We start from the raw sequence: 57,671 nt of genomic DNA, 5'->3' as shown, positions 1-57,671 counted from the left end.
TCCGGTCTGCCCGAGATCGCGGCGCAACTCGCGTCGCTGCCCGCGCCCGACGCACCCGCGTGGGCAGGCTCCGCTCAAGGCGCGCACGATGCGTATCTCGCATGGCGCGAGCCGCGCCCCATGCCCGGCGACGTGCAACTCGGCGAAGTCATGCAACAGTTGCGCGCGCGCCTGCCCGACGACGCGATCGTCACGAACGGTGCTGGCAATTACGCGACGTGGTTGCATCGCCACTTTGCGTACCGCAATTTTCGCTCGCAGCTCGCGCCCACCAGCGGCGCGATGGGCTACGGCGTGCCAGCCGCGATTGCGGCGAAGTCGCTCTTTCCCGAACGCGCCGTGGTCGCGCTCGCCGGCGACGGCTGCTTCATGATGTCCGCGCCCGAACTGGCGACGGCGATGCAGTACGGCCTCGCCGTCGTGTTCATCGTCGTGAACAACGGTCATTACGGCACGATCCGTATGCACCAGGAGCGCAATTACCCGAATCGCGTGCATGGCACGCAACTCACGAACCCGGATTTCGCGGCGTTTGCGCAGTCGTTCGGCGCGCATGGAGAGACTGTCACGAGCACCACGCAATTTGCACCCGCGCTGGAACGCGCGCTCAACGCGGGCAAACCGGCGCTGATTGAAATTCGCGTGACGAAAGAGGCGAGCACGCCTGGTGCTTCGCTGGAGCAGATTCGCGAGCAGGGTAGAAAGGCGCGCGGCGAGTGAGTCGATTGGAGTGCTGAATAAGCTCACCTTTTGTAGTGAGCAACTGCGAGAATCAGGTTCTTCATCCATTAGCGTGAAGAACCTGATCTATTCGTCATTAAACTCGTCTCACAGTGCGTCAGACCTGGCCCGCACTGTTCTCGAAACGGCATCCCACACCGCAACAGCCTCGTCGGTGGTCTTCCCAAGGAATTCCGGCGTGCAGGATATTCAGGATGCCGTTCAACGTGGCTCGCTTCATCAACCGCACGCCCATTGACCGCCTTTGGCGCGATGTTCGAATACGGAATCAACGGTTCCAACACGGCCCAAATCTAGTCCTGAATTATCGTCTGGCCATATCGCCCGGATATGGCGTTCATGGTTTGATGTCCACGTTGCGTGAACAACCCTAATTTAAGATGAACAGCACGGGGCTCGTGGGATGATGATGCGCGCAACGCAACATTCCGTTCAGACAATGACAGCAGACAGTGAAGACATCGATCTGCGGCACCCTAGCGGCCCGTTGATTTACGGTGTTATCGAAGTAATGGTTTTGATAGTGGTATATCTTTATTCAGACTTGAATAGTTTTTCGGGTGCCGGACTATTCGTCCTTGCGTTATTCGCAACCGGTATCATTTCGGCTTTCAATTGCCTGTGGGCGCTATGGAACACAGTCAGTGTGCGCGCTCGCACACTGAAGATCTGGAACGGGGTTGCGGCCATCTTGCACGGTACCGCATCCATTGCTATTTTCCTGATATTTTGTGAACTATCAGATAGCGGTCGCCTATTGCGGAGGCGGGCACTGAGTGACGGCAAGAGTGTGCCCGAATTCGCTGCGCCGCCCGATGATGGAAACATGGGCGGTGCATGTGCATTCGGCCTGACGTATTTCCTCGACTCGTCACAGCGCGCCGGGCCTGATACGCACGGTTAGCGATACTGCGTCCCACAGCGCAACGGCCTCACCGGTCGTGAGCGACCCTTTTTCGAGATTCACCACCTTCTCTTCTATTTCTAGCTGCCCGCCGGTCTCCATATCCAGAAACAGATACGGTGATGAAGGACTACTCGTGGTTTCATTGACGGAGAGTGAGAAAGAGTCGCCGCGCCCGCCTCCAGGTTGGCGGGTTTCGCTCAGCCATTCCTCGGCTTTCAGATCAGGCAGATTCACGGTGCCCTTACGGATAACATCCGTGGCCGCCGCCTTGAGCATCGTGCGCATTTCCAGGCCATCCATACGCTGTAATAGCGACTCATTTCCTTGAGGCGCGGTATCGACATATACAGAAAAATAAACGTCGCGGTTGCTTGTCAATCTAAATCCGCTGTTCACGAACTGCTCGTCCGACGCCTTCCCGGGCAGAAAGCCGCCAGCGAAGCACAGCCCTGGCTCAGTCGGGATTTCCTCTTTTGGACGGCCATGCAGTTTCTCCAGTAAGCCAAGTACAACATCTACCTTGTCTGGAAAGTTATTTTTGATGACCATCTTTCGCACGATCGGGTCATCGGTCTGGTCCGGGTGCAGATAGTCGTAGGCCTCGAACTTGAGCAGGAACCGATACCCTCGGTCCCACTTGTAGCCTTCGATATATCGTTCGCTTGGATCGTCGTGGACAGTACCGCGATGAACAAAGTAGTAAGTATTGGCTCCGCGCGCTGCCCCGGCCACATACAGGAACGGGTATGCATCAATGCTTTTCGTCCCTTTCAACGTTGTTTCCCGCTGCGCGATCTCCTGCCGGTAGGCCTCCTCGGTCATCGCCTCCGCAGTCACATCGACACCCAGAATATTGGCATAGCCGTATTCCGATGCGTCCTCCGGAATGTCAATCAAATAGCGGCCCGCACACCGCGCTTTTAGATTTGCAGTGAGTTCAGTCACGACTTGCTTTTCCTTTTGGGTCAACGGTGAAAGCTCGTAATCGCAAGCGGCAACCGCAAATATCAGGCAGGCAAATACCAGTGTTGCACGCACCCAGTTCATGTCTTGTAGTCCAGTGCGGTGCCCTTCACGCTCTGCGCGATGCGTGTAATGGCGTGAAGGGTGAAGCGCCGGGTAGCATCATCCTTGTAGGCCCCTTCATGGTCGATACCCGCGAATGCCACACAGGCGCGCACGCGCTGGCCGGGCGCACGACCTGAGCGCACCGGAACCGTACCGTCTCCATGTTCGTCCGCATCCCCCAAAACGAACGTGGAAACCATGGTCGTTTCATTCTGCGTTATTGCTATCAGTCGGCCGCCAGACGCCGGATCGTCCTTGCCGCGCTTTCCTAGCAAGTCGGCGATGGCTGGAACGCCGCCACGCAGAAGTGGCGGTGTGTGCTGCGTCCACATGACATTGCCGTATGCCTGATGTTTCTCATCGTCGCCGTAGAACACATAGGTGTTGGCGTGGTATTTACCACTGATGGCGTCGTGGAATTTCCGGACCTTGTTTCGAATTAGGCGTTCAAAGTTACGCCAATCCTGATCGACGGTTTTCTTCCCGATATCTAGCGGATCCAGCAGCAAGTCATCGCACAGCCCCCACCACGTGCCACGCACCGTGTAGATTTCGCTGTACGGGTCCGATTCCGGTAATGCGACGAATCGCTCACCGTCCCTGATCATGAGCCACCCCATGCCGTAATCGCGACTCGGCAACAACTGCAACGGACCCGGCGCATTGCCAACCACCGCAGTCATGGTGGAGGCATTCGGTCCCACCGCGAGAGCCGCCAGAACGCCGCTGATACCTGTGCCTTCCGTGCCCGCCTTCATCCGCTTGTAGGCGGCCGCCGCGCCCGTGGCGGGCATCACGCCATGCACGATCCCAAGTACCTTGTCGCGCATTCCCAAAACTTCGGAATAGTAGCGGGCTACCAGCCCCCCCATCGAATGGGTGACGAGAATCACCTTGTCGCATTGCCAGTGGAACTTCTCACGATACCAGGCCGTGATTTCATCGATCCGCGTCTTCAGACGCTCCGCCGACACGGCATTCGATTGCAGCCAGTTATAACCGACCGCATGCACGGGAAACTGATATTTGTATGAGAGCGCCACCTCGTCGAATACCAGCTTTTCGAGGCCGGGGGTAACGATATGGCACAGACTCTCGCGCAATCCCTTGCGACCGTAATCGGTTGCCTCGTGCACGTCGTCCAGTGCGTTTTCGAGCCACGCCAGCCACTCGCCGTAACTCATGTAAGCGACTTCGCCCCAGCCGCGACGACGCAATTCGTCTTCGGTCTGTGCCGTGCCGGATGAAATCTTGCCACGACGGAAAACCTCGGTGGTACCGGGATTTAGAACACGCTTGCGAGTCGCTGCTCCTTGTTTCGCCCAAGGCAGGGCTGTGCCTGGCCCGTCGAGTAACCAAACGGGCTCCGGCGGATTAGCGTTCTTTCTCGCCAGATTCGTTCCCATGACGCCAGGCACGAAGACCACGGGAATAATCCGCTGTGGGACCATATAACAGACCGCTGTACTGTTATCGGGCGGCGACGTGATGGATGTGTAATGAATCGATCCGTCGTCGGCAATCTTCGCAGGGATGATGCGTTCGAATTGTGTAGCCAATGCAGGTTTCTCCCATTTGCGCGGAACGTGTGTTTAAAGAAACAACCCGTAGAGGTCGGGCAACAGACTGGGCCGTGGCACTAGCCAGCTTCAACCCAGCGACCTTGATACGGGAGACACCTGTCAGGGGCAATGCGCAAAATCAAGAGAAGCCAATGCAGCTTGAACGTATCCAGCTCCAAGAAGAACCAAAACAAAAGCCCCGCAGGCTTCAAACCTGCGGGGCTTTTTCACATCAACCGCGATCAACCGCGGATCAACCGCGAGCGAGGCGCTTACTTGCCGCCCACGCTTTGCAGCGTCGTCCACTTGCCGTCGACGACCTTGTACAGCGTGATGCCGCCGTTCTTCAGGTCGCCCTTCGAGTCATACGCGAGATCCTTCGTCGTCACGGCCGGCATGCTGGTCTTCGCGAGGAACGGCAGGTACTTCGCCGGGTCCGTCGAGTTGGCCGCCTTCATGGCCGCGAACATCGCCATCGCGCCGTCGTAAGCGTACGGCGAGTAGGTCTGGACGTCTTCGCCGAAACGCTTCTTGTACTTCGTGACGTAGTCCTTGCCACCCGGCATCTGGTCCATCGGCAGGCCTGCAAGCGACGCCACCGTGCCGTTTGCCGAATCACCCGCGATCTTCAGGAAGGTCGGCGTGTGCACCATTTCGCCACCCATCAGCGGCGCCGTGATGCCCAGCGACTTCATCTGCTTGACCATTGGGCCGGCTTGCGAATCGGCGCCACCGTAGTAGATCAGGTCCGGCTTCTGCGCCTTCAGCTTGGTCAGAATCGACTTGAAGTCCACGGCCTTGTCGTTCGTGTACTCGCGGTCAATGATCGTACCGCCCGCTTCCTTCGCGGCCTTCGCGAACTGGTCGGCGAGACCCTGGCCGTAGGCCGTGCGGTCGTCAACCACGGCAATCTTCTTCATGCCCAGGCTCTTCACCGCGAACGTGCCCGCGACCGAACCCTGCTGCGTGTCGGAGGTCATCATGCGGAACGTGGTCTTGAAGCCCTGCTGCGTGTATTCCGGCGCCGTCGCCATGGCGATCTCGGGAATGCCCGCGTTCGCGTAGATGCGCGATGCCGGAATCGTCGTGCCCGAGTTGAAGTGGCCGAGCATGCCCTTGATGCCGTCGTCCACGAGCTTCTGCGCGACCGTCGTGCCCGTGCGCGGGTCGGCCTGGTCGTCGGCCGCGTCCAGCACGAAGTGCACCGGCTTGCCGCCGATCACCGGCTTGGTCGCGTTCATGTCTTCGACCGCGAGCGTGATGCCGTTCTGGAAGTCCTTGCCGTAGTGCGCCTGTGCGCCCGTCATCGGGCCAGCGAAACCAATCTTGACGTCGTCTGCTTGCTGCGCGTTCGCAGTCCCCGCCAGCGACAGTGCAGCGACCAGCGTTGCGCCTGCCAGCTGTTTCATCGTGTGTTGCATGTTTTCTCCTTGGTACCCGGTATCGAATGAGCGGCTTCGGCTCGCGCCTGCCGCTTCCGTGTCCTTCAACGACTGACAGTATGGCCTCAAGCCTAGCCGATCGTCATCAGGTTTGCATTGCCGCCTGCCGCAGCGGTGTTCACGCTCACCGAACGCTCCGTGAGCAGACGTTCGAGCGCGTAGTCTTCGTCGCCATTGGCGAGCGCATGTGCCGCCACGCCCTGCACCGAGACGATCGGACCGCTACGCTTGGCCACTTCTTTCACGAGGCCGAGCAGCTCGTCGCTGTCGCCTTCGAAAAGCACGGCGTCGAACTCGGCGTCGGCCGTCTTCTTCACTGCGACGTGCGCCTTGAGCGCAGCCGGCAGCGCGTGTACGAGTGCCTCGCCCGCCGCGCCCTGGAACAGCGCGCGGTTGCCCGTGGCCAGCACGACGGCGAGTTGCGCACGCGCGCCCGTCGGCGTGGACGCCACGCACAGCACCGTGCCGCGCGCCGAAAGCGTGTAGGTATTACGCTCGCCCGTCGGGCCCGGCAGCACGGCCGTTGCGCCCGCAAGCACATATTGCAGATAGCCGTCGCAGCGCGCCGCGAGTGCCGGCTCGCGCTCGGCGATCAGCCAGTCGCGCAGCGTCGTGAGCGTCGCGTGGGCCGACTGCGGGGCTGACTGCGGCGCGCGCTTGTCCTCGGCGTCCGCCTGCGGCGCATCCACCACCAGCGCCTTCGTGAGCGACTGCGGCAGCCCTGCCGGACGCTTGGCCAGCAGACGCGACAGATACAGCGCGCCACCCGCCTTCGGCCCCGTGCCCGAGAGCCCTTCGCCGCCGAACGGCTGCACGCCCACCACCGCGCCAATCACATTGCGGTTCACGTAAATATTGCCCACGTGCGCGCGGCCGACCACATGCGCGATCGTTTCGTCGATACGCGTATGGATGCCGAGCGTGAGGCCATAGCCCGTCGCGCGAATCTGCTCGAGCAATTTGTCGAGCTGGCTGCGGCGATAGCGGATCACATGCAGCACCGGCCCGAACACCTCGCGCTTGAGCTCTTCAAGACTATCGACTTCGATGAGCGTGGGCGGCACGAAAGTGCCTGCCGCGCAGCTCTCCGCCATCGGCATCTGCGTAACCTTGCGGCCCTTTTCGCGCATCGTGCCGATGTGCGTGTCGATGCCGCGCTTCGCTTCCATGTCGATCACGGGACCGACATCGGCCGAGAGACGATCGGGATTGCCCACCGCGAGTTCCTTCATCGCGCCCGTGAGCATTTCGAGCGTGCGCTCGGCCACGTCGTCCTGCAGACACAGCACGCGCAGCGCCGAGCAACGCTGGCCTGCGGAATCGAACGCGCTTTGCAGCACGTCGGCCACGACCTGCTCCGCGAGCGCCGATGAATCGACGATCATCGCGTTCTGCCCGCCCGTCTCGGCAATCAGCGGAATCGGACGGCCATCCGAATCGAGACGCTGCGAAAGCGTCTTGTTGATAAGGCGCGCGACTTCGGTCGAGCCCGTGAACATCACGGCGCGCGTGCGCGCATCGGCGACGAGCGCCGCGCCCACGGTTTCGCCATCGCCCGGCAGCAGTTGCACGGCGCCTGCGGGCACGCCCGCTTCGCGCAGAATGCGCACGGCCTGGGCGGCGATCAGCGGCGTCTGTTCAGCCGGCTTCGCGAGCACGGTGTTGCCCGCTGCCAGCGCGGCGGCCACCTGGCCCATGAAGATCGCCAGCGGGAAGTTCCACGGGCTGATGCACACCACGGGGCCGAGCGGTCGATGCGTATCGTTCGAGAATTCTTCGCGGATCTGCGTCGAGTAATAGCGCAGGAAGTCGATGGCTTCGCGAATCTCCGCCACGGCGTTCGGCAGCGACTTGCCCGCTTCGCGCACGATCAGGCCCATCAGCGTATGCATCTGCGCTTCGAGCAGATCGGCGGCGCGTGCGAGGCAATCGGCGCGCGCTTCCACGGGCGTCGCTTGCCAGATCGGCGCGGTGGCCACGGCGTGCGTGAGCGCGGCGCTCACGTGCTCGCTCGTTGCCTCCACAACGGTCCCCACGAGGTCGCGATGATCGGCGGGATTGCGCACGTCGCGCGCGGTGGCCTCAGCGAGATCGGCATCGGCAAGCATCGGCGCGGCGCGCCACGGATGATGCGCACTCGCGAGCAGCGCCGAAGACAGCGACGCCAGTCGATGTTCGTTCGAGAGGTCGAGGCCCATCGAATTCAGGCGCTCGCCGCCAAAGAGATTGCGCGGCAGCGGAATCTTCGCGTGCGGCGCGCCTGTCGGCACGACCTTCGAGGCTTCGTCGATGGGGTTCGCGACCAGCTCGCTCACCGGCACGGTTTCATCGGCGATGCGGTTCACGAACGAGGTGTTCGCGCCGTTCTCGAGCAGACGGCGCACGAGGTACGCGAGCAGCGTCTCATGCGTGCCGACCGGCGCGTAGACGCGGCACGGACGGTTGAGCTTGCCCTGCGAAATCGGACCCGTGACTTCTTCGTACAGCGGCTCGCCCATGCCGTGCAGGCACTGGAACTCGTACTGGCCGGGATAGTAGTTCTGGCCCGCGAGGTGATAGATCGCCGAGAGCGTGTACGCGTTGTGCGTGGCGAACTGCGGATACACGGCGTCGGGCGCGTTCAGCAGCTTCTTCGCGCAGGCGATGTACGAAACGTCGGTGTAGATCTTGCGCGTGTAGACCGGATAGCCTTCGAGGCCATCCACCTGCGCGCGCTTGATTTCCGTATCCCAGTAGGCGCCCTTCACGAGGCGCACCATGATGCGGTGACGGCTGCGGCGTGCGAGATCGACGATGTAGTCGATCACGAACGGGCAGCGCTTCTGATAAGCCTGCACCACGAAGCCGATGCCGTTCCAGCCCGCGAGCTCCGGATCGAAGCACAGCGCTTCGAGCAGGTCGAGCGAGAGTTCGAGGCGGTCGGCTTCCTCGGCGTCGATATTGAGGCCGATGTCGTAGCGGCGCGCGAGCACGGCAAGCGCGCGCACGCGCGGCAGCAGCTCGCTCATCGTGCGCTCCTGCTGCGCGCGCGAGTAGCGCGGGTGCAGCGCGGAGAGCTTGATCGAGATGCCCGGGCCTTCGTAGATGCCACGTCCACCTGCGGCCTTGCCGATCGCGTGGATCGCCTGCTCGTACGATGCGTAGTAGCGCTGCGCGTCGGCTTCGGTGGTGGCCGCTTCGCCGAGCATGTCGTACGAGTAGCGGAAGCCGCGTGCTTCGAACTTGCGGCTGTTGGCAAGCGCTTCGGAGATGTTCTCGCCCGTGACGAACTGCTCGCCCATCAGGCGCATGGCCATGTCCACGCCCTTGCGGATCAGCGGCTCGCCGCCCTTGCCGATCATGCGCGTGAGCGCCGAGGAAAGCCCCGTCTCGCTGTTGGTCGTGACCAGCTTGCCGGTGATCATGAGGCCCCAGGTGGCGGCGTTCACGAACAGCGACGGCGCGTGGCCCACGTGCGATTTCCAGTCGCCCTTGCTGATCTTGTCGCGAATGAGCGCATCGCGCGTGGCGCGGTCGGGAATGCGCAGCAGCGCCTCGGCCAGGCACATCAGCGCGACGCCTTCCTGGCTCGAGAGCGAGAACTCGTGGATCAGTCCTTCGACGCCGCCGCCGGCGCCCTTGGCGCGCAGCGCCTCGACGAGCTTGGTGGCGAGCTTCGTCACCTCGCCCGTGAGGTTCGCGGGCAGACGCGCCTCGCCGATCAGGAACGGCACGCACTCAGGCTCGGGGCGGCGGTAGGCAGCCGTGATGGCCGCGCGCAGCACCGATTGCGGTTGCACGTTCTGGGCGAAGTCGAGGAACGGGTGCGACGCTGCTTCTTCGTCGCCGTCGCCGGTTGCGCCCTCGCCGAGATCGGCTGAGCTCATGTGGCCGTTCAGCTCGGGGGGCAGCTGGCCATGCTCGATCCTCTCGAGATAGGCAAAGATCGCTTGCTTGATCAACCAGTGCGGGGTGCGCTCGAGGCGCGTGGCGGCATCTTTGAGCCGCGAGCGGAGCAGGTCGTCGACCTTTACGCCAAGGGTGGTGCTAGCCATGTTTCCTTCGTATGCCGGCTGACCCGCACCGGCGAAGATCAAAAAGTTGGCGAATCGTACCCCTCCAAATAAAAAGGTGCAACCACCCGGCAAGTTTGGTTGCACCACGCGCAGAGCCTTATGTGGCGCAGGTTTGCGGCCAGCGCCCGCTGGCATTGGCCCGCGCGTTGCACTCGGTATTTTCCCTGGCGAGCAACAATCAGGTGAACCCTAATCGATTCCGCAGCCGTGCCGTTATACAAACATTACGGGGGCCGATCATTGAATCCGGCGTGAGGACCGAAAAATGGAAAAGTGGCTGGTGGTGACGGGTGTCTGGTTCATGTGCGCGCTGTGCGCCGTGTTGTTCATTCGTGGCGCGACGGCGCCCGCCATGCGCAAAGTGCGCGTGCGAGACGCTCGAGCGCAGGCGGCCCACGCCGCGCGACGCTGATCAGATATCCAGCGGATCGACTTCCAGGTTCCAGCGCAGCACGCCCCGCAAGGCGCGCAGCGCGGGTTGCCACGCCCGCAGCGTCGCTTGCAGGGCGGCACGCGACTGGCTCTCCACGAGCAGTTGCGCGCGATGCACGTTCATGACTTTCACGATCGTGAGCGGTACCGCGTCGTAAGCGGTGACGCGCTCGGCAGCCGGGATCTGCGCGAGCGCCTGCGCAGCCTCGGCCAGAAACGCCAGCGCCGCCTCCAGCGTGCGCCCTTCGGCGCGCAGCAACGCCTGATAGACGAACGGCGGCAGATGCGCGTCGCGGCGCTCGGCAATCTGCGAATTCGCAAAGCCCACGTAGTCGTGGCGCGCCAGCGCGTGATAGATCGCATGACGCGGGTAGCGCGTCTGCACGATCACCTCGCCGGGTAAGCCCCCGCGCCCCGCACGCCCGCTCACCTGCATCAATTGCGCGAACAGCCGCTCGCTGGCCCGGAAATCGTGCGAGAAAAGCGCGTTATCGGCGTTGAGCACGCCCACCAGCGAGACGCGCTGGAAGTCGTGCCCCTTCGCGATCATCTGCGTACCCACGAGGATGTCGACGTCGCCGGCGTGGACGTCGGAGAACAGTGCCTGCGCGCTGCCCTTGCGGCGCGTGCTATCGGCATCGATGCGCAGCACCCGCGCGCCCGGCACCGCGCTCGCCAGCGCCTCCTCGATACGCTGCGTGCCGCGCCCCATCGGCGCGATATCGACGTTGCCGCACTCGGGGCAAGAATGCGGGATACGCGATTCCCAGCCGCAATGGTGGCAGCGCAGCGCCCGCTCGGGCTTGTGCAGCACCACATAGGCGCTGCAACGCGGGCAGCCCGCCACCCAGCCGCAGGCATCGCATGACAGCACGGGTGCATAGCCGCGTCGGTTCAGGAACACGAGGCTCTGCTCGCCGCGCTCGAGGCGCGCCTTCATCGCCGTAACGAGCGGGCCGGAGAGGCCCTCGAACGAGGCGCGGCCGCGCCGGCGCTCTTCTTCCAGATCGATCAGCTTGACGCTCGGCAGCACCGCATCGGCGATGGCCCGGCGTGACAGCGTGAGGCGCGTATAGCGGCCCTGCTCGGCCTGCCACCAGCTTTCGAGCGACGGCGTGGCCGAGCCCAGCACGACGGGCACGCCTAGCTGCTTCGCGCGCCAGACGGCGAGATCCCGCGCCGAATAGCGCAGCCCTTCCTGCTGCTTGTAGGCAGGGTCGTGCTCCTCGTCCACCACCAGCATCGCCAGACGCGGCAGCGAGGCCAGCACGGCGAGGCGCGTGCCCAGCACGATGCGTGCGCGGCCCGTATGCGCGGCGAGCCAATGCTGCGCACGCTCGCCTTCCGCGAGGCCGCTGTGAAGCGTGACGATGGCGTCGTCGGGCAGCACGCCTGCGAAGCGCGTGCGGAATGCCGCCTCGAACTGGGGCGTGAGGTTGATTTCAGGGACGAGAACGAGCGCCTGGGCGTCGGACTCGCGTTCGAGCAGGCCCGACAGCGCGCGCAGATAGACCTCGGTCTTGCCGCTGCCGGTTACACCGTGCAGCAGGAATGGCGCGAAGCCGCGCGCCTCGAGAATCGCCTCGACGGCGGTGGCCTGTTCGTCGCTCAGCAGGTGCAATGCCGCCGCCGCGATGGCGCCTTCGGTGGCATTTATGAGGCTTCTGGCGCCATCGGCAGGGTCATGGTCGCCATTCCCGGTGGACGAGCGCCCCACGGCACCAAACGCCACGCACTCGTACTCGGCCCAGCCCGCTTCGCGCCAGGATTCGAGCGTGGCGGCCGCCTTCGGGTGCAGCGCGCGGGCGTCGGCGAGATCGAGTTCGCCCGCGTCCACCAGGGCCTGCGCAAGCCGCCGCAGCGCCTGGGCGCGCGCGGGCAACGCCTCGGGCAGCGCCTCGCGGCCCGCCGGCAGCAGCCGGTAGCGCTCCTCGGGCGCGAGCAGGCGCGGCCAGCGCGCCGGATCGCGCAGTGCCTGGGGCAGCGCCGGCAGCGCGACCTCGCCCAGCCCGCGCTGATAGTAGTCGGCGGCAAAGCTCGCGAGCGCGAGCCACTGCGCCGAAAGCGGCGGCAAGTCCGCGCACACGGCGCTCACGTCGCGCAGCTTGTTGGCCGGCACGTCACTGTGAGCGCTTACTTCGCAGATCAGCCCCACTGCATCGCGGCGGCCGAACGGCACGCGCACCAGCATGCCGGGCTGCGGCGCCGGTGCGTCCGGCGGATAGCGATAGTCGTAGAGGGCGGGCAGCGGATGGTCGAGCGCCACGCGCACGAAGCATGGCGTCATGCGCAACCCCAACAGATACGGTGTAAACACCGTGTGCTGGCGCACCAACGCCCGAAGTTAAAGTAAAACTTCACTTTCCGCGCTAAGTTTTGGATTCCGCAGAACAATCGCGCTCCCGTCGTCGCGCCTGTGGATAACTTTGTTAAGAACTTGGCCGCCCCGCCCCGTCGACAAGCCCCAACCGTCATTATGTGGGACACCGCACAAACCGCCGTGGAGCGCCGAAAGCCTTACCTGTCAAGGCCCTGAATGATTGCTCGCAGGCCTTGCTGGCGCCACGCGGCAATTTTTCCCTCTTGCGCGGCGCAACGAGGTAAGTGTGTATAAGTCAAGTCTTGACAGCGGCGTAACGGCATCTGGATGGCCTCTTGAGCCCGCACCGGACCCTGATGCCCGGAGCCCAGCCCGTTGCAGCGCAACAAAAAATCACGCAGCAGCAGCGCGCAGGGTCCGGCTGTGGCGATGCACTTCGTCCACGAGCTCGGCGACGTTTTCGGGCGGCGTGAACTGCGAAATGCCGTGTCCGAGGTTGAACACGTGGCCCGGATGAGCACCAAAGCTGTCGAGTACCGAACGCGCCTGTTCGCGGATCGCCGCCGGCGAGGCAAACAACACCGTCGGGTCGATGTTGCCCTGGAGCGCCACGCGATGGCCCACACGTTCGCGCGCGCGGCCCAGGTTGACGGTCCAGTCGAGCCCGACTGCATCGACGCCCGATTCGGCGATCTCGTCGAGCCACAGGCCGCCACCCTTCGTGAAGGTGATGACCGGCACGCGCTCGCCGTCGTGCTCGCGCTTGAGCTGGTCCACCACACGCTTGATGTAGGCAAGCGAGTAGCGCTGATAAATGCCGTCCGCGAGCGCGCCGCCCCAGGTGTCGAAGATCATCACGGCTTGCGCGCCGGCTTCGATCTGCGCATTGAGGTACGCGGCCACGGCCTGCGCGTTGATCTCGAGAATGCGCTCCATCAGATCGGGGCGTGCGTAGAGCATCGACTTCACGGTGCGGAAATCGTCCGAGCCGCCGCCTTCGACCATGTAGCAGGCGAGCGTCCACGGGCTGCCCGAGAAGCCGATGAGCGGCACGCGCTGACGCCCCTGCGCGTCGGTGAGCGCGCGGCGGATCTCGCGCACGGCGTCGGTCACATAGCCGAGCGTCGCGCCGATGTCAGGCACCGCGAGCTTCGCGACGTCCTCTTCGCTGCGCACCGGATGTGCGAACTTCGGACCTTCGCCCGCCTGGAACGAGAGGCCGAGGCCCATCGCGTCGGGAATCGTGAGGATGTCCGAGAACAGAATGGCAGCGTCGAGCGGATAGCGGTCGAGCGGCTGCAGCGTCACCTCGGTCGCGAAGTCGGGGTTCTTGGCGAGGCCGAGAAAACTGCCTGCCCGGCTGCGCGTGGCGTTGTACTCCGGCAGATAACGGCCCGCCTGGCGCATCAGCCAGATCGGCGTGTATTCGGTCGGCTGACGCAGCAATGCGCGCAGGAATGTGTCGTTCAGAAGAGTGTTGGCCACGGCGGGAGGCGCTGGTCGCGCAAGATTCGAAAGCAGGCGGCCATTCTACCGGAGCCGCCGCCGTGGCATGGTGCTGATGACCGGGATAAGCACCGCAAGCCGCTGCGCACCCATGCCCGCCTCCCGCGCGTCACGAGCGGCCATTGCGCATGCGCCCATCCAGTCAGTCCACGCTTAACGCGCGCATTTGGGCGGGCTATTATCGGATGCCTTTCCGCTCCATTACATCGAAACATCCATAAGAGAGGAGACACACCGCATGAACAAGAAGAAGGTCGCCACCGCTTGCTCGTTGATCGCCGCGCTTTTGACCGGCGTCGCTGGCCTCGCCGGAGCGCCAGACGCATTTGCCGAAAGCGCAGCAGCATCGGGTGTCGCTACGTCGGGTGTCGCTACGTCGGGCGTCGCTACCCCGGGTGCCGCTACACCCTCGCGACTAGACGAAGTGCTCTCGCGCGGCACGCTGCGCGCATGCACGACGGGCGACTACAAACCGTATTCGTTCCACAAGCCGGATGGCACGTTCGAAGGCATCGACATCGACATGACCGAGTCGCTTGCGAAGTCGCTGGGCGTGAAGGCCGAGTTCGTCAAGACGACTTGGTCGAATCTGATGAACGACTTCCTCGCGAAATGCGACGTCGCGGTAGGCGGTGTGTCGACCACGCTCGATCGACAGAAGCGCGCGTTCTTCACCGAGCCGTATCAGGTCGATGGCAAGACGCCCATCGTGCGCTGCGACGACGTGAACAAGTATCAGACGGTCGCGCAGATCGACCAGCCCGCCACGCGCGTGATCGTAAATCCGGGCGGCACGAACGAACGCTTCGCGAAGCAGTTTTTCCCGCACGCGAACTTGACCGTCTATCCCGATAACGTGACGATCTTCAAACAGATTCTCGCCGGCAAGGCGGACGTGATGGTCACCGACGCATCCGAAACACTTTTGCAGCAGAAGCTCAATCCGGGTCTGTGCTCGGTGCATCCAGACAAGCCATTCCAGTATGGTGAGAAGGCGTGGATGGTGCCGCGCGGCGACGCGGTGTTCCAGCAGTATGTCGATCAGTGGCTGCACCTCGCGCGCGCGAGCGGCGAGTATCAGGCAATCTCGGACAAATGGCTCAAGTAGCGTGACGCTGCCATAGCGGGCGCCGGGACACATCCCGGCGCGACATCATTCGCTAAATCCTATGATGAATTGCAACCACTCGTTGCAATACGGTATGAGCAATCCTTGCATCGCACGCATGGATTCATTCAGGAATTCCTGGTGGATGTACGTATGCGATATGGGTTTTTACGCGACCAATTTCTGTTAATGCCCATACAGTGGGGCTTTTCTTCATGCATGAAGAATGACGCGTCCAATACGTGTCTACGCATCGTCTGACAGCAATAAAAAATCCCCGGTAAAAATGACTTTCACAAAGTGCTCAGGATGGCAAAAAATCCCGCCGAGCCTTATCTGACGGGCGTTACAACCTGAAACACTTTGTTACCGCGAAGGTTCCTTAATTCGCCCACAATGCTTTCAACGGTTTCAACACGGATGTGGCTCGGTGTCAGTGTGAGCGGACACGACACACCGGCCGGTCGGCGTCATGCCGAAGCCCAGTCAGGGGCATCCTTGTTGGAGCCGTTACCGGCGTTTTGAAACGTTCCAAGACCCGGCTCCTCATTTGGTCTCCTCGCGCTAACCCCGTAGCGTGTGGTTTTTAGCGGGCTCCAGGCCCGCTTTTTTTTCGTCTATTTCCCTTCTCACGCCCGTTCGCCATCGCTCTGTTGCGATGACGCGAATAACCTCGCACGCATATTTCCAGCCCCGGCATTTATCGGCTCGACTGCCGCCGCGTTAGCAGAATGGCTAATTCACCGCCACGCCGATGCGTCGGCCAATTCATTCGACATGCGAAGCATTCGGCATTTCATGCCGTCCTGCCCGTCTCACGCTTCGCGGCGGCATCAGGCGGTCTTTTGCTCGGTGATTTTCAGTTCGTCGATCATGCGCGAGCGCATCACGAACTTCTGCACCTTGCCTGTCACCGTCATCGGCATTTCGTCGACGAAGCGGATGTACTTCGGGATCTTGTAATGCGCGATTTGCCCCTGACAGAACGCCTGAATCTCCTCGGGCGTGGCCACCTCGCCCGGACGCAGCACGATCCACGCGCAGACCTCTTCGCCGTACTTCGCATCGGGCACGCCGAACACCTGCACCGACTGCACCTTGGGATGGCGGAACAGAAATTCCTCGATCTCGCGCGGATAGATGTTCTCGCCGCCGCGAATCAGCATGTCCTTCAGACGTCCGACGATATTGCAGTAGCCCCCGGCGTCGAGCGTCGCGAGGTCGCCCGTGTGCATCCAGCCATCGACGATTGCCTCGGCCGTCTTCGCTTCATCGCCCCAGTAGCCTCGCATCACCGAGTAGCCCTTCGTGCAGAGTTCGCCCGTCTCGCCTACCGGCACGATGTTGCCGAGCGCGTCCACGATCTTCACCTCCAGATGCGGCTGGATGCGCCCCACCGTGGTCGTGCGCTTGTCGAGCGGATCGGTCGTCGCGCTCTGGAACGATACGGGGCTCGTCTCCGTCATGCCGTAGGCGATCGTGATCTCCGCGAGATGCATCTTCGAGACCACGCGCTTCATCGTTTCGATCGGGCACGGCGAGCCCGCCATGATGCCCGTGCGCAGGCGCGAGAGATCGAAGCTCGCGAAGTCGGGATGATCGAGTTCGGCGATGAACATTGTCGGCACGCCGTGCAGCGCCGTGCAGCGTTCCTCGGACACCGCTTCGAGCGCCGCGCGCGGGTCGAAGGCCTCGCCCGGAAACACCATGGTCGCCCCAACCGACACGCACGCGAGCACCGCGAGCACCATGCCGAAGCAGTGATAAAGCGGCACCGGAATGCAGAGCGAATCTTCTTCGGTGAGCCGCATCGCCATCGCGATGAAGCGGCCGTTGTTGAGCACGTTGCGGTGCGTGAGCGTGGCGCCCTTCGGGTTGCCCGTGGTGCCGCTCGTGAACTGAATGTTGATGGAGTCGCCAGCGTTCAGCGTCGCGCCGATCGCATCGAGCTCCGCGCGGCCGTTGCGCTCGAGCCGCTCTCGCCCCTGCTCGATCAGATCGCTGAAGTTCAGCATGCCGGGCGTTTCCGCGTCGCACATGCGGATCACCGCACGCAGTTCAGGTAGCTTCGCCGCGTGCAAGTCGCCAGGCGTCGCGCTCGCAAGCTCGGGCGCGAGCGTTTGCAGCATCTCGATGTACTTTGACGTCTTGAAGCTTTCCGCCGCGACGATCGCTTTGCAGCTCACCTTGTTCAGCGCGTATTCGAGTTCGGCAAGACGGTAGGCAGGATTGATGTTGACGAGCACGGCGCCGATGCGCGCCGTGGCGAACTGCGTGAGCAGCCACTCGAAGCGATTGGGCGACCAGATACCGACCCGGTCCCCCGCCGCGATGCCAAGCGACAAGAAGCCGGCAGCCACCACGTCCACTTCCTCGGCGAACTCGCGCCAGGTCCAGCGGATGCCCTGCTCGCGGAACACCACGGCCGGACGCTCCGGAAAGCGCTGTGCGGTCTCCTCGAGGAAAGCGCCGATGGTCGCGTCGGAGAGCGGTATGTCAGTCGTTCCGCGCACGTAGGAAAGGCCGTCTTTCGGCGCGATGAGCGCTTCGCGCACACCTGCTGCGTCGATTGCCATAGTGGCTGTCTCCCCGGGAGTCTCGCTCCCGATTGAAATAGATTTGAAAATCATTGTGCCACCGCGCGCACGGCCGGCAGCATCAAGTTTTACCCGCAGCGCATGGACCGCGGCCGGCGCCTTCGATCTGGTCATCGGTGGGCACGAAGGCATGATTTCGCATTACCTTTCCGTAAACGTCAAGTGATTTTCTCGTGTCGGCGCATTGGGGACGAGACGTGGGTGTCCTTGTTTGGCGAGCGCGCAAAAAAAAACGGGCTCCCCAATCGGAGAGCCCGTTTCAGAGCAACTGGCACGCACCCGAAGGGCGTGCTGTCGCGAGATCAGTGCTGGTTCATCTTGCGCAGGCGCTGGATCGCCGCGAGCTGTGCGACGGCGTAGGCGAGCTCCGCCTGTGCCGTTGCGTACTCGAGGTTCGAGCCGGCGTTCTGCACCGCCTCTTCGGCGCGCTTGCGCGCCTCGGTGGCCTTCGCCTCGTCGAGATCCTTGCCGCGGATCGCGGTGTCGGCGAGCACCGTCACGGCGCCCGGCTGCACTTCGAGAATGCCGCCGGCGACGAACACGAATTCTTCATCGCCGTCCGCGCTCACGATGCGCACCGCACCCGGACGAATCCGCGTGATGAGCGGCGTGTGGCCCGGCAGAATGCCCAGCTCGCCCGCTTCGCCCGGAAGCGCGACGAACTTCGCCTGGCCGCCGTAGATGCTCTCTTCGGCGCTGACGACGTCTACCTTGATGGTTGCTGCCATATGTGTCGACTCCTGTGTCGGCCGGAGTTGGCGCTTTAGCGCTTACTCCGACCTCATGCACAGCTCGGGTTAATCGGTTGCGGCGGCGACCCGGCAACGTGTGCCTGGTCGCCCGTTGGCAACTAACCCTTACTGGATCTTCTTGGCCTTTTCGAAGGCTTCGTCGATCGTGCCGACCATGTAGAACGCCTGCTCCGGCAGGTGATCGCACTCGCCGCCAACGATCATCTTGAAGCCGCGGATGGTTTCCTTCAGCGGCACGTACTTGCCCGGCGAGCCCGTGAAGACTTCCGCGACGTGGAACGGCTGCGAGAGGAAACGCTGGATCTTGCGTGCGCGGGCGACAGACAGCTTGTCTTCCGGCGACAGTTCGTCCATGCCCAGAATCGCGATAATGTCGCGCAGTTCCTTGTAGCGCTGGAGCGTCTGCTGCACGCCGCGCGTGATCGAGTAGTGCTCTTCGCCGATCACGTTCGGGTCGATCTGGCGCGAGGTCGAGTCGAGCGGGTCGACTGCCGGGTAGATACCCAGCGAGGCGATGTCACGCGACAGCACGACGGTTGCGTCCAGGTGGCCGAAGGTCGTAGCCGGCGACGGGTCGGTCAAGTCGTCCGCAGGGACGTACACGGCCTGAACCGAGGTAATCGAGCCCTTCTTCGTGGACGTGATGCGCTCTTGCAGCTTGCCCATTTCTTCTGCCAGCGTCGGCTGATAGCCCACTGCCGAAGGCATACGGCCGAGCAGTGCCGACACTTCGGTACCAGCCAGCGTGAAACGGTAGATGTTGTCGACGAAGAACAGCACGTCGAGGCCTTCGTCACGGAAGTGCTCGGCCATCGTCAGACCGGTCAGCGCGACGCGCAGACGGTTGCCCGGCGGCTCGTTCATCTGGCCGTACACCAGCGCGACCTTGTCCAGAACGTTCGAGTCCTTCATTTCGTGGTAGAAGTCGTTGCCCTCACGGGTACGCTCGCCCACGCCCGCGAACACGGAGAAGCCGCCGTGTTCCTTCGCGATGTTGTTGATGAGCTCCATCATGTTGACGGTCTTGCCCACGCCTGCACCGCCGAACAGACCGACCTTGCCGCCCTTTGCGAACGGGCAGATCAGGTCGATAACCTTGATGCCGGTTTCGAGCAGTTCGGCCGACGGGGACAGCTCGTCGAATGCCGGTGCCTTCTGGTGGATCGCGCGCTTGTTCTCGCTGACGATCGGGCCCGCTTCGTCGATCGGACGGCCGAGCACGTCCATGATGCGGCCGAGGGTCGGCTTGCCGACCGGCACGCTGATGGGCTCGCCCGTGTTCTTGACCACGGTGCCGCGACGCAGGCCGTCCGACGCACCCAGACAGATGGTGCGGACAACGCCGTCGCCCAGCTGCTGCTGCACTTCGAGGGTCAGTTCGGACCCGTCGAGAATCAGCGCGTCGTAGATCTTCGGCATGTGCTCACGCGGGAACTCCACGTCGATCACCGCGCCGATGCACTGTACGATCTTGCCTTCTACCAAAGCAGTTGTACTCATCGATTTTCCTTTAGATACCTGAATTCTTCACTCGGCCGCCGCTAGCTGAAAGTAGCGCAGCGGCGCGGTTTCGCGTTCGGCTTGTGCCCGGTCAGACCGCTGCTGCGCCGCCGACGATTTCCGAAAGTTCCTTCGTAATCGCGGCCTGGCGGCTCTTGTTGTACGAGAGCTGCAGTTCGTTGATGACCGTCTTCGCGTTGTCCGACGCTGCCTTCATCGCGACCATACGGGCCGACTGCTCCGACGCCATGTTTTCCGCCACGGCCTGATAGACCAGGGCTTCGACATAGCGGACCAGCAGTTCGTCCACGACGGTTTGCGCGTCCGGCTCGTAGATGTAGTCCCACTGCGACTTTGGCGTCGTGCCGTCGTCGTTGCCTTCGAGGCGCTCGTTCGACAGCGGCAGCAGCTGCTCGATGACCGGCTCCTGCTTCATCGTGTTGACGAAGCGCGTGTACGCCAGGTACACCGCGGAGAGCTTGCCTTCCGAGTACTGGTCGAGCTGCACCTTCACCGCGCCGATCAGCTTTTCGAGGTGCGGCGTGTCGCCGAGTTGCACGACGTTCGAAACGACCTTCGCGCGCAGACGGTTCAGGAAACCGAGGCCCTTGCTGCCGATCGCCGTTGCTTCGACCGTCTTGCCCGATGCTTCCAGTTCCTTGAACTTCTGCAGCGTCGCACGCAGCACGTTGGTGTTCATCCCGCCGCACAGACCCTTGTCGGTCGTGACGAGAATCACGCCGGCGACCTTCGCATCGTTGTTTTCCGTCATGAACGGATGACGATACTCGGGGTTCGCACGGCTCATGTGCGCAGCGATGTCGCGGACCTTGTCGGCATACGGGCGGGCGGCGCGCATGCGCTCCTGGGCGCGGCGCATCTTCGACGCCGCGACCATTTCCATCGCCTTGGTGATCTTGCGCGTGTTTTGCACGCTCTTGATCTTGCCGCGAATTTCCTTCATTCCAGCCATTGCTTGCTCCTTGATCGAAGCGTGGCGGGCGCACTGACTACTGCAAACCCGCGCCGCTTCAATGTCCGTTTATCGTGGTTGATTCCCGGACGGATCAGTATGCGCCGGACTTCTTGAAGTCCTTGAGAGCTGCGTGGAGCGCAGTCTCGTCGTCCTTCGACAGGTCCTTCTTGTCCTCGATGCGCGCGACGAGGTCGGCGTGCTTCGACTTCAGGTATTCACGCAGGCCCTTTTCGAATGCCAGGACGTCCTTGACTTCGAGGTCGTCGAGGTAGCCGTTGTTCGCCGCGAACAGCGAAACAGCCAGCTCCCACACTTGCAGCGGCTGGTATTGCGGCTGCTTGAGCAGTTCCGTCACGCGGCGGCCGCGCTCGAGCTGCTTGCGGGTTGCTTCGTCGAGGTCCGATGCGAACTGTGCAAACGCTGCGAGTTCACGGTACTGCGCGAGGTCGGTACGGATACCGCCCGACAGCTTCTTCACGACCTTGGTCTGTGCCGCACCACCCACACGCGAGACCGACACGCCAGCGTTAATAGCCGGACGGATGCCTGCGTTGAAGAGGTCGGTTTCCAGGAAGATCTGGCCGTCGGTAATCGAGATCACGTTCGTCGGAACGAATGCGGTCACGTCGCCGGCTTGCGTTTCGATGATCGGCAGTGCCGTCAGCGAACCCGTCTTGCCCTTCACTTCGCCGTTCGTGAACTTCTCGACGTAGTCGGCCGAGACGCGCGCGGCGCGCTCGAGCAGGCGCGAGTGCAGATAGAACACGTCGCCGGGGTAAGCTTCGCGGCCCGGCGGGCGGCGCAGCAGCAGCGAGATCTGACGGTATGCCCAGGCTTGCTTGGTCAAGTCGTCATAGATGATCAGGGCGTCTTGACCGCGGTCGCGGAAGTATTCGCCCATCGTGCAGCCGGCGTACGGCGCGAGGTACTGCAGCGCCGCCGATTCCGAAGCCGAAGCGGCGACCACGATCGTGTATTCGATCGCGCCCGTTTCTTCGAGCTTGCGCACCACGTTCTGGATCGACGAAGCCTTCTGGCCGATCGCGACGTAGATACAGATGAGGTCCTTGCCCTTCTGGTTGATGATCGTGTCGACGGCCACCGCGGTCTTGCCGCACTGACGGTCGCCGATGATCAGCTCACGCTGGCCGCGGCCGATCGGCACCATCGAGTCGATCGACTTCAGACCGGTTTGCATCGGCTGCGACACGCCTTCACGCCAGATCACGCCCGGAGCGATCTTCTCGATTGCGTCGGTGAGCTTGGCGTTGACCGGGCCCTTGCCGTCGATCGGGTTCCCGAGCGGATCGACCACGCGGCCGATCAGTTCGGGGCCCACCGGCACTTCGAGAATGCGGCCCGTCGTCTTGACGATGTCGCCTTCCGAGATGTGCTCGTACTCGCCCAGAATCACGGCGCCGACCGAGTCGCGCTCGAGGTTCAGCGCGAGGCCGAAGGTGTTGCCCGGGAATTCGAGCATTTCGCCCTGCATCACGTCCGACAGGCCGTGGATACGCACGATACCGTCGGTCACAGAGATCACGGTGCCCTGGTTGCGAACGTCGGTGCTCGCTTCGAGGCCCTGGATCCGGCTCTTGATCAGCTCGCTGATCTCAGAGGGATTGAGTTGCATTATTCGCTCCTGATGTTCAATTCTGTTGCGTGCCAGCCGCCGCGCCCATTAAAGGGGCGCTCAGGCGGTCAGAGCCACCTGCATGCTGGCGAGCCGCGCGCGGACCGAGGTATCGAGCACTTCGTCGCCGACCGTGACGCGCACGCCGCCGATGAGCGACTTGTCGATCTCGACGGTCGGGTTCAGCTTGCATTTGAACTTGCGTTCGAGGCTGGCGACGAGGTCGGTCAACTGTGCACCTTCAAGCGGGAACGCGCTGACGATCAGCGCATCGGCTGCGCCTGCCTTGGCGTTCTTGAGCGCTTCGTACTGTGCCTGGATTTCCGGCAGCAGTTCCAGACGGTGATTCGCAATCAGCATCTGCACGAAGTTCTTCGCCTCGGGCGCATCCTTGAGAGGGGACTTCACCGCCGCGAGCAGGAGCTCGACGACCTGGGCATGGCTCACTTTCGGGCTCGTCGCGACCGACAGCACCTCGGGCAAGGCCGCAACCTGTGCCAGCTCCGCGACGAGCGTGGACCAGGCGGCGGTGTCACCAGCTTCGGCCACGCCAAAGAGCGCTTCTGCGTACGGGCGGGCGATGGTTGCAAGTTCGGCCATGATCAGAGCTCGGCTTTCAGTTGATTCAGCAGGTCGGCGTGTGCTGCCTGGTCGACTTCGCGCTTCAGGATCTGCTCGGCACCTTGCACGGCAAGCGCCGCGACCTGGGCGCGCAACGCTTCGCGTGCCTTCACGACCTGCTGGTCGGCGTCGGCCTTCGCTTGGGCGATGATGCGTGCCGCTTCGGCTTGTGCCTGAGCTTTGATTTCTTCTGCGACGGCCAGCGCGCGCTTTTCAGCGTCCGCGATGCGGCTTTGACCCTCGTTACGGGCCGAAGCGAGTTCTTCGCCGACGCGCTTGTGCGCGGCGTCGAGTTCCGCCTTGCCCTTTTCGGCGGCGGCGAGGCCGTCCGCGATCTTCTTCGAGCGCTCGTCGAGGGCGTTGACCAACGGCGGCCACACGAACTTCATCGTGAACCACGCGAGGATCAGGAACACGACCATTTGCGCAAACAGGGTTGCGTTGAGATTCACGGTGTTTCCTTTTACGTTGCTATTCCGGGAAGTTGAAACGGCAAGGCGCTCATCGGTTGTGAAACTCGATCAGCGCCTCGTCACCCGTTCCGTCCTGCGCCCGCATCTATGGTTATAGGTCGGGCGCAACCATCCAGGGAACTTAGCCCGCTGCGAGCTTCGAGAGCAGCGGGTTAGCGAACGCGAACAGCATTGCAACACCCACGCCAATCAGGAACGCCGCGTCGATCAGACCAGCCAGCAGGAACATCTTCGTCTGCAGCGGGTTCATCAGTTCAGGCTGACGTGCGCAGGCTTCGATGTACTTGCCGCCCATCAGGCCGATACCGATACAGGCGCCGATTGCACCCAGGCCGATGATGATGCCGATACCGATGGCCGTGAAACCCTGGATGTTGGCGATGAAAGCTTGCATGATCACTCCTTTGTGAGATTTTTTGGAACTGGGGATTTATAAAACTGCAAATCTGGTTTGACGAGCACTTAGTGCTTGTCGTGTGCCTGGCCGATGTACACCAGCGTCAGCATCATGAAAATGAACGCCTGCAGCAGAACGATCAGGATGTGGAAGACCGCCCAGACGCTGCCCGCAATCACGTGGCCGATGAAGCCAAGCACCGTCGTGTCCGCGCCGAAGCTCCAGAGACCGCCCAGCAGCGCGATCAGCAGGAACAGCAGTTCGCCTGCATACATGTTGCCGAACAACCGCAGGGCGAGCGAAACCGTCTTGGCGACGAACTCGATGATGTTCAGTGCAAGGTTCGGGATCCACAGGAGCGGATGGCCGCCGAACGGGGCCGACAGCAGTTCGTGCACGAAGCCGCCAGCGCCCTTGATCTTGAGGTTGTAATAGATCATCAGCACGAACACGCCGAGCGCGATGCCGAATGTGCCGTTGAGGTCGGCCGTCGGGACGATGCGCTGATGCGGGAACACTTCGGTCAGGCCGAGCCAGCCGATCACGCGCGTGGGCAGGTCGACGGGAACGAAGTCGAGCGAGTTCATGAGCGCGACCCAGATGAACACGAACAGCGCGAGCGGTGCGATGAAGGTACGGTTGCCGTGGACGATGGACTTCGACTGGTCCTCAACCATCTCGACCAGCATTTCGATGGCGCACTGGAAGCGGCCCGGCACGCCCGGCGTAGCCTTGCGCGCGGCGAGACGCAGGATGAGGATGGTCACGATGCCGCAAAGAATCGACCAGAACAGCGTGTCGAGGTTCCAGACATGGAAGTCGACGATCGACGTCTGATGCCCAGTGGCAAAGTTCTGCAAGTGGTGCGCAATGTACTCGGACGGACCCGGAGCGCTCGTTCCTTCGCTGGCTGCCATATCGTTAAAATCACCCAAATTGTCGAAAATCGGTTCCGGCCGCTCCCGCGCAATGCTCTATTGCGGGAACGCACCGCCTCGGATCGAGTCGTACTCCAACATGTGCCAACCGTTTGCCGCTTCGTTCGCCTCGACGCCTTCCACACGAAGGCGGCGCGATATCAACGGCGGGTCAGCGCCACGCGAGCGCGATCCAGTATGTCTTCAATGCGATCAGGTAAGTGACGAGCAACGGGATCCACTGCACGTCGCGATACCAGAACGCAATGGCAACGAACATCGCAATCGTTGCCCCCATCTTGAATGCTTCACCAAGCACCCAGTTCATCACTGTGCTGGCCTTGCTCAACTGCTTCAGACGCGCCGCGAACAGCGCACCGGGCAACCAGCAGATCGCTCCACCCAGCAGCGCGGACAGCGCAGCATTCCCCGGCGGCTTATAGAACAGCCACCACACCAGCGCAGCAACCAGGGACAAAACCACTTGCGCTGCCACGACACGAAACGGCGTGACGCGCGACGGGCGACTCACCTGTGCGCCGAAGAGTTGCTCGGCTTCGGCCCGGGTGAGCGGAACGATGTCGTTGTTATCTTGCTGGTCGGCGTCTAGCTGATTCCATCGCGCGTTGTGATCCGTCGTGCGATCAGCCTCGGGCTCCGCATTGAGATCGTCACGCGCAGCAGCGGCGTTTCCTTTGTCCGGCTCCGCACGCGGCCCTTGGCTCGATGCTTCGACTCCGCGTCGTGGACCATCGGGCCCTTCATGCGCCTGCGGCGCTTCGTCTGGCCTCTGACCCACCATTGCGTTATTCCGGATATTTGGCTTCCGCCCGTTTTCTTGCACCGCGCTTACGGTGCCGCCAACCAAATAAATCCGGGCGATTGTAAGCGATAGTTGCAGCCAATTCAAGACTTTAGGCCGTTCAATAACACGCATGAAATGCTACTTCATCATGCGGAAAACTCACCATTACTCCACAGGTAACGGGATTTGTAAGGATGCGTTGGACCGTCAGGAGAGCCAAGCAAAACGGGGCGCGATTTTACCTTGGATCGACAATTGTGTCGCCCGCATTGTCGTTTTTCTGTCAGGAAAAATACAACACTAGTCCGCCGCCGAATACGGCGATTGTCCAGAACGGGATAGAGATCAAATGAAATGGCAACCACACGCCGCGCTCGCCAGAGAGACGCACGGCAATCAGATTTGCCAGCGAACCGATGGCGAGCCCGAATCCGCCGACGCTCACTCCAAACGCCAGCGCGCGCCAGTCGTGCGTGAAATCCGCAAGCACGATGGCGGCGGGCACGTTGCTGATGCCCTGTGAAAGTACGGCGCCTGCAACGTAGGCGCGTAGCGGCGTCTGCAACCCGAGGCTCGCAAGCGCATGATGAATCCACGGCAACGCGGCGGCGCTGCGCAGCACGATGAACATCAGTACGAAGATCAACAGCAGCAACCAGTCGATCTTAAGAACGATGCGCGCGCGCCAGACGAGGAAGCCCGCTGCCACGCCGGCCAATGCGATGCCCGCGCGATGCGTATCGGCGAGCAACACGAAAGCGACGAAAAGTAATGCGGCAACGCAGGCCAGCGCGCGATCGACGGGATGTCTTTCCACGTCCGTCGTCAGATCGAGGGGTTTCGACCGGAATAGCAGCGCCGCGAGCGCGAACAGCAGCATCATCAGCAACGCGCACAGCGGCGCGAGTGCCGCAACAAAGCGACTAAATGACGCACCGCTCAATTGCCAAAGAAACAGATTTTGCGGGTTGCCAAGCGGCGTGAGCACCGAGCCCGCATTGACCGCGAGCGCGATCACGATGACGAGCCGCTTTAGCGGCAGCGGCGTGAGCCTGTGCAGCGACATCACGAGCGGCACCACCACGAAAAGTGCGACATCGTTCGTCACCACCATCGAGAGCACCGCCGCGAATGCAACGAGGAGCAATGCGAGTGCACGCTCAGAGCGAATCCGGTGCACGAGCCGATGTGCCACCCAGGTCAGTAATCCTGAATATTCGAGCGCCTTGGTGAGAATCAGCAGACCGGCGAGCGTCATCACCGTTTGCCAGTCGACCAGCGTGGGAAGCGCGGACCATGCGCGTGGCGCGCAAATCTGCAGCACCACGAGCGCGGCGGCGAGTATCGACAAAACCGGCTCGGCGAGTACGAACGCGCCGAACCGCCCCAGAAGGCTTAGCGGGCCGCGCGTGGCCGCATCGGATTCACGCACCGGGAACAATTTATAGGCGTCGATTCAAACGGCAGTCTCGCCACGCAGACGAAGCAGAATGCCGTCGAGTGCGTCGAGGTCGCCGAAATCGACGGTGAGCTGGCCACGCCCTCGCCTGCCGAGCTTGATCTTGACCGTCGCGACCAGCAAATCGGACAGTTCCTCTTCGAGGCGGCGCGTGTCGCGGCCACCGTCGTGTGCCGATTTTGCCTTCAGTGCAGGCGCGGCTTTGGTTGTGCTCGAAACGAGTTTCTCCGTTTCACGCACCGACATGCGCTTGTTGACCACCTGATTGGCGAGCGTGATCTGCGTGGCCGCATCGACCGCGAGCAACGCGCGCGCGTGCCCCATGTCGAGATCGCCTGCGAGCAGCATGGTCTGCACCGGCGCGGCAAGATTCAGGAGACGCAGCAGGTTCGACACCGCGCTGCGCGAGCGCCCCACCGACTCCGCCGCCTGCTCGTGCGTGAAACTGAATTCGTCGAGCAAGCGCTGGATGCCCTGCGCCTCTTCGAGCGGATTGAGGTCTTCGCGCTGGATGTTCTCGATCAGCGCCATCGCAGCGGCGGCCTGATCCGGCACGTCCTTTACCAGCACCGGAACTTCGGTGAGGCCGGCAATGTGCGCCGCACGAAAACGCCGCTCGCCCGCAATGATCTCGTAGCGCTCGGGGCCAACCGGACGCACGAGAATCGGCTGCATCAGCCCCTGCGCCCGGATGCTCGCCGCGAGTTCCTGCAGTGCGCCCTCATCCATGCGCGTACGTGGCTGGTACTTGCCCGCCTGCATCTGCGTGAGCGCAAGCGTATTGGGCGCGCCCTCGATCTTCACTGCTTCGGTAATGTCCGCGCTGCCGCCGAGCAATGCTTCCAGTCCCCGGCCCAGTCCCTTTTTCCGTGCTACTGCGTTCATCGTGCTTCCCCAGTCTGCGTCAGAGTGCGCGTACGCGCTCGATCATTTCCGCGCCGAATTGCACATATGCCTGCGCACCGCGCGACGTGCGGTCGAACACGACGCCCGGCAAGCCGTAGCTAGGCGCCTCGGCAAGCCGCACGTTGCGCGGAATCACCACATCGAACACCTTGTCGCCAAAGTGCTCCTTCAGTTGCTCCGAAACCTGCTGCTGCAGCGTGATGCGCGGGTCGAACATCACGCGCAGAAGACCGATCACCTTGAGGTCGCGATTCATGTTCGCGTGCACCTGCTTGATCGTATTGACGAGGTCCGACAGCCCCTCGAGCGCGAAGTACTCGCACTGCATCGGAATCACGACACCATGTGCCGCGCACAGCCCGTTGAGCGTGAGCAAGGACAGCGCCGGCGGGCAGTCGATCAGCACGAAGTCATATTCGTCGTCGACTTGGGCCAAGGCAGCCCGCAGGCGGCGCTCGCGCTGTTCGACCGTCACCAGTTCCACCTCGGCCCCGGCGAGCTCACGGTTGGCCGGCAGCACGTCGTAGCCCACCTGTTCGGGACGCGTGCGCGCCTCGGGCACCGAAATGCCATCGACGAGTACTTCATAAACCGTGTTCTCGCATGCTGCCTTGTCGATGCCGCTGCCCATCGTGGCATTGCCCTGCGGGTCGAGATCGATGAGAAGGACACGCTGTCCCTGCGATGCGAGGCTCGCGGCGAGATTGACCGTTGTCGTCGTCTTGCCGACGCCGCCCTTCTGGTTCGCAACGCAGAAGATTTTTGCCATCTTTTGTGTGTCCCTTTTACTGCCTTAAAAAGTTTGCATACTTATAGCGCAACTCCATTCGGATGCGCTACTCGACCTTTCGGCCTGGGCCATCGCGGCCTGGGCCATCGCGGCCTGGGCCATCGCGGCTTGGGCCATCGCGGCTTGGGCCATCGCGGCTTGGGCCATCGCGGCTTGGGCCATCTCGGCTTGGGCCATCTCGGCCCGGGTCGTCCCGGTCCGGGTCATTCTGGTCAGTGAACCACGCTACTGTGTCGGCGATGAGGCTGCGGGGGCCGGCTGGACCACCACTTCAGTCAGATGCCGCTCCGCATCGAGAAACGGCACCGTGAGGCGAATCGTTTGCAACCTGCGCGCACCCGTCGGCAAACGCTCGATCTCGGCGTCGGGCCGCACGCCCTTCATCGCCCAGACCGCTCCGCCATCCGCAACGAGGTGACGGGCCAGTGTAACGAAATCGGCCAGTTCCGCGAATGCCCGCGAGACGATCAGATCGAATTTTTTTGGCACTTCGATACCGGGACGCAGCGATTCAACGCGCCCCGTCACCACAGACAGGTTCGCGAGGCCCAATTCGGCCTTGGCCTGCGACTGGAATGCCGACTTCTTCTGAACGATGTCGTTCAACGTGACCTGCCAGTCCGGACGCACAATCGCCAGCACGATGCCGGGCAAGCCACCGCCCGAGCCAACATCGAGCACTGCGGCGTTCGCAACCGCGGGCAGATGCGGCAGGATCGAAAGCGAATCGAGGATGTGCTGAATGAGCATCTGACGCGGATCGCGGATCGCCGTCAGGTTATAGACGGCGTTCCATTTCGCCAGCAATGCAACATAGGCTAGCAGTTGTTCATGCTGCCCCTCGCTCAAATCGAGGGAGAGCGTCTGTGCGCCCTCCTTCAACAGCCGCGCGAGCGCGTCGCGATCTGCGATGCCGGGTTGCCTTGCGCGCCCCATCATTGAGCCACCGGCGTGTTGTCGGTGCCCTGATCGGACGGATTCTGACGTCGACGGCCAAGGCCGCGCTTCAGGTGAACCATCAGCAACGAGATTGCAGCGGGCGTGATACCCGAGATGCGCGATGCCTGGCCAATCGTTTCGGGTCGGAACTGATTCAGCTTCTGCCGCGCTTCGAACGACAGGCCGCGTACTTCCGCGTAATCAATACCGTCTGGCAGGCGCGTATTCTCGTGGGCGCCGTTACGCTCGATCTCATCGGCTTGACGGTCGATATAGCCCTGATATTTGATGCCGATTTCGATCTGTTCCTTGATTTGTGCAAGCAGGACTTCGTCGTCGGCAAGCGGTGCTTCAGGCGCACAAGCGCCTTCTCGCAAGCCGCAAACACCGTCGTAGCTCACGCCCGGTCGGCGCAACAGGTCCGCAAGGTTGTATTCGCGGTCGATGGGCTTGCCCAGGAGCGCTGTCGCTTCTTCTGCGCCGAGCGTCTTCGGATTCACCCACGTCGACTTCAAGCGCTCTGTTTCACGTGAAACAGCATCGCGCTTGCGGCTAAATGCATCCCAGCGAGCGTCGTCGACGACTCCGAGTTCGCGGCCAATTTCCGTCAGGCGCATATCGGCGTTGTCTTCACGCAGACTCAGACGGTACTCCGCACGGCTCGTAAACATACGATACGGCTCCGAAACGCCACGCGTCACCAGATCATCGACCAATACACCGAGGTAAGCCTGATCGCGGCGCGGGCACCATGCGTCCTTGCCCTGCACCTGCAAACCGGCGTTGATGCCCGCGAGCAGGCCTTGCGCCGCGGCCTCTTCGTAGCCGGTCGTGCCGTTGATCTGGCCCGCAAAGAACAAACCGTTGATTACCTTCGTTTCCAGCGACGCCTTCAGGCCGCGCGGATCGAAGTAGTCGTACTCGATCGCATAGCCAGGACGCAGGATGTGAGCATGTTCGAGCCCGCGCATCGAATGCACGAGCTCGAGCTGGACGTCGAACGGCAGGCTCGTCGAGATCCCGTTCGGGTAGAACTCGTTCGTCGTAAGACCTTCCGGCTCAAGGAAAATCTGGTGCGATTCCTTCGAGGCGAAACGATGAATCTTGTCTTCGATCGACGGGCAATAGCGCGGCCCCACTCCCTCGATCACGCCTGTATACATAGGCGAACGGTCGAGACCGCCGCGAATGATGTCGTGCGTGCGCTCGTTGGTGTGTGTGACCCAGCAGGGAATCTGCTTCGGATGCTGCTCTGCCCTGCCGAGAAACGAGAAGACTGGCACCGGATCGAGGTCGCCCGGTTGCTCTTCGAGCACCGAAAAGTCGATCGATCGACCGTCGATACGCGGCGGCGTACCCGTCTTGAGACGGCCTTGCGGAAGCTTCAGCTCCTTTAGACGCGCCGACAGCGTCACCGCTGCCGGATCGCCGGCTCGGCCGCCCGTGTAGTTGTTCAGGCCCACGTGGATCTTTCCGTCGAGGAACGTCCCCGCAGTAAGCACCACGGCACGGGCGCGGAAGCGAAGTCCCACCTGCGTCACGGCACCGACGACACGGTCGCCTTCGACCATCAGGTCCTCCACTGCCTGCTGGAACAGCCAGAGATTCGGCTGATTCTCGAGGCGCCGACGGATCGCCGCCTTGTACAGGATGCGGTCGGCCTGTGCACGCGTCGCACGCACGGCGGGCCCTTTGGAGGAATTGAGGATACGGAACTGGATGCCGCCCTCGTCGGTGGCAGCGGCCATTGCGCCGCCCAGCGCATCGACTTCCTTGACCAGATGGCCTTTGCCAATGCCGCCAATCGACGGATTGCAGCTCATCTGACCGAGCGTTTCAATATTATGCGTGAGCAGGAGCGTCTTGACGCCCATTCGGGCTGCGGCAAGCGCAGCCTCGGTGCCGGCGTGACCGCCGCCGACGACGATTACGTCAAATTCTGTGGGAAAAAGCATGGCGGGGACCTCACGCACGGACGAATGGACCGCGTGAGCCTTCTCAGAAAAAAGTGGTATGCGCGAATTATAGCGGGTTCGGGTTTCACGCCGCTCGCGCCCGAATTTCTGTCGACCAGTGTTAGCGCTTCAGCGCTTACTCTGGTCCCATGCAGAGCTGTCGGCCGGAGTTAGTGCTTTGGCGCCTACTCCCGGCTCATGCAAAGCTATCGACCAAGCAGCACTGCCGGCCGGAGCTAGCACGCACAAACAAAAAGAGCGGCGTGTTTCACGTGAAACACGCCGCTCTTTTCTACAGAGATTGACGAGATCAGACCGGTTTCTTTGCCAAGCCGAGGTAAGTTTCGATCACTCGTGGATTCTGGGCCAGCTCATCCGCCGACCCTTCCAGCGCCAGATCGCCCGTTTCCAGCACGTAGCCGTAATCGGAGATCTGCAGTGCGGCGCGCGCATTCTGCTCGATCAGCAGCGTTGCCACGCCCGTCTGCCGCAAGGCACTAATGATGTGGAAGATCTCCTTCACGATTAGCGGCGCCAGCCCGAGGCTCGGCTCATCGAGCATCAGCAGATCCGGCTTGCCCATCAGCGCGCGCCCGACCGCAAGCATCTGGCGCTCGCCGCCCGAGAGCGTGCCGGCAGCTTGAGCACGCCGCTCCTTCAGCCGCGGAAATAACTGAAACACGTGATCGAGCTGATCAAGGAAGTTGCGCTCCCCAGCCCGCTTCCGACGGTACGCACCAAGCACCAGGTTGTCTTCGACGCTCATCGAAGCAAACAACTCACGCTTCTCCGGCACGAGACACATGCCACGCGCGACGCGCCGCTCGATCGGCAGCATGCCGATTTCCTCGCCCAGATAGGCAATCCGCCCAGCCGCATGACCCGTGATGGGCAGCGAGCCCATGATGGCGTTGAGCAGTGTGGATTTGCCCGCGCCGTTCGGGCCGATCACGGAGACGATCTGCCCCGCGCCCACCTTGATTGCCGCCTTATGCAGCGCCTCGATCTTGCCGTAACGGACGGCGAGCCCCGAAACTTCGAGTACGGGAGTGCTCATCATTCCACCCCGCCCAGATAAGCCTCGAGCACCGCCGGGTCCTGCTGCACTTCTTCCGGCAATCCTTCCGCGATCCGCGTGCCGAACTCCATCACGACCAGGCGGTCGGTGAGATTCATCACGAAATCCATGTCGTGTTCGACCAGCAGCACGCTCATCCCCTCGTCTCTCAGCCTGCGCAGCAGGCCAGCCAACTGTTGTTTCTCCTGATAACGCAGGCCGGCGGCGGGCTCGTCGAGCAGCAGCAGGGTCGGATCGCAACAAAGCGCCCGCGCAATCTCCAGAATGCGTTGCTGCCCGAGCGCGAGGCTGCCGGCCTCGTCGTACATGTGCTGCTCGAGGCCAACGCGGCGAATCTGCCTGGCTGCCTCGCTCATCAACCGGCCCTCCTCGGCGGCATTGAGCTTCACCACACTGCGCAGCACGCCCGAATGGCCACGCAGATGCGCGCCAATCGCCACGTTCTCCAGCACGGTCATCGTCGGCAGCAGCTTGACGTGCTGGAACGTCCGCCCGATGCCGCGAGCAACGATTTCACGTGAAGTCAGACGGTCGATGCGCTCGCCGCGGAACGTGATCGCGCCGCTGGTTGGCTGAAGCACGCCGGTAACGAGGTTGAAGGTTGTCGACTTGCCCGCACCGTTCGGGCCGATCAAGCCGATGATTTGCCCCGCCTTCACCTCGAAACTCACGTCATTGACGGCAACGAGCCCGCCAAACTGCTTGCGCGCCTTGTCGACGGTCAACAGCAATTCGCCCGCAGCAGGCTTGCTGCGCTGCGGCAAGGGCTCGGCGTGCTCGGGTACGTGCGCCCGCGGCCCCCGCGGGAAGAAGCGCGCCACGAACGGCCACACGCCACGCCTGGCGTATTGAAGCAGCAGCACCATCAAAATTCCGAACACGATGATCTCGAAGTTGCCGTTCTCGCCCAGCAGCTTCGGCAGCAGTGTTTGCAGCCAGTCCTGCAGAACGGTGAGAATCGCGGCGCCCAGCACCGCGCCCCAGACGTGCGCCACGCCGCCCACCACGGCCATGAACAGGTATTCGATGCCGTGGTTCAGGCCGAACGGCGTCGGGTTCACCGCGCGTTGCAAGTGCGCATAGAGGAAGCCCGAAACCGCCGCGAGCACCGCCGCGTAGACGAAGATCACGACGCGCATCCATGCCGTGTTCACGCCCATCGCCTCGGCCATCAGGCCGCCGCCGCGCAGCGCACGGATGGCGCGGCCCGTGCGGCTATTAAGCAGATTCTGAACGGAGACGACCGACGCCAGCACGACCACCCAGATCAGGTAATAGATATGGCGGCCCGATTCGAGGTCGATGCCAAGCACGTTGAGCACCGGAATGCCGTTGATCCCGTCGTACTTGCCCAGCATGTCGAGATTGCCGAACAGGAAGAACAGCGCGAGGCCCCAGGCGATGGTGCCGAGCGGCAGGAAGTGGCCCGAGAGCCGCATGGTGACGAGCCCCAGCACGAGCGCGACGAGTGCCGTGATCACGACGCCCACGAGCAGCGCAAGCCATGGCGAGACGCCGTATTGCGTGGTCAGGTATGCGGTGGCATAGGCGCCGAGCCCGACGAACGCGGCTTGCCCGAAGCTCGTCATCCCGCCGATGCCGGTGAGCAGCACGAGCCCGATCGCGACGATCGAATAGAGGCCGATGTAGTTGAGCAGCGTGATCCAGTATTCGGGCACGTGCACAGGGCGCGGCAAGACTGGCAGCGCGAACATGACCACGAGGAACAACCAGAAGAAGCGGTTATGCAGAACAAGTCGTTTCATCGCGTCACTCCTCTTCCTCTTCGGCATGCGGCGTGGAAAGGCTGCGCCACAGCAGCACGGGGATGATCAGCGTGAACACGATCACTTCCTTATAGGAGCTCGCCCAGAACGACGAATACGACTCCAGCAGCCCCACGAGCACGGAGCCCGCGGCGGCCAGCGGGTAGCTCACCAGACCGCCGATGATGGCGCCCACGAAGCCCTTCAGGCCAATCAGGAAGCCCGAGTCGTAGTAGATGGTGGTGAGCGGCGCCACGAGGACGCCACACAGCGCGCCCAGACCCGCCGCGAGCGTGAATGCGAGCCGCCCGGCCTGAGTCGTGCCGATGCCCACGAGGCGCGCGCCCAGCCGGTTCACCGAGGTCGCGCGCAGCGCCTTGCCCGAGATCGTGCGGTCGAAATAGAGATACAGCGCAACGATCAGCACCGCAGCGGTGCCGACCACCCAGAGGCTCTGCCCCGAAATCGAGAGGCTGCCGATGTTGAACGTGGCGTCGGTGAACGTGTTCGTGCGCGACCCCTCCGCGCCGAACATCACGAGCCCGAGCCCGACCATCGCGAAATGCACCGCCACTGCCACGATCAGCAGCAGCAGCGTGGTCGCCTCGGCGATGGGCTCATAGGCGAGCCGGTAGACGAACGGCCCCATCGGCACCACGATCGCGAGCGTGAGCGCGATCTGCGCAAGCATGGGCAGTTGCTGCCCCGCTACGCCGCGCGTGAGCGCGTAGAGCGCGATGGGAAACAGCAGGTACTTGCCCGCGAGCGTCACCAGCGTGCGCGGCGCATGCTTGCGCCGCTCGGCATGTCGCACGAGCCCTGCCGTCTCCACGACGAAGCACGCGGCGCCCAGCGCGACGAGCAGCCAGCAAGTGGCGGGAAACTTCTGCGATTGCAGCGCGGCGAGCGTGAGCGCGCCATACGAGACGAACTCGCCCTGCGGAATGAAGATCACCCGCGTCACGGAGAACACCAGCACCAGTGCGAGCGCAAGCAGCGCATAAATCGCTCCGGTGGTGATGCCGTCCTGCGCGAGGATCGCGGCGATCGATAAATCCATAACCCCTCTTTCTGTAGCGCGTGAAACCAGGAACAGCCAGGAACAAGCCAGATACGTCGGAAAAGATGGCGATGCAAGAAAAGCGCGCGGCGCGGCTGCATGGGCTGCACCGCGTTGAAAGGCGCACCGCGAGATGCACGCACTGCGAAATGCACTGCAAGGCGCGCGATGCGCGGCCATTGTGAGTGGCCGAAATGAAGCGTGAATGTTGAGCGTGTTGCGCGCGTTTCACGTGACGCTGCGCGCCTGCGCAGCGTCACGCCATCACGCCGTCACGCACTACGCTGACCTCACTCGCTTTGCAACTTCCACTTGCCGCTGACGATCTCGACGATCACGCGCGCGCGCTCGTCGAGGCCGTTGTGATCGGTGGCCGTGGTATTCATGATGCCGTGCGAGAGCGGCAGCTCCTTGACGTTCTCGAGCGCGTCGCGCAGCGCCACACGGAACGCTTCCGTGCCTGGCTGAGCCGACTTCAATGCGACCGGAATCGCGCGCTGGAGCATCTGGCCCGCGTCCCAGGCATGGCCGCCGAAGGTCGCCACGGAGCCGGCGCCATAGGCCTTCTCGTACGCATCCTTATAGGCGAGTGCCGACTTCTTCACCGGGTTCGAGTCGGGCAGCTGGTCGGCGACGAGAATCGGGCCAGTGGGCAGAATCTCGCCTTCGCAGTCCTTGCCGCATACGCGCAGGAAGTCGTTGTTCGCCACACCATGCGTCTGATAGATCTTGCCCTTGTAGCCGCGATCCTTGAGCGTGGTCGCGGGCAGCGCCGCAGGCGTGCCCGAGCCTGCGATCAGCACAGCATCGGGGTTCGCCGACATCAGTTTGAGCGCCTGGCCCGTGACCGACGAATCCGTGCGGTTATAGCGCTCGTTCGCGACGATCTTGAGGTTGTGTTTCGCAGCCGCTGCGCCGAACACCTTGTACCAGCTGTCGCCATAGGCATCCGTGAAGCCGATGAAACCCACCGTCTTCACGCCGTGCTTCTCCATGTAGCCCGCGATCGCGTTGGCCATCAGGTCGTCGTTCTGCGGCGTCTTGAAAGCCCATTTGCGCTTGTCGTCCATCGGATGCACGATAGCCGCCGACGCCGCGAGCGAGATCATCGGCGTCTTGCCTTGCGCCACGACGTCGAGCATCGCCAGCGAATTGGGCGTTACCGACGAGCCGATGATCGCGTCCACGTGATCCTCGTCGATCAGCTTGTGCGTGTTCTGCACGGCCTTGCTCGTGTCCGACGCGTCGTCGAGCACGATGTACTGCACGCTCTTGCCCGCGATCTCCTTGGGCAGCAGCGCAATCGTGTTCTTCTCCGGAATGCCGAGCGACGCAGCCGGCCCCGTTGCCGAAAGCGTCACACCGATCTTCACCTGCGCGACGGCCATGCCTGCCACGCCCATGAGCGCCGCTGCGAGTCCGGCGCTAATCGATCTCAAAACCCACTTCTTCGTTTTCATTGCGCGTCTCCAAACGCTTGGTCTGCGTGTTGTCGAGTCATCCAGCGCCGATTGCTACGATCTTCGTAAACCCGGCGCTGGCCTCTGAGTGTAGTAATCGGGATCGCGCGTGTGATGCATGGTTTTCCCTGCCCGTGGCGCGGCATTTGCCGCCGTGCGCACGGTGCGCGTTCCGCTTTGCCGACTTCTCCCCTGCCCTTGCTCCGGCGTCTTGTTGCGCCGGTTCGTCCGTTCGTTGCATCAGCAACAAAAAAGGCACCTCGATTGAGCGTGCCTTTTTAGTATGTTGCCTGATGTGCTTGCGCGTTCCTCGTGAAACTCAGTCGCCAGCCAGCTTCCACTTGCCGCCGCTGATCTGCACCATCACGCGCGCGCGTTGATCGAGGCCCGCATGATCGGTCGCGCTCATGTCGAAGATGCCGTGTGCGCCCGCGACGTCGCGCGAATCTTCAAGCGCCTTGCGCAGCGCTTCGCGGAACGCCCTGGTGCCGGGCTGCCCCGCCTTCAGCGCAACCGGAATCGCGTGCTGCAGCAGCAGGCCCGCGTCCCACGCGTGACCGCCAAACGTCGAGATCGCGCCTGCGCCAAAGGCCTTTTCGTAGGCAGCCTTGTAGGCGAGCGCGGATTGCTTGACGGGGTTCGTTGCCGGCAACTGGTCGGCCACGAGCAGCGGGCCGGCGGGCAGATACGTGCCCTCGCAGTCCTTGCCGCAGACGCGCAGGAAGTCGTTATTCGCCACGCCGTGCGTCTGATAGATCTTGCCCGCGTAGCCGCGCGCCTTGAGCGTCTTTTGCGGCAGCGCGGCCGGCGTGCCCGCGCCGGCGATCAGCACGGCGTCGGGATGCTGCGAGATCATCTTGAGCACCTGCCCCGTAACGGACGCATCGTTGCGCGCGAAGCGCTCGTTCGTCACGACCTTGATATTGTGCTTCGCGGCGGCCGCGCCGAATTCCTTGTACCAGCTCTCCCCATAGGCGTCCGAGAAGCCGATGAAGGCCACCGTCTTCACACCGTGCGCGGCCATGTGTTGCGCGATGGCGCCGGCCATCAGCTGATCGTTTTGCGGCGTCTTGAAGACCCATGCGCGCTTCGCGTCCATCGGCTCGACGATCGAGGCCGCGGCGGCCATGGAAATCATCGGCGTCGCCGTTTCAGCGGCAACATCGATCATGGCGAGCGAACTCGGCACCACGGTCGAGCCGAGCAGCGCATCCACGTGCTCTTCGCTCGTGAGCTTGCGCGCGTTCTTCACCGCCTGGGTGGAGTCGGTGGCGTCATCGAGCACGATGTAATCGATCTTCTGACCCGCGACTTCCTTCGGCAGCAGCCCGACGGTATTCCTCTCGGGAATCCCCAGCGAAGCTGCGGGGCCGGTGGCCGACAGCGTCACGCCGATCTTCACGTCCGCCTGCGCCGCACCCGCTGTCGCAGCGAGCACCCCGGTCGCGACGCAAGCCGCGCTCATCCAACGCCAAACCAACTGCATTTCGACTCCTTCGATATTCGTTTTCTTTATTGCCGCGGATTTTCGGCGCTTCCGGGTTTCAATACGGCAGCGTTCGTGTGCCCATGCGCGATTCAACGATCGGCTAATCGGGGAAACCCGGGGAAACCATGCCGGCTGGTTATGCTGACCGCATGGTCGGCGAATGGCGAGTGTAACGGAGCGATGTTTGGCGCGGCAAGCGCTTTCCAATGGCTTACAGCATGAATGCAACGCGCGCGCCGAGGTATTCACAATGCGTAACGCGCGAAGCCATGCACAGCGGGCGTCGCGCGCTTTACGACGAAATTTGCGTAATTCGGAGCGTGAAAAAATGCATACGCAAACGCCGATTATTGGCGAACGCCATGCAAAGGTAACGCGAGTGGAAAGAACAAAAACGGAGGAAGAAAAAGATAATCGGGAAACGAACTGGGCATACCAGGCAAAACTGGCGCAGAAATATAAAAAGCGCTGTTGGACTCACGTCCAACAGCGCTTCCTTGTCCGGGCACTTTGTGCCTCAGTTGTCTCCTCGTTCTCCACCTGCAAATTCGGTGCATCAGAACTAGGTGAGACTTTAAACTTCACCCCCCTGCCGGGCAACTAGCATTTACCCTAGTGATGCAATGCGACACTCCAATGGGCGCTCCGAACGCCATTGTCTCATTGGCGGCAATCAATCACCACGCATACGCTGCGCTCCGTTTGCTGCTCTGCTCCCATCAAGCCCGCAGCGGCCGCACCCGCGAAACGATCTCACCGACGATGCCGCGCCGGAACGCCAGCACACAGGCAATGAAGATGAGGCCGGTGACAATCGTCGCCGACTCGCCGAGCGAGCGGAACCAGTCCACGCCCGTCAGACGGGCAATCGCGGTGCCGATATCGCCGAGCCGGTCTTCGAGCGCCACGATCAGCGCCGCGCCCACGAGCGGACCGAACAGCGTGCCCATGCCGCCCACGAGCGTCATCAGGATCACGAGGCCAGACATGGTCCAGTAGGCGTCGCCGAGCGTTTCGAAGCCGAGCACAAGCACCTTGAGCGCTCCCGCTAGCGCCGCGAGACCCGCCGAAAGCACGAACGCAAGCAGCTTGAAGCGGTCGGTGTCGTAACCGAGTGAAACGGCGCGCGGCTCGTTCTCCTTGATCGCGCCCAGCACCTGGCCAAACGGCGAATGCACGATCCGCACGATCAACAGGAACGCGAACAGCATCACCAGGAGCACGACGTAATAGAGTGCGAGATCGGAGTCGAGCGAGACGAGCCCGAACAGCTTGCCGCGCGGCACGCCCTGCAAGCCGTCCTCGCCGTGCGTGAACGGCGCCTGCAGGTACACGAAATAGACCATCTGCGCGAGCGCGAGCGTGACCATCGCGAAGTAGATGCCCTGACGACGAATCGCGAAGATGCCCACGATCAGCCCAAGCACCGTGCCGGCAGCAGTGCCGGCCAGCACCCCCAATTCCGGCGTGAAGCCGAGCGACTGGATCGTGTAGCCGGTGGTATAGCCCGCCGTCGCGAGGAACATCGCGTGCCCGAACGAAAGCAGGCCCGTATAGCCGATCAGCAGATTGAACGCGGCGGCAAAGAGCGCGAAACACAGCACCTTCATCACGAAGAGCGGATACGCGCCAACGAAAGGCGCGACGATCAACCCGATCAGCAGCAGGCCATAAAGTACTTTTCTTTGCATCACCGTTCCTTGCCGAAAAGACCAGCGGGGCGAATCAGCAGCACGATCGCCATGATCACGAACACCACGGTCGCCGATGCCTCGGGCCAGAACACGCGCGTGAAACCTTCGATCACGCCGAGCAGGAGACCCGTGATGATCGACCCCATGATCGAGCCCATCCCGCCGATCACGACCACGGCGAACACGGTGATGATCATGTGCTGGCCCATGAGCGGCGAGACCTGGATGACCGGCGCGGCCAGCACGCCCGCGAACGCGGCGAGCGCGACGCCGAAGCCGTAGGTGAGCGTGATCATGAGCGGCACGTTGATGCCGAACGCCTCCACGAGCTTGGGATTCTCCGTGCCCGCGCGCAGATAGGCGCCAAGGCGCGTCTTCTCGATCACGAACCAGGTGGCGAAGCACACGGCAAGCGACGCGATCACGACCCACGCGCGATAGTTGGGCAGATACATGAAGCCGAGATTGGTCGCGCCCGAAAGCACGTCCGGCACGTCATACGGCTGCCCCGAGGAACCGTAGATCGAGCGGAACACGCCCTCCAGCACGAGCGTGAGCCCGAAGGTCAGCAGGAGTCCGTATAAATGGTCGAGCCGATAAATCCAGCGCAGCATCGAGCGCTCGATCACCATGCCAACCAGTCCCACCACGATGGGCGCGACGAAGATCATCACCCAGTACGGCAGGTTGAAGTAAGCGAGGCCCATCCACGTGAGCATCGCACCGAGCATGAACAACGCGCCGTGCGTGAAATTGATCACGTTGAGCATGCCGAAAATCACCGCGAGACCCAGGCTCAGGATCGCGTAGAACGAACCGTTCACGAGCCCGAGCAACAACTGGCTCAGCATTGCCGGAAGCGGAATGCCAAAGATCGTCATGAAAGCCGCCATGAATACCAACAACGGTTACGCACACATGCGGCACGCGGCGCGAGCCCTCTCCTCGCTGCGCCGCGCCACGTGCCGCCTGCCTGACACACATCCATCGCACCCTTCACATTCAGCCAACTCCAAGGGCGCTTACTTCCAGAGCGCGCAGCGCGACTCCTGCTTCGTCGTGTACGCCTGATCGCCCGGAATCGTCTGCAGGACCTTGTAGTAGTCCCACGGCTTCTTCGATTCGGACGGCTTCTTCACCTCGACCAGATACATGTCGTGGATCAGCACGCCATCCGCGCGGATATGGCCGTTGTTCGTGTACATGTCGTCGATCTTGTTCTTCTTCAGCTCCGCCATGACCTTGTCGGCATCGGTCGTGCCGGCCGCCTGCACCGCCTTCAGATACGACGTCGCCGCCGAATAATCGGCCGCCTGCAACTCGGACGGCATCTTCTTCGTCTGCTCGTAGTAGCGCTGCGCCCACTTGCGCGTCGCATCGTTCTGGTCCCAGTACCAGCCGGTCGTGAGCACGAGGCCCTGCGTGGTTTCGAGCCCGAGGCTGTGCACGTCGGGCAGGAACATCAGCAGCGCCGCGGTCTTCATCGACTTGTTGATGCCGAACTCTTTCGCGGCCTTGATCGCGTTGATCGTGTCGCCGCCCGCGTTCGCGAGGCCGAGGATCTGCGCCTTCGAAGCCTGCGCCTGCAACAGGAACGACGAGAAGTCCGACGCCGAGAGCGGATGCCGCACTTCGCCGAGCACCTGGCCGCCGTTCGCCTTCACGACGTCGGCGGTGTTCTTCTCGAGCGACTTGCCGAACGCGTAGTCGGCGGTCAGGAAGAACCAGCTCTTGCCGCCTTGCTTGAGCACCGCGAGGCCCGTGCCCTTCGCGAGCGCGACCGTGTCGTAGCCGTAGTGGACCGTGTACGGCGTGCACTGCTCGTTCGTCAATGCATCCGAGCCCGCGCCGGTGTTGATGTACACGCGCTTCTTCTCGAGCGCGACCTGGTTCATCGCGAGCGCCGTGGCCGAGTTCGTGCCGCCAAGCAGCAGATCGAGTCCGTCACGGTCGATCCACTCGCGCGCCTTCGACGCCGCGATGTCCGCCTTGTTCTGGTGGTCCGCGTACATGACCTGGATCGGCTTGCCCAGCACCTTGCCGCCGAAGTCCGCCACCGCCATCTTGATGGCGGCGAGGCCGCCCGGGCCGTCGTCGTCCGCATAGAGGCCCGACATGTCGGTGATGAAGCCAATCTTCACCGCGTCGTTGGCGGCCTGCGCGGTTCCTGCGCTAAACGCCATCACGGCGGCCGTTGCGGCAAACAGGGCCGCGAGCCGCGCGAACGTGGTTTTCTTCATTGCAGTCTCCTTCTTTGGTTGCGTAGTTATTCAGGAACACTCCATGAACAGCGGAGGCAAGACAAATCGCGCGGCGCGGTCCGCAGCCGCGCGCGAGGCAAAAGTGAAAACTAGACGCCCAGCAGATCGTGCAGCACGGGCATCTTGCCTTCGAGCTCGGCAATGCCGAAGCGCTCGACAATGCGCCCATGCTCCATCACATAGAAACGGTCGGCGAGCGGCGCCGCGAAGCGGAAGTTCTGCTCGACCATCACGATCGTGTAGCCGCGCGACTTCAGCGTGATGATCATGCGTGCAAGCGTCTGCACGATGACCGGCGCGAGGCCTTCGGAGATCTCGTCGAGCAGGAGCAGATTCGCGCCCGTGCGCAGGATGCGCGCCACGGCGAGCATCTGCTGCTCGCCGCCCGAAAGCCGCGTGCCCTGGCTGTTGCGGCGTTCCGCGAGATTCGGAAACATCGAGTAAATCTCGTCGAGCGACATCCCCTTCGCGCCTTTCACTCCGATAGCAGGCGGCAGCAGCAGGTTTTCCTCGCACGAGAGGCTCGAAAAGATGCCGCGCTCCTCGGGGCAATACCCCACGCCGCAGTGCGCGATGCGATAGGTGGGCATGTTGATGGTTTCGCGCCCGCCGATGCGGATCGACCCGGTGCGCTTGCCCGTGAGACCCATGATCGCGCGCAGCGTGGTGGTGCGCCCTGCCCCGTTGCGCCCAAGCAGCGTGACGACTTCGCCGCGTTTCACGGAGAAGTCGACGCCGTGCAGGATGTGCGACTCGCCATACCAGGTTTGCAGGCCCGCGATTTCGAGCGCGCTCTCGCCAGATGCGGCATTCGCGGCCGCCGTGTGCCCGTGTTCCGTCACTGTACTCATGCGTGCGTCCCCGCGAGCGCTGCATCGGCGCTGCCCATGTAGGCTTCGGCCACGAGCGGATTCTTCGATACGTCCGCGTAGCTGCCCTCGGCCAGGACCTCGCCGCGCTGCAGGACCGTGATGGTGTCGGAAATGCCGGCGATCACGTTCATGTTGTGCTCGACCATCAGGATCGTGCGGCCAGTGGACACTTTCTTGATGAGCGCCGTGACACGGTCCACGTCCTCGTGGCCCATGCCTTGCGTGGGCTCGTCGAGCAGCATGAGTTCGGGCTCCATTGCGAGCGTCGTCGCGATCTCGAGCGCGCGCTTGCGCCCGTAGGCGAGTTCGACGGTAGGCACATCGGCGAAATCGGTCAGGCCCACCTGGGTGAGCAGATCCATGGCGCGGTCGTTGAGTTCGCCGAGCGAGCGCTCGCTCTTCCAGAAGTGGTACGTGGTGCCGAGCTGGCGTTGCAGGCCGATGCGCACGTTCTGCAGCGCAGTCAAATGCGGAAACACCGCCGAAATCTGGAACGAGCGGATAATGCCGCGCCGCGCGATCTGCGCGGGCCGCTCATGCGTGATGTCGATGCCGTTGAAGACGATGCGTCCCGCGCTCGGGACGAGAAATTTGGTTAGGAGATTGAAGCAAGTGGTCTTGCCCGCGCCATTCGGTCCAATGAGCGCGTGAATCGACCCGCGGCATACGCGCAGGTTCACCCCGTTGACGGCCGTGAAACCCTTGAACTGTTTCGTGAGGCCGCTTGTCTCCAGAATCGTGTCGCCGAGAATCATGTCCCCTTCCACGCGAAGTAAGGCGTAACACTTCATGTCGTTCGTGCAGGGCTGTGCACGACTGTGTATCGCGCGCCATGTTTCGGCACGCGCTTGCCCGTTCTTGCCATTCCGCGCCATTGTCTCGCCAATGATGCAGCGCAATCATTGGGATTTGCACTTACGGGCGGGGGGCAGATCTCGCGAAGACCGCACGCGTCGTTTGGCAACAGATGACAGCATGATGACGACATGATGGCGGAACATTTGACGCATCGCGACGATGCATCAAGCGCGCTTCACGCCGGCGCCGCCGATGCCGCGGCTTCGCTGCGCACGTTCGTTGACGCGCCTGCGCGACGGTCCTCGCGCAACATCTGCGCGGCGCGCTCGGCAATCATCAGCGTGGGCGAATTCGTGTTGCCCGATGTGATGTTCGGCATGACCGATGCATCCACGACGCGCAGCCCCTGCACGCCGCGCACGCGCAGCCGCGCATCGACCACGGCGTCGGAGTCGTCGGCACGGCCCATGCGGCAGGTGCCCACCGGATGGAAGATTGTCGTGCCTACATTGCCGGCCGCCTCGCGCAGTTGCGCCTCGCTCTCGAACACGGCACCCGGCAGAATTTCCTCCGGTCGATAGCGCGCGAGCGCGGGCGAAGCGGCGATACGCCGCGTGAGACGCATGGCATTGGCGGCCACGCGCAAATCCTCCTCGGTCGACAAATAATTCGGCGCGATCGCGGGCGCCTCCTTGGGATCGGCCGACACCGCATGAATGCTGCCCCGCGACGTGGGCCGCAAATTGCATACCGACGCCGTGAATGCATTGAAGCGATGCAGCGGCTCTCCGAAGCGGTCGAGCGAGAGCGGCTGCACGTGATACTGCAAATCGGGGCGCGTCATGTTCGCGTCCGACTTCGCGAACGCGCCGAGCTGCGAGGGCGCCATCGACATCGGCCCGCTCTGGAACAGCGCGTACTCCATGCCGATCATCAGCTTGCCCCACCAGTGCGCGGAGGCCGTGTTGAGCGTGCGCACGCCGTTCACGCGAAACGCCATGCGCAGTTGCAGATGGTCCTGGAGGTTCTCGCCCACGCCGCGCAAGTCCTGCACGATACCGACGCCAAGCCGCGCCAGCCGCGCCGCATCGCCCACGCCGGAGCGCTCCAGCAGTTGCGGCGAGTTCACCGCGCCCGCGCTCAGGATCACTTCGCAGCGCGCACGCGCGACATAGGGGACGTCGCCGCGATATTCCACGCCCACGCAGCGCGTACCCTCGAAGATCACGCGCTCGGTGAGCGCGCCCGTAACCACGGCGAGATTGGGCCGTTTCATGGCCGTGCGCAAAAACGCCTTCGAGGTATTCCAGCGCACGCCGTGCTTCTGGTTCACATCGAAATAACCCACGCCGCCGTTCGGGCCGCCACTGTCGCCGCGATTGAAATCGCCGGTGGCGGGAATGCCCTGCTCCTGCGCGGCCTGCGCGAACGATTCGAGAATCTTCCACTTCAGACGCTGCTTCTCGACGCGCCATTCGCCGCCCGCGCCGTGAAACGCATTGGCGCCGCCGTGATAGTCCTCGCTGCCGCGAAACACGGGCAGCACCGAATCCCAGGACCAGCCCGAATCGCCGCTCACGCGCGCCCACTCGTCGTAGTCTTCGCGCTGGCCGCGCATGTAGATCATGCCGTTGATCGACGACGATCCCCCGAGCACGCGCCCGCGCGGATACGAGAGCGCGCGGCCGTTGAGGCCCTTCTCCGCGCCGGTCTTGTAGAGCCAGTCCGTGCGCGGATTGCCGATGCAGTACAGATAGCCGACTGGAATGTGGATCCAGTGATAGTCGTCCTTGCCGCCCGCTTCGATCAGCAGCACGGAAACGTCGGAGTCTTGCGTCAGGCGGTTGGCGAGCACGCAGCCCGCCGTGCCCGCGCCGACGATCACGTAATCGAATTCGCCTTCGAGGCGGCGCGTGGGCGCGTCGCGTCCACGCGTGGATTCGCGTGTTGTTGTGGACATGGTTGTGTCTCCCATCCCATGCAAAGCTTTCCTGTTCGCGGCGCCTGAAAATCCTCAGCGTCAATCAGCATGTAGCGCGTATAGAAGCGCGGCAACGCTGGATTGGTGCCAGTTAGCGTAATCGCGCGAGGCATCGGCGATCCAATGATTAATCCTCAACTGAGATATAAGGCGAGTTAATATCAGCGCATGGACCTGACCTTGTTGCGCGCGTTCGTCACGGTCGCGCGCGAGGGCAATCTCACGCGCGCGGCAACGCATCTGCATCTGACGCAGCCGGCCGTGAGCCTGCAGATCAAGCATCTGCAGGAGACGCTGGGCGTCACGCTCTTCACCCGCACTTCGCACGGCCTCGTGCTCACGCGCGATGGCCAGGCGCTGCTGCCGCACGCCGAGCGCGCGCTCGCCGCCGCCGGCGACGTGCAGCGCGCCGCCGCCGCGCTGCGCCACGAGGTGCGCGGGCGGCTGCGCATCGGCACCATTCTCGACCCCGCGTTCCTGCGCCTCGGCGGCTTCTTGCGCCAGCTCGTGGAAACCTGGCCGCAGATCGAGACGGCCCTGCGTCATGGCATGTCGGGCTGGGTGCTCGACCAGGTGCGCGCGAGAGAGCTGGACGTGGGCTATTACATCGGCCAGCCCGGCCCCGACCCCGACACGTTCCACACCATCACGCTCACGCGCTTTCAATATCGCGTGCTCGCGCCCGCCGGCTGGAAGGACCGCGTCAAGGGCGCACGCGACTGGCGCGCGCTCGCGGCGCTGCCGTGGATCTGGACGCCGCCCGCTTCTGCGCATAACCGGCTGCTCTCGGGGCTCTTCGAAGCCGCGCACGCCAAGCCCGTAAAAGTCGCCGAGGTGGATCAGGAGCCCTCGATGCTCGATCTCGTGAAGTCGGGTGTGGGCCTCTCGCTCGCGCGCGACGCCACCGCGATCGCCGAGGCGCACGCGCATGCGCTCACCATCGTCGAAGGCGTGACGGTGCCCACCGAGCTCACCTTCATCACGCTCGCTGCGCGCCGCGACGAACCCACCATCGCGGCAGCGCTCAAGGCCATCGAAACGCAATGGGCGATATGAGCCGCGCTCATGAGCCAACGGCGGTACGAGGCGCGTGCCGGCGCATTGGCGTCCGGTTGACTGGAACGCGCATCGCTCCATAACAACACGACGTAACAACGCGGTCACCCAACTTTTGCTAGATTCGCCATTCGCTGTGCGTTTTGCACGCGCCCGATTTGCGCGAATGACAGGCATCAGGCACGGCGCAGTCCGAGCCTCGTCCATCGTTCCCCCGTTCCACAGGAGCCTCGCATGGCCCGCAACATCGAAATCAAAGCCCGCGCCCGTCATTTCGACGCCTTGCGCGAGCGCGCCGCCCAGCTCGCACCCGATGCGCCGCTGATCTTTCGTCAGCAGGACTTCTTCTACGACGTGCCGCGCGGGCGCCTGAAGCTGCGCCAGTTCGACGACGGCACGCCGCCCGAGCTGATCTTCTACCAGCGCGACGACCGCGACGGCCCGAAGGCCTCGTATTACACGCGCAGCCCCGTCACCAATGCCGAGGCGATGCACTCGCTGCTCGCCACGGCGCTCACGACGCGCGGCATCGTTTCGAAGGAGCGCCATGTGTACCTGGCGGGCCGCACGCGTATCCATCTGGACCGCGTGGATGGTCTGGGCGACTTCGTCGAACTCGAAGTGGTGCTCGGCCCCGAAGACGACGAGCAAGGCGGCGAGGCCGAAGCACACGCCATGTTCAAGCAGCTCGGCGTGGAGGAAAGCGATCTGGTGGCCGTGGCCTATGTCGATCTGCTTAACGCGCCGGCTTCAGTGACCTCAGCGGCCTGAACATCACGGCGCCGCCGTGCCGGGCTCCAGATGCCCGAGCGGCAGCGGGCCGTTGCGCTTGAACGTCGTGAGCACGATGTTCGAGCGCACGCTGTCCACGCCGGGCACCCGCATCAGCTTCTTCATCACGAACGACGACAGCGCGTTCAGATCCGGCGCCACGATGCGCAGCAGATAGTCGGCGTCGCCCACCACGGCATGGCATTCGAGCACTTCCGGCAGCACGTCGATCTGCTGCTGGAATTGCTCGATGATCGAATCCCCGTGGTGCTTCAATTTCAGGCTCGTGAACGCCGTCACGCCAAGGCCGAGCTTTTCGGGCCGCAGCACCACGCGATAACCGTCGATCACCCCCGAGGCCTCCAGCCGCTGGAGCCGCCTGCCGATCTGCGAGGGCGAAAGCGGCACCTGCTCGCCAAGTTGCTGATGCGTGGCGCGGCCGAAGCGCTGCAAAACGTCGAGCAGCGCCAGATCGAAATGATCGAGTTCAAGCATGAAAATATTCCGCATAAATTGGGTATTTACGCTCGATTATTGCATATCCAACTCGATATCTACCTGAAATGCGCGCATGCCGCGCTCGCTCCGCTCTACACTTGCGTATCAACGAGTGTTTTTATTGGAGCGTTACGAACATGGCTGTCGCTGCCACCGCGAAGCTGCAAGAGCAGTTCGACGCGGGCCTCGAAACCCGTCCCGACTTCACCATCGACCAGCCGCTCGAACGCTACGGCGCGGTCGATCACGCGGTCTGGGACCAGCTCTACCGGCGGCAGATGGCGTTGCTCGAAGGCCGCGCCTGCGAGGCGTTTATCGAGGGCACGCGGCGCATCGGCTTGAACGTCGCGCACGTACCCGCGTTCGACGCCGTGAGCGAGCGGCTGATGAACGCCACGGGCTGGCGCATCGTGGCAGTCCCGGGGCTCGTGCCCGATCGCATCTTCTTCGAGCACCTGGCCCACCGCCGCTTCCCGGTAACGTGGTGGATGCGCCGCCCCGACCAGCTCGATTACCTGCAAGAGCCCGACTGCTTTCACGACCTGTTCGGCCATGTGCCGCTCCTGACCGACCCCGTTTTCGCCGATGCGATCCACGCCTACGGGCGCGCCGCGCTCGCCGTCGACGAACGCGCGCTGCCGCTGCTCGCGCGCCTCTACTGGTACACCGTGGAATTCGGCCTGATGCGTGACCCAAGCGCGCCACATGGCGTGAAGATCTATGGCGCGGGCATCGTGTCGAGCAAGGGCGAATCGCTCTACAGCGTGGAAAGCGCCGCGCCCAACCGGCTCGCCTTCGACCTCGAACGTGTGCTGCGCACGCGTTATCGCATCGATACGTTCCAGAAGACCTATTTCGTGATCGACTCGTTTGCGCAGCTATTCGACGCGCTCGGCACCGGCATTGCCGCGCATCTCGCCGATCCGGCTCCGCTCATCGCTGTCGAGCCCTACGCCGCCGGCGCCGTGCTGCACGGCGACACGATGTACACGCACGGCACACGCGAAGGCTGGCTCGAAGGCGGCGACGTCTGAGCGCACGGCGCGGCGGGCCACAAGACGGCTAGCGGCATGAACCATGCGCATGGAGCCAGTATTCCCCGTGCGCGAATTGCCGCACCGCCGCCCGGTCTGCACGCACGCGTCGCACATCCGTGAAAAAATGGCTCATCGACCCGGCGGCTTTGCCGGGCCTGAAATACACATCGCACAAACAGGTGCCACGATGATCAACCGACTCACCTCCGAAGAGCGCGCCACGCAACTCGCCGACCTGCGCGGCTGGCACGCCGTCGCGGGCCGCGACGCCATCCAGCGCCATTTCCATTTCGCCGACTTCAACGAAGCCTTCGGCTTCATGACGCGCGTGGCGATCAAGGCGCAGGAAATGGACCACCATCCCGAATGGTTCAACGTCTACAACCGTGTGGAAATCACGCTTTCGACCCATGAGGCCGACGGCCTCACCAAGCGCGACATCGACCTCGCGCGCTTCATCGACTCGATCGCGCCCGGCCCTCTCACCGCGTCGGCCTGAAATCAGGAACGCGTAAGCGCTTTGCGTGCGTCGTGCGTTAGATAAAAGCCCGCACGACGCGCAACACGCACAAGCGCTGCGATGAAAGCATAATGCAGGGTATCAGACGTCCAAACCTTCAGCTTTGAAGGCCAATATTGAAGGATACGTAAGACTCCCAGGCAGCGCTTGCATGGGGTCTAAACGTTACGGTGGGAAGACGTTCTGACGCTGTACAATCAGCAGCGCATACGGCCTGGAACGCGTCTCCTGGCACAACAACGACAACGCGGCAACGCGAGTTCGTCACCGCTCGAAAGCGAGCGATTGCGCCAGAAGTCGAAACGCGAACTGCGTGCGTAAATGCTAAACCCATTGTATTGAGCGAATCCCATGCGACTCCTTCTGATCGAAGACGACCGCCCCATCGCACGCGGTATCCAGTCCAGCCTCGAACAAGCCGGCTTCACGGTCGACATGGTCCACGACGGCATCTTCGCCGAACAGGCACTCACGCAAAATCGTCATGAGCTCGTGATCCTCGATCTCGGCCTGCCGGGTATCGACGGCATGACGCTGCTCTCGCGCTTTCGCCAGAGCAACCGGCACACGCCGGTCATCGTGCTCACCGCGCGCGACGAACTGAACGACCGCGTGCAAGGCCTGAATTCGGGCGCCGACGACTACATGCTCAAGCCGTTCGAACCGGCCGAGCTCGAAGCGCGCATTCGCGCCGTGATGCGCCGCAGCGGCCCGCACGGCGACGTGCCGCGCCCCGAAGTCTCGCTCGGCGGTGTGCGCCTGTCGGGTGTCGACCGCCGCATCTTCAACGACGACAAACCGCTCGAGCTTTCGCCGCGCGAATTTGCCGTGCTCGAAATGCTGCTGCTGCGTCATGGCCGCGTCGTGAGCAAGGCGCAACTGCAAGACCACCTCACGCATTTCGGCGGCGACCTCGGCGACACCGCGATCGAAGTCTACGTGCACCGCGTGCGCAAGAAGCTCGAAAGCTGCCGTGTCGAGATCGTCACGGTGCGTGGTTTCGGCTATCTGCTGCAAGAAATCCGCCAGGCTGCCTGAGGCCGCTGAGGCCCGCTCGCGCGCCATCAGGCGCAACATCAGGCACCACATCAGGCACCACATCAGGCACCACAACCGCGGCGCAAGCTCCATGCGCCGCTGCATCTCCCCCGCTCCAGCTTTCAGCCCGGCCACGCACTGGGCTGAAGCTCGTCGCGCCCGCCCCCGCCGTTGCGCAGGTCTCCCGAGCGTCGCGCGGCAAGGCAAGCGCCCGCGCACCCGACACATACCCAGCAAGCACCAAGCACCAAGCGTCAAGCACCGCGATACGTCACGGCCTGGGTCCGGGCGTGGCCAGTCTGCCGCAGGCCCGCCCACCCGCGTAAAATGAGTCCCAGTCCGTATGGCGCGCACGCCCAGAACCTGCTGCCCTGCGCCTGACCCTTCTTCGCCCGAACCGACCATGTCCCTACCGGCCGCAACGAGCCTGCGGCGCACGCTATTGCGGCGCCTCGCCGCTCCACTTTCGCTGCTCGCGCTAATGAGCGGCCTGATTGCCTATTGGCTCGCGTGGCAATACACGCAGCACGTGGTCGACCGCTCGCTCGCCGACCTCGCCACCGCCATCTCCAAACAGATCCAGATCGCCGGCCCAGAGGCGCCCATCACTGTGCCACCGCTCGCCCAGGCGATGTTCTCCGATCCGGTCGAGCACCTCATCTACCGCATCAGCGACGGCGAAACCGAAATCGCCGGCGACCACGACCTGCCGCTGCGCGGCGACAACGTGCGCCGCATGCACTACGCGTACGTGTTCGAGACCCTCTACAAGGGCGTGAGCGTGCGCGTCGCGCAGGTGCGCGTGCCGCAGCCCAAAGGCAACCCCATCGTCGTGGAGGTGGGTCAGCCCGTGCATCACCGCTTTCGCATTGCCGCCGAGTTCCTCGTGGCGATCATGATGCCGCTGCTGCTGCTCCTGCTCGCCGGCTGGGCGATCGTGTGGCGCGTGGTGAACCAGCAGCTCAACCCGCTCACCGATCTCGCGGACTCGCTCAATCGCCAGACGCACACCTCGCTCGAACCGGTCGACGAAACCTTCGTGCCGGTCGAGATCCGTCCGCTCACTGGCGCGCTCAACGCGCTGCTCGGGCGCCTGAAGACCGCGCTCGACGCGCAGCGCAAGTTCATCGCCGACGCCGCCCATCAACTGCGCACGCCGCTCACGGCTGTGAAGCTGCATGCCGAGCAGGCCGTGAACGCACGCGAGCCGCAGAAGGTCAGCGACGCCGTGCGTGAGCTGCGCGCCGCCGCCGACCGCGCAGTGCGTCTCTCGAATCAGTTGCTTTCGCTCGCGCGCGCCGAGCCGGGCGAACAGGCGGCGCGCTTCGTCGATATCGACATGGCCGCGCTGGCGTTCGAAACCGGCGCCGAGTGGGTGCCGCGCGCGCTCGCGAGCCACGTCGACCTCGGCTTCCAGCGCCTCGACGATCCCGAGAACGACACGCCGCTGACGGTGCGCGGCAATCCCGTGCTGCTGCACGAAGTGATTGCCAATCTGCTCGACAACGCGCTGAAGTATCTGCCGGCCGCGCGCGCCGAGGGCGGACGCATCACTGTCACCGTTACTGAAACACTTGCGGATGGCGTGCCGATGGCCGAGATCGTCGTCGAAGACAACGGCCGCGGTGTGCCGCCAACGCAGCAAGCCGATCTCTTCAAGCGCTTCTTCCGCGGCGACGGGCAAACCGAGAGCGGCGTGGACAGCGGCGCGGGCCTTGGCCTCGCGATCGTGCACGACATCATGACCCTGCATCGCGGCAGCGTGCACTACGAGGACGCGCCGGAAGGCGGTGCGCGATTCATCGTGCGCGTGCCGCTCGCGAGCCGCCCGGCACCGGGCGCGAAAGACGGCAAGGAAACGAACCGCACGAAGGAGACGGTTGCGGATATGCATACATCGGGCAAGAGCGCGGCGCGCACCGACCAAAGCGAAGCCGGTTCTCACGCGCAGTCTTACGCGCTTCCTCACACGCAGTTGCCCGCGAAAAAGCCCACGCACAAAGCGCCTGTCGATAACTGACGCACTGACGCGCGGCGCCGAGTTCACATCCGCATCGAGAAAAGACATGGGCCGCATCGAGCGGCCCATGTTCGTTCCAGTAGTACGTGACGATGCACGCATACACGGCTCAGCCAGCCGCCATGCCTATTTCTATTTCTTTTTCTTGCTCTTCTTCGACTTGCCGCCCTTGCCTTTGCCCTCGCTCTCCTCGGGCGGCGCGAGCATCGTGCCGCGGCACTTGCGTGCGCCGCAGCGGCATTCGTATTCGCGCTTGAGCTTCCTGGTCTGCTTCGCGTCGATCACGAGACCGTAGTCGTAAAACAGTTCCTCGCCCTCGTCGATATCGCGCAGCGCGTGAATGTACACGTGACCGTCGATCTCTTCGGCTTCGCAGTTCGGCGAGCATGAGTGATTGATCCAGCGCGCACTGTTGCCTTTCACCTTGCCGTCGATCACGTCGCCGTCGTCGAGCGCAAAATAGAAGGTGTGATTCGGTTCGTCGGGATTATGCGGATGACGCCGCAATGCTTCCTTCCACGAGATGCGTTCGCCCTTGTATTCGATCAGACGTTCGCCGGCCTCGATAGATCCGGCCGCAAATACGCCCTTGCCGTGTACGCCCGACTGGCGCACGACGATCCTGCGTACACTCATTGAATGAATCCTTGTTTAGTCATTCCACGCAAACGCGGCGCCTTGTCGGCGCCGCGCTCATGAGCGCGCATTCAATCGAAAGGCTCGAGAAGTCTCGAGAAGCGCGCCGCAACCGGCATCGTACACGTTCACGCCTCTTTCGTTCAACTCGCGTGGCGCTTACTCGCGCGACGCTCAACGTTGCATTCAACGCGACTTCAGCGCGTATTCACCTTTGACCGAGCGTCGTTTCGCCAAAGAGCGTCTTGTGCTCGCGAGGCTGCGAGCGCCAGTACTGCGGCGGCGCGTTCACGCTCGCGCCGAGTTGCGCGGCGGCGTGCCATGGCCAGCGCGGATCGTAGAGCATCGCGCGCGCCATCGCGATCATATCGGCTTCACCGTCTTCGAGAATTTGATTGGCCTGCAACGCGTCGGTGATGAGCCCCACCGCAATCGTGTTCACGCCGGTCTCCTGCTTCACCTTGCGCGCGAACGGCACCTGATAGCCGGGCTCGAGCGGAATCTTCTGCAACGGCGAGACACCGCCGGACGATACGTCGATCCAGTCCGCTCCGCGCGCCTTGAGCGCTTGCGCGAACACGACAGTGTTTTCGGGTGTCCAGCCGCCGTCCACCCAATCGGTTGCCGACACTCGCACACCAATCGGGCGATCGGCCGGAAATTCCGCGCGCACCGCGTCGAACACTTCGAGCGGAAAGCGCATACGGTTTTCGAGCGAACCGCCATATTCGTCGCTGCGCTGGTTGGCGATCGGCGAAAGGAATTGATGGAGCAGATAGCCGTGTGCCGCGTGGACTTCGAGCGCGTCGATACCGAGCCGCGCCGCACGCCGCGCCGTTGCCACAAACGCATTGCGCACGCGGTTCAGGCCGGCCGTATCGAGCGCGAGCGGCAGCGTTTCGTCGGCCTTGTGCGGCAGCTCGGAGGGCGCATGCGGCAACCATCCGCCATCGGCCACGGAAATCAGTTGCCCACCCTCCCAGGGCACGCGGCTCGACGCCTTGCGCCCCGCATGCGAGATCTGCATGGCGATGCGAACCGGCGAATGACGGCGGATGGCGGCAATCACCGGTTCGAGCGCGGCTTCGGTCACGTCGTCCCAGAGACCGAGATCGGCGGGCGTGATGCGGCCGTCCGGCTCGACGGCAGTCGCTTCGATGCACAGCATCGCCGCCCCCGAAAGCGCGAGATGGCCGAGATGGATCATGTGCCAGTCGGTGGCCTCGCCTCGCACGGCCGAGTACTGACACATCGGCGACACGACAATGCGGTTGGCGAGCGTCACGCCACGCAACTCGAGCGGAGTGAAGAGCTTGCTCATGGGAGGAGTGCGAACGGTGGTGGAAGCGTTCGAGAATAGCACGCGTCTTTGACAGGCGCTGACGGCCACCCAACGGCCCTCAACGGTCCAAAGGTCTGGCAAAAGACCGGCAGATTCAGGGCTGTGACGCGGGTGAGCCGGTGTTCACGTTGTCGACGGCGTCGAGCCATTCGCCGAACATGCGGCTCGCGTGGACCTCGAGCGCCGGACCGTGCTGCGCGGTCTGCGCCCGCAGCAGATTGACGTCGATGCACGCCGCATCGATCTCGGCGGCATGGCCGATCAGCCAGGGTTCGAAGCGGTCGGCGCGCACTTCGGGATGACATTGCAGACCAAGCACATGCGAGCCCCACGAGAACGCCTGGTTTTCACACAGCGGCGTTGAGGCAAGACGTGTCGCGCCTTGCGGCAGATCGAACGTGTCGCCATGCCAGTGCAGCATCGACGTGGATGCGCCATCGACGTGCCGCAGCGGCGAGGCACGGCCCGCGTCGGTCAGCGTGAGCGGCGTCCAGCCGATTTCCTGCTGACCGGAGGCATAGACGCGTGCGCCGAGCACGCGCGCGATGAGCTGCGCGCCGAGGCAAATGCCGAGCGTGGGCAGGCCCGCGGCGATACGCTTTTCGATCAGCGCGGTGATGGGGGCAAGCGTGGGATAGCGAGCGTCGTCGCAGGCATTGATGGGACCGCCGAGGATCACCATCAGCGAGGTCGAAACGGGATTGAGCGCGCCGACGCGCGCAAAGCCGACATCGACATAGCGCACCGGGCACCCGCGGTCCCCGAGCACCCGTTCGAAACTGCCGAGGTCCTCGAAATATACGTGGCGAATGGCCAATACTTCGCGATTCATCGGCAAATCCCTGGGTCAGCTACACAATGCAACGCGTCGTGCGAGCGGCATGCATGCCGGCATCGCACGATAAGCACACGCTGGAGCACGCACCTGCGTGCAACGATTCAGGCGCGCTGGCGCCAACGCGCCACGCGCACGGTCGAACCGGATACCTCGTTCAAGCGCGCCGCGCGGCTGCGAACAGCCGCCGGCCCGTGCGACGTCACATGACGCCGCATGGCAATTACGCTGCGAAAATCTTCCAGTTCTTTTTCTGCGTCGTTGCGTCGGCCTGGTCGTACACCGAGCAATCGAGACGCACGTCGGTGTCCGACATGTCGATTTTAAGCAGCCCGCAGTGATGCGGCGTCTTCTTCGGGTTCTTGCTGGGCTCGAAATGCGAGCAGGTGAGGCACATGCGGTGCTGCGGCATGGCTTCCTGCGACTCCAGCACGTAGACCGTCTTGAGCAGCGTGCGGTAGATCGCCGACTGCTCGTCCGCGCGCAGCGTGCCGACAGCCTTCGAGAGGAAGTCGGGCCATTGCGCGGCCTTCTTCGCGGCCGTGCGGCCACGCGCGGTGAGACGCACCGCGAGCGCGCGGCCGTCGTCGAGCGCACGGCGCTTTTCGACGAGACCCTTGGTTTCGAGCGTGCTCACTGCATCGCTGGTCGTGGCGGCAGTCAGTGCCGTCTCACGGGCGATCTCGCCGAGGCGCATCGGCCCCTTGCGCTGCATGAGCAGCACGAGAATTTCACCCTGGGTTGGCGTGAGTCCCGCCCCTTCGGCCCAGTCCCAAGCCTGGCTTCGCATTGCCGTGCTCAGTCGCAGCAGGCTATGGGTCACCCGCCCGGCTGCCTGCTCTCCGTATACGCCTTCGCTCATAGTCTTTCGCTGGTTATTTGGCAGCTTGCGCTGCATCGTCAGCCGCCGCACATGTCGGCAGCCTTGTGGGAAAGTTCGCGCCCGATTCCAGGAAATCGACCGCACCATCTCAAAAAATTCCTGCTTCGCCGGCGCAAAAACGCCCGCCGCGCACAGTCATTTCATCTCTCGCCTTACAGGCCCAAAGCGTCCTTCACGCCTCGCACCTGCGCCGCAAACCGATATTCTATGCGAGAGTGGCGAATCGCACAGCTAACTTATCCAACGAGAATTGTGGATAACCAGTTAGTAAGTACGCCATTGGTATGTGGGGTGATTCTAGATGCTGTGTAATCCTGAACCCTGCCGATACCTGGTTATCCCTGATTTTTTCCGCCAACGCAACCGAAGTCTACCCGCCCTTCGTGCATGCAGGCCATTGAGTTTTCAGGCATTTCAGAGGTTACCCACAGGACGTGGCTCGCCTCGTCAGCAACGATTGACTCTGTTTGCGCGAACATCAAAAAAATAAGAACCCCCTGGTATCTTGCCTGGGACAAAAAAATCTTTTTTTCACCCAGCGCAAGGTTTCGCGGGCGCCCCTAAAACACGAGGGCAGCCCGCAGGCTGCCCTCTTTTGTGCGCCGAGCATGCGCAACAGCTTGGGGGTGAGAGTCCCCTGCCCAGCCAGATGGGGCGAAGGGCTAGTGAAACGCAAGGGCGTCGTCGCGAGGCGGGGTCTGAAGGAAGCGTGTAG

General features: G+C 63.1%; 49 protein-coding genes (1 of these 49 running past the window's edge). 12 read left to right on the top strand and 37 right to left on the bottom strand.

Annotated elements, in window-relative coordinates; all coding sequences use genetic code 11:
- Both L5014_RS16450 and L5014_RS16445 read left to right on the top strand, forming a co-directional pair.
- On the top strand, window positions 1-720 hold the final stretch of the coding sequence (locus L5014_RS16450) for a thiamine pyrophosphate-binding protein (protein WP_238464796.1). 1,005 nt of this gene lie to the left of the window's left edge; only the last 720 of its 1,725 coding nucleotides appear in the window; its start codon lies beyond the left edge, outside the window; its stop codon occupies window positions 718-720.
- 424 nt (window positions 721-1,144) lie between these two features.
- Window positions 1,145-1,645, top strand: coding sequence for a hypothetical protein (locus L5014_RS16445; protein ID WP_238464795.1), 501 nt, complete (start codon window positions 1,145-1,147; stop codon window positions 1,643-1,645).
- Here L5014_RS16445 and L5014_RS16440 read toward each other — a convergent pair.
- From L5014_RS16440 to putA, 4 genes are all read right to left on the bottom strand, one after another.
- Window positions 1,613-2,695, bottom strand: coding sequence for a T6SS immunity protein Tli4 family protein (locus tag L5014_RS16440; protein WP_238464794.1), 1,083 nt, complete (start codon window positions 2,693-2,695; stop codon window positions 1,613-1,615). The genes L5014_RS16445 and L5014_RS16440 overlap by 33 nt on opposite strands.
- Window positions 2,692-4,275 (bottom strand): esterase/lipase family protein, encoded by a 1,584-nt coding sequence (locus tag L5014_RS16435; protein WP_238464793.1) that lies wholly within the window; start codon window positions 4,273-4,275, stop codon window positions 2,692-2,694. Before L5014_RS16435 ends, L5014_RS16440 begins: the two co-directional genes overlap by 4 nt.
- 275 nt (window positions 4,276-4,550) lie before the next feature.
- The gene (locus L5014_RS16430) at window positions 4,551-5,699 is read right to left on the bottom strand and encodes a branched-chain amino acid ABC transporter substrate-binding protein (RefSeq protein WP_238464792.1); all 1,149 of its coding nucleotides are present in this window, start codon (window positions 5,697-5,699) and stop codon (window positions 4,551-4,553) included.
- A 92-nt stretch (window positions 5,700-5,791) separates the two neighbouring features.
- Window positions 5,792-9,754, bottom strand: a complete 3,963-nt coding sequence (gene putA, locus L5014_RS16425; RefSeq protein WP_238464791.1) for a trifunctional transcriptional regulator/proline dehydrogenase/L-glutamate gamma-semialdehyde dehydrogenase — start codon at window positions 9,752-9,754, stop codon at window positions 5,792-5,794.
- Window positions 9,755-10,040: 286 nt separating this feature from the next.
- Here putA and L5014_RS16420 point away from each other — a divergent pair, with 286 nt between their 5' ends.
- Complete coding sequence (locus L5014_RS16420) at window positions 10,041-10,187, top strand: hypothetical protein (RefSeq protein WP_238464789.1); 147 nt, start codon at window positions 10,041-10,043, stop codon at window positions 10,185-10,187.
- Here L5014_RS16420 and L5014_RS16415 read toward each other — a convergent pair whose 3' ends face one another.
- Together L5014_RS16415 and hemE are read right to left on the bottom strand one after the other, a co-directional pair.
- Window positions 10,188-12,494: a primosomal protein N' gene (locus tag L5014_RS16415; RefSeq protein WP_238464788.1), complete on the bottom strand. Its 2,307-nt coding sequence runs from the start codon at window positions 12,492-12,494 to the stop codon at window positions 10,188-10,190.
- 426 nt (window positions 12,495-12,920) lie between these two features.
- Complete coding sequence (gene hemE, locus L5014_RS16410) at window positions 12,921-14,012, bottom strand: uroporphyrinogen decarboxylase (RefSeq protein ID WP_238464787.1); 1,092 nt, start codon at window positions 14,010-14,012, stop codon at window positions 12,921-12,923.
- A gap of 259 nt (window positions 14,013-14,271) precedes the next feature.
- Here hemE and L5014_RS16405 point away from each other — a divergent pair, with 259 nt between their 5' ends.
- The gene (locus L5014_RS16405) at window positions 14,272-15,141 is read left to right on the top strand and encodes a transporter substrate-binding domain-containing protein (protein ID WP_238464786.1); all 870 of its coding nucleotides are present in this window, start codon (window positions 14,272-14,274) and stop codon (window positions 15,139-15,141) included.
- 833 nt (window positions 15,142-15,974) lie between these two features.
- Here the strand turns inward: L5014_RS16405 and L5014_RS16400 are convergent.
- Window positions 15,975-17,717, bottom strand: coding sequence for an AMP-binding protein (locus L5014_RS16400; RefSeq protein ID WP_238464785.1), 1,743 nt, complete (start codon window positions 17,715-17,717; stop codon window positions 15,975-15,977).
- A gap of 43 nt (window positions 17,718-17,760) precedes the next feature.
- Between L5014_RS16400 and L5014_RS16395 the strand changes: the two genes are divergently transcribed.
- Window positions 17,761-17,904, top strand: a complete 144-nt coding sequence (locus L5014_RS16395) for a hypothetical protein (protein ID WP_238464784.1) — start codon at window positions 17,761-17,763, stop codon at window positions 17,902-17,904.
- A 136-nt stretch (window positions 17,905-18,040) separates the two neighbouring features.
- Here the strand turns inward: L5014_RS16395 and L5014_RS16390 are convergent, their stop codons facing one another.
- From L5014_RS16390 to L5014_RS16300, 19 genes are all read right to left on the bottom strand, one after another.
- Complete coding sequence (locus L5014_RS16390) at window positions 18,041-18,466, bottom strand: F0F1 ATP synthase subunit epsilon (protein ID WP_238464783.1); 426 nt, start codon at window positions 18,464-18,466, stop codon at window positions 18,041-18,043.
- Between the two features lie 129 nt (window positions 18,467-18,595).
- Window positions 18,596-19,990: a F0F1 ATP synthase subunit beta gene (gene atpD, locus L5014_RS16385; protein ID WP_238464782.1), complete on the bottom strand. Its 1,395-nt coding sequence runs from the start codon at window positions 19,988-19,990 to the stop codon at window positions 18,596-18,598.
- A gap of 91 nt (window positions 19,991-20,081) precedes the next feature.
- Complete coding sequence (gene atpG, locus L5014_RS16380; protein ID WP_238464781.1) at window positions 20,082-20,963, bottom strand: F0F1 ATP synthase subunit gamma; 882 nt, start codon at window positions 20,961-20,963, stop codon at window positions 20,082-20,084.
- A gap of 94 nt (window positions 20,964-21,057) precedes the next feature.
- Window positions 21,058-22,599 (bottom strand): F0F1 ATP synthase subunit alpha, encoded by a 1,542-nt coding sequence (atpA, locus tag L5014_RS16375; RefSeq protein WP_238464780.1) that lies wholly within the window; start codon window positions 22,597-22,599, stop codon window positions 21,058-21,060.
- Between the two features lie 60 nt (window positions 22,600-22,659).
- The gene (locus L5014_RS16370) at window positions 22,660-23,199 is read right to left on the bottom strand and encodes a F0F1 ATP synthase subunit delta (RefSeq protein ID WP_238464779.1); all 540 of its coding nucleotides are present in this window, start codon (window positions 23,197-23,199) and stop codon (window positions 22,660-22,662) included.
- A 2-nt stretch (window positions 23,200-23,201) separates the two neighbouring features.
- Entirely contained in the window at window positions 23,202-23,672 is a 471-nt protein-coding gene (locus L5014_RS16365) for a F0F1 ATP synthase subunit B (protein WP_238464778.1), read from the bottom strand.
- Window positions 23,673-23,814: 142 nt separating this feature from the next.
- A complete protein-coding gene (gene atpE / locus L5014_RS16360; RefSeq protein ID WP_238464777.1) occupies window positions 23,815-24,087 on the bottom strand; it encodes a F0F1 ATP synthase subunit C in 273 nt (90 codons plus the stop codon).
- 68 nt (window positions 24,088-24,155) lie between these two features.
- Window positions 24,156-25,007: a F0F1 ATP synthase subunit A gene (atpB, locus tag L5014_RS16355; protein ID WP_238464776.1), complete on the bottom strand. Its 852-nt coding sequence runs from the start codon at window positions 25,005-25,007 to the stop codon at window positions 24,156-24,158.
- A gap of 172 nt (window positions 25,008-25,179) precedes the next feature.
- Complete coding sequence (locus tag L5014_RS16350; protein WP_420800080.1) at window positions 25,180-25,809, bottom strand: ATP synthase subunit I; 630 nt, start codon at window positions 25,807-25,809, stop codon at window positions 25,180-25,182.
- Window positions 25,810-26,095: 286 nt separating this feature from the next.
- Entirely contained in the window at window positions 26,096-27,244 is a 1,149-nt protein-coding gene (locus tag L5014_RS16345) for an SLC13 family permease (RefSeq protein ID WP_420800079.1), read from the bottom strand.
- A 24-nt stretch (window positions 27,245-27,268) separates the two neighbouring features.
- A complete protein-coding gene (locus L5014_RS16340; RefSeq protein ID WP_238464775.1) occupies window positions 27,269-28,156 on the bottom strand; it encodes a ParB/RepB/Spo0J family partition protein in 888 nt (295 codons plus the stop codon).
- A 19-nt stretch (window positions 28,157-28,175) separates the two neighbouring features.
- A complete protein-coding gene (locus L5014_RS16335) occupies window positions 28,176-28,946 on the bottom strand; it encodes a ParA family protein (protein WP_238464774.1) in 771 nt (256 codons plus the stop codon).
- A gap of 246 nt (window positions 28,947-29,192) precedes the next feature.
- Window positions 29,193-29,903: a 16S rRNA (guanine(527)-N(7))-methyltransferase RsmG gene (gene rsmG, locus L5014_RS16330; RefSeq protein ID WP_238464891.1), complete on the bottom strand. Its 711-nt coding sequence runs from the start codon at window positions 29,901-29,903 to the stop codon at window positions 29,193-29,195.
- On the bottom strand, window positions 29,903-31,861 hold the full coding sequence (mnmG, locus tag L5014_RS16325) for a tRNA uridine-5-carboxymethylaminomethyl(34) synthesis enzyme MnmG (RefSeq protein WP_238464769.1): 1,959 nt from the start codon (window positions 31,859-31,861) through the stop codon (window positions 29,903-29,905). The genes rsmG and mnmG overlap by 1 nt, the downstream gene beginning before the upstream one ends.
- 310 nt (window positions 31,862-32,171) lie before the next feature.
- A complete protein-coding gene (locus tag L5014_RS16320; protein ID WP_238464768.1) occupies window positions 32,172-32,921 on the bottom strand; it encodes an ABC transporter ATP-binding protein in 750 nt (249 codons plus the stop codon).
- The gene (locus L5014_RS16315) at window positions 32,918-34,705 is read right to left on the bottom strand and encodes a branched-chain amino acid ABC transporter ATP-binding protein/permease (protein ID WP_238464767.1); all 1,788 of its coding nucleotides are present in this window, start codon (window positions 34,703-34,705) and stop codon (window positions 32,918-32,920) included. The genes L5014_RS16320 and L5014_RS16315 overlap by 4 nt, the downstream gene beginning before the upstream one ends.
- A gap of 4 nt (window positions 34,706-34,709) precedes the next feature.
- Complete coding sequence (locus L5014_RS16310; protein ID WP_238464766.1) at window positions 34,710-35,765, bottom strand: branched-chain amino acid ABC transporter permease; 1,056 nt, start codon at window positions 35,763-35,765, stop codon at window positions 34,710-34,712.
- A 290-nt stretch (window positions 35,766-36,055) separates the two neighbouring features.
- A complete protein-coding gene (locus L5014_RS16305; protein WP_238464765.1) occupies window positions 36,056-37,225 on the bottom strand; it encodes an ABC transporter substrate-binding protein in 1,170 nt (389 codons plus the stop codon).
- Between the two features lie 319 nt (window positions 37,226-37,544).
- Window positions 37,545-38,711, bottom strand: a complete 1,167-nt coding sequence (locus tag L5014_RS16300; protein WP_238464764.1) for an ABC transporter substrate-binding protein — start codon at window positions 38,709-38,711, stop codon at window positions 37,545-37,547.
- Window positions 38,712-39,042: 331 nt separating this feature from the next.
- Between L5014_RS16300 and L5014_RS16295 the strand changes: the two genes are divergently transcribed.
- Window positions 39,043-39,318 carry a hypothetical protein gene (locus L5014_RS16295; RefSeq protein WP_238464763.1) on the top strand — a complete coding sequence of 92 codons (276 nt, stop codon included), beginning with the start codon at window positions 39,043-39,045 and terminating at the stop codon, window positions 39,316-39,318.
- 115 nt (window positions 39,319-39,433) lie between these two features.
- On the opposite strand, the gene L5014_RS16290 is transcribed toward L5014_RS16295, so the two are convergent.
- The 6 genes from L5014_RS16290 to L5014_RS16265 all read right to left on the bottom strand — a co-directional run bounded on the left by L5014_RS16290 (window position 39,434) and on the right by L5014_RS16265 (window position 46,299).
- Window positions 39,434-40,405 (bottom strand): branched-chain amino acid ABC transporter permease, encoded by a 972-nt coding sequence (locus L5014_RS16290; protein WP_238464762.1) that lies wholly within the window; start codon window positions 40,403-40,405, stop codon window positions 39,434-39,436.
- Window positions 40,405-41,289 (bottom strand): branched-chain amino acid ABC transporter permease, encoded by an 885-nt coding sequence (locus L5014_RS16285; protein ID WP_238464761.1) that lies wholly within the window; start codon window positions 41,287-41,289, stop codon window positions 40,405-40,407. Before L5014_RS16285 ends, L5014_RS16290 begins: the two co-directional genes overlap by 1 nt.
- 141 nt (window positions 41,290-41,430) lie before the next feature.
- A complete protein-coding gene (locus L5014_RS16280; protein ID WP_238464760.1) occupies window positions 41,431-42,648 on the bottom strand; it encodes an ABC transporter substrate-binding protein in 1,218 nt (405 codons plus the stop codon).
- Between the two features lie 110 nt (window positions 42,649-42,758).
- Entirely contained in the window at window positions 42,759-43,520 is a 762-nt protein-coding gene (locus L5014_RS16275) for an ABC transporter ATP-binding protein (RefSeq protein WP_238464759.1), read from the bottom strand.
- A complete protein-coding gene (locus L5014_RS16270; RefSeq protein ID WP_238464758.1) occupies window positions 43,517-44,296 on the bottom strand; it encodes an ABC transporter ATP-binding protein in 780 nt (259 codons plus the stop codon). The genes L5014_RS16275 and L5014_RS16270 overlap by 4 nt, the downstream gene beginning before the upstream one ends.
- A 278-nt stretch (window positions 44,297-44,574) precedes the next feature.
- The gene (locus L5014_RS16265; protein ID WP_238464757.1) at window positions 44,575-46,299 is read right to left on the bottom strand and encodes a GMC family oxidoreductase; all 1,725 of its coding nucleotides are present in this window, start codon (window positions 46,297-46,299) and stop codon (window positions 44,575-44,577) included.
- A gap of 189 nt (window positions 46,300-46,488) precedes the next feature.
- Between L5014_RS16265 and L5014_RS16260 the strand changes: the two genes are divergently transcribed.
- Entirely contained in the window at window positions 46,489-47,376 is an 888-nt protein-coding gene (locus L5014_RS16260) for a LysR family transcriptional regulator (RefSeq protein WP_238464756.1), read from the top strand.
- A gap of 234 nt (window positions 47,377-47,610) precedes the next feature.
- Complete coding sequence (locus tag L5014_RS16255; RefSeq protein WP_238464755.1) at window positions 47,611-48,147, top strand: class IV adenylate cyclase; 537 nt, start codon at window positions 47,611-47,613, stop codon at window positions 48,145-48,147.
- 3 nt (window positions 48,148-48,150) lie between these two features.
- On the opposite strand, the gene L5014_RS16250 is transcribed toward L5014_RS16255, so the two are convergent.
- Window positions 48,151-48,642, bottom strand: coding sequence for an Lrp/AsnC family transcriptional regulator (locus L5014_RS16250; protein ID WP_238464754.1), 492 nt, complete (start codon window positions 48,640-48,642; stop codon window positions 48,151-48,153).
- Window positions 48,643-48,782: 140 nt separating this feature from the next.
- On the opposite strand from L5014_RS16250, the gene phhA reads away from it, so the two are divergent.
- The 4 genes from phhA to L5014_RS16230 all read left to right on the top strand — a co-directional run bounded on the left by phhA (window position 48,783) and on the right by L5014_RS16230 (window position 53,260).
- On the top strand, window positions 48,783-49,679 hold the full coding sequence (gene phhA / locus L5014_RS16245) for a phenylalanine 4-monooxygenase (RefSeq protein WP_238464753.1): 897 nt from the start codon (window positions 48,783-48,785) through the stop codon (window positions 49,677-49,679).
- 127 nt (window positions 49,680-49,806) lie between these two features.
- Window positions 49,807-50,181, top strand: coding sequence for a 4a-hydroxytetrahydrobiopterin dehydratase (locus L5014_RS16240; protein WP_274389395.1), 375 nt, complete (start codon window positions 49,807-49,809; stop codon window positions 50,179-50,181).
- Window positions 50,182-50,553: 372 nt separating this feature from the next.
- A complete protein-coding gene (locus tag L5014_RS16235; RefSeq protein WP_091999860.1) occupies window positions 50,554-51,240 on the top strand; it encodes a response regulator in 687 nt (228 codons plus the stop codon).
- A 403-nt stretch (window positions 51,241-51,643) separates the two neighbouring features.
- Window positions 51,644-53,260, top strand: a complete 1,617-nt coding sequence (locus L5014_RS16230) for a sensor histidine kinase (protein WP_238464751.1) — start codon at window positions 51,644-51,646, stop codon at window positions 53,258-53,260.
- 132 nt (window positions 53,261-53,392) lie between these two features.
- Here the strand turns inward: L5014_RS16230 and L5014_RS16225 are convergent, their stop codons facing one another.
- The 4 genes from L5014_RS16225 to L5014_RS16210 all read right to left on the bottom strand — a co-directional run bounded on the left by L5014_RS16225 (window position 53,393) and on the right by L5014_RS16210 (window position 56,935).
- Complete coding sequence (locus L5014_RS16225) at window positions 53,393-53,896, bottom strand: SET domain-containing protein (protein ID WP_238464750.1); 504 nt, start codon at window positions 53,894-53,896, stop codon at window positions 53,393-53,395.
- Between the two features lie 208 nt (window positions 53,897-54,104).
- Window positions 54,105-55,217: an NADH:flavin oxidoreductase/NADH oxidase gene (locus L5014_RS16220; RefSeq protein WP_238464749.1), complete on the bottom strand. Its 1,113-nt coding sequence runs from the start codon at window positions 55,215-55,217 to the stop codon at window positions 54,105-54,107.
- A gap of 115 nt (window positions 55,218-55,332) precedes the next feature.
- Window positions 55,333-56,070: a glutamine amidotransferase gene (locus tag L5014_RS16215; RefSeq protein WP_238464748.1), complete on the bottom strand. Its 738-nt coding sequence runs from the start codon at window positions 56,068-56,070 to the stop codon at window positions 55,333-55,335.
- Between the two features lie 226 nt (window positions 56,071-56,296).
- The gene (locus L5014_RS16210; protein ID WP_238464747.1) at window positions 56,297-56,935 is read right to left on the bottom strand and encodes a MarR family winged helix-turn-helix transcriptional regulator; all 639 of its coding nucleotides are present in this window, start codon (window positions 56,933-56,935) and stop codon (window positions 56,297-56,299) included.
- Window positions 56,936-57,671: the final 736 nt, after the last annotated feature.

Origin of the sequence: Paraburkholderia tagetis (assembly GCF_022213065.1) — a bacterium.
GTDB lineage: Bacteria > Pseudomonadota > Gammaproteobacteria > Burkholderiales > Burkholderiaceae > Paraburkholderia > Paraburkholderia tagetis.
This window is presented reverse-complemented; position numbering and strand designations above follow the sequence as displayed.

Coding starts and splice junctions, on each gene's coding strand:
- L5014_RS16445 (WP_238464795.1), top strand. CDS start 1,145: ATGATGATGCGCGCAACGCAACATTCCGTTCAGACAATGACAGCAGAC.
- L5014_RS16440 (WP_238464794.1), bottom strand. CDS start 2,695: ATGAACTGGGTGCGTGCAACACTGGTATTTGCCTGCCTGATATTTGCG.
- L5014_RS16430 (WP_238464792.1), bottom strand. CDS start 5,699: ATGCAACACACGATGAAACAGCTGGCAGGCGCAACGCTGGTCGCTGCA.
- putA (WP_238464791.1), bottom strand. CDS start 9,754: ATGGCTAGCACCACCCTTGGCGTAAAGGTCGACGACCTGCTCCGCTCG.
- L5014_RS16420 (WP_238464789.1), top strand. CDS start 10,041: ATGGAAAAGTGGCTGGTGGTGACGGGTGTCTGGTTCATGTGCGCGCTG.
- L5014_RS16415 (WP_238464788.1), bottom strand. CDS start 12,494: ATGACGCCATGCTTCGTGCGCGTGGCGCTCGACCATCCGCTGCCCGCC.
- L5014_RS16405 (WP_238464786.1), top strand. CDS start 14,272: ATGAACAAGAAGAAGGTCGCCACCGCTTGCTCGTTGATCGCCGCGCTT.
- L5014_RS16400 (WP_238464785.1), bottom strand. CDS start 17,717: ATGGCAATCGACGCAGCAGGTGTGCGCGAAGCGCTCATCGCGCCGAAA.
- L5014_RS16390 (WP_238464783.1), bottom strand. CDS start 18,466: ATGGCAGCAACCATCAAGGTAGACGTCGTCAGCGCCGAAGAGAGCATC.
- atpD (WP_238464782.1), bottom strand. CDS start 19,990: ATGAGTACAACTGCTTTGGTAGAAGGCAAGATCGTACAGTGCATCGGC.
- atpG (WP_238464781.1), bottom strand. CDS start 20,963: ATGGCTGGAATGAAGGAAATTCGCGGCAAGATCAAGAGCGTGCAAAAC.
- atpA (WP_238464780.1), bottom strand. CDS start 22,599: ATGCAACTCAATCCCTCTGAGATCAGCGAGCTGATCAAGAGCCGGATC.
- L5014_RS16370 (WP_238464779.1), bottom strand. CDS start 23,199: ATGGCCGAACTTGCAACCATCGCCCGCCCGTACGCAGAAGCGCTCTTT.
- atpE (WP_238464777.1), bottom strand. CDS start 24,087: ATGCAAGCTTTCATCGCCAACATCCAGGGTTTCACGGCCATCGGTATC.
- atpB (WP_238464776.1), bottom strand. CDS start 25,007: ATGGCAGCCAGCGAAGGAACGAGCGCTCCGGGTCCGTCCGAGTACATT.
- L5014_RS16350 (WP_420800080.1), bottom strand. CDS start 25,809: ATGGTGGGTCAGAGGCCAGACGAAGCGCCGCAGGCGCATGAAGGGCCC.
- L5014_RS16340 (WP_238464775.1), bottom strand. CDS start 28,156: ATGAACGCAGTAGCACGGAAAAAGGGACTGGGCCGGGGACTGGAAGCA.
- L5014_RS16335 (WP_238464774.1), bottom strand. CDS start 28,946: ATGGCAAAAATCTTCTGCGTTGCGAACCAGAAGGGCGGCGTCGGCAAG.
- rsmG (WP_238464891.1), bottom strand. CDS start 29,903: ATGGGGCGCGCAAGGCAACCCGGCATCGCAGATCGCGACGCGCTCGCG.
- mnmG (WP_238464769.1), bottom strand. CDS start 31,861: ATGCTTTTTCCCACAGAATTTGACGTAATCGTCGTCGGCGGCGGTCAC.
- L5014_RS16320 (WP_238464768.1), bottom strand. CDS start 32,921: ATGATGAGCACTCCCGTACTCGAAGTTTCGGGGCTCGCCGTCCGTTAC.
- L5014_RS16315 (WP_238464767.1), bottom strand. CDS start 34,705: ATGAAACGACTTGTTCTGCATAACCGCTTCTTCTGGTTGTTCCTCGTG.
- L5014_RS16310 (WP_238464766.1), bottom strand. CDS start 35,765: ATGGATTTATCGATCGCCGCGATCCTCGCGCAGGACGGCATCACCACC.
- L5014_RS16305 (WP_238464765.1), bottom strand. CDS start 37,225: ATGAAAACGAAGAAGTGGGTTTTGAGATCGATTAGCGCCGGACTCGCA.
- L5014_RS16300 (WP_238464764.1), bottom strand. CDS start 38,711: ATGCAGTTGGTTTGGCGTTGGATGAGCGCGGCTTGCGTCGCGACCGGG.
- L5014_RS16295 (WP_238464763.1), top strand. CDS start 39,043: ATGCATACGCAAACGCCGATTATTGGCGAACGCCATGCAAAGGTAACG.
- L5014_RS16290 (WP_238464762.1), bottom strand. CDS start 40,405: ATGCAAAGAAAAGTACTTTATGGCCTGCTGCTGATCGGGTTGATCGTC.
- L5014_RS16285 (WP_238464761.1), bottom strand. CDS start 41,289: ATGACGATCTTTGGCATTCCGCTTCCGGCAATGCTGAGCCAGTTGTTG.
- L5014_RS16280 (WP_238464760.1), bottom strand. CDS start 42,648: ATGAAGAAAACCACGTTCGCGCGGCTCGCGGCCCTGTTTGCCGCAACG.
- L5014_RS16275 (WP_238464759.1), bottom strand. CDS start 43,520: ATGAGTACAGTGACGGAACACGGGCACACGGCGGCCGCGAATGCCGCA.
- L5014_RS16270 (WP_238464758.1), bottom strand. CDS start 44,296: ATGATTCTCGGCGACACGATTCTGGAGACAAGCGGCCTCACGAAACAG.
- L5014_RS16265 (WP_238464757.1), bottom strand. CDS start 46,299: ATGTCCACAACAACACGCGAATCCACGCGTGGACGCGACGCGCCCACG.
- L5014_RS16260 (WP_238464756.1), top strand. CDS start 46,489: ATGGACCTGACCTTGTTGCGCGCGTTCGTCACGGTCGCGCGCGAGGGC.
- L5014_RS16255 (WP_238464755.1), top strand. CDS start 47,611: ATGGCCCGCAACATCGAAATCAAAGCCCGCGCCCGTCATTTCGACGCC.
- L5014_RS16250 (WP_238464754.1), bottom strand. CDS start 48,642: ATGCTTGAACTCGATCATTTCGATCTGGCGCTGCTCGACGTTTTGCAG.
- phhA (WP_238464753.1), top strand. CDS start 48,783: ATGGCTGTCGCTGCCACCGCGAAGCTGCAAGAGCAGTTCGACGCGGGC.
- L5014_RS16240 (WP_274389395.1), top strand. CDS start 49,807: ATGGCTCATCGACCCGGCGGCTTTGCCGGGCCTGAAATACACATCGCA.
- L5014_RS16235 (WP_091999860.1), top strand. CDS start 50,554: ATGCGACTCCTTCTGATCGAAGACGACCGCCCCATCGCACGCGGTATC.
- L5014_RS16230 (WP_238464751.1), top strand. CDS start 51,644: ATGTCCCTACCGGCCGCAACGAGCCTGCGGCGCACGCTATTGCGGCGC.
- L5014_RS16225 (WP_238464750.1), bottom strand. CDS start 53,896: ATGAGTGTACGCAGGATCGTCGTGCGCCAGTCGGGCGTACACGGCAAG.
- L5014_RS16220 (WP_238464749.1), bottom strand. CDS start 55,217: ATGAGCAAGCTCTTCACTCCGCTCGAGTTGCGTGGCGTGACGCTCGCC.
- L5014_RS16215 (WP_238464748.1), bottom strand. CDS start 56,070: ATGAATCGCGAAGTATTGGCCATTCGCCACGTATATTTCGAGGACCTC.
- L5014_RS16210 (WP_238464747.1), bottom strand. CDS start 56,935: ATGAGCGAAGGCGTATACGGAGAGCAGGCAGCCGGGCGGGTGACCCAT.